Origin of the sequence: Rhodoferax sp., assembly GCF_030653815.1 — a bacterium.
In the GTDB taxonomy this organism is placed as follows: Bacteria; Pseudomonadota; Gammaproteobacteria; order Burkholderiales; family Burkholderiaceae_C; genus Rhodoferax.
This window is the reverse complement of the sequence record NZ_JAURYQ010000028.1, coordinates 1-54,962: the sequence shown is the minus strand read 5'-3', so window position 1 is coordinate 54,962 and position 54,962 is coordinate 1. Positions and strand designations below refer to the sequence as shown.

Here is a 54,962-nt window from a genome sequence, read left to right as displayed (position 1 = left end):
TATGGATCAGCTGGTCCGTTTGGGTGCTGGCGCGGCCCATGATCTCGACATAGCCCTGCGCTGCGGAGGCAATGCGTGAGGTGGCCAGTTCGGCAATGGCGCGGGTGCGGCGCAAACTGCCCAGCCAGGCCACCCCCGCCAGCCAGGCCGCGCCCGCCAGGCACCAGCGCGCCTGCAAACCGGGGCCCGATTGCGCGGCCACGGCGATCAAAGCGAAGTACAGGCCGGTGGCCAGGCTACCCAGGTTGAGCCCGAAGTGCTGCAGACCGCGCAAGCCGCGCACCAGCATGGTTCAAGCCTTGAAGCGTTGGCCAATGTCGACGTCTTGCAACTCGGTCGCTGCAAACTTCAGCAACTCGAACGCCTTGAAGTTGAACAGTCGCGCCAGCACGAGATCGGGAAACTGCGCGATGGCCACGTTGTTGATGTTGACGCTTTCGTTGTAGAACTCGCGCCGGTCGGCAATGGCGTTTTCCAGCCCGCTGATGCGCGATTGCAGGTGCAGGAACTGCTCGTTGCTTTTGAGATCTGGGTAAGACTCCGCCAGCGCAAACAATTGCCCCAGACCACTGCGCAAAGCGCCTTCGGCCAGACCCAGGGCGCCCATGTCGTGGGATTGACGGGCCTCTGACACCCTGGAGCGCGCCTGGATCACTTTTTCCAGGGTGCTTTGCTCGTATTGCATGTACTGCTTGCAGGTGTCGACCAGCTTGGGCAGCTCTTCATGGCGCTGTTTGAGCAGCACATCGATGTTGGCCCAGGCCTTGGACACCGCATTCTTGACCTTGACCAGGCTGTTGTAAAGCGTGATGGCATACAGCAGCACCACGGCCAGCACAATCCAGAAAATCGCATCCATGAATGGCTCCTTGTCGTTGACGTGAATGAACAGCGCCTTGGCGCGACCCGCCGTGGCATCTGTCACAGGAATGAGGGCTGTTCCAGCACCTTGGGCATCCTATACTTCAAGTCTAATCGGACATCATGATGAAAATTCTTATTTGCAACGACGATGGTTTTCGGGCACCCGGCATTGTGGCGCTGTACGAGGCGTTGAAAGACGTCGCCACCGTCGAAGTGGTGGCGCCGGAGCACAACAACAGCGCCAAGTCCAATGCGCTGACCCTGCACACACCGCTGTATGTGCAGCGTGCGGCCAATGGTTTCCGCTATGTCAACGGCACGCCGGCTGATTGTGTCCACATCGCCCTGACTGGGCTGCTGGATTACCGCCCGGACCTGGTGCTGGCAGGCATCAACAACGGCGCCAACATGGGTGACGACACCATTTATTCCGGCACCGTGGGTGCCGCCATGGAGGGTTATCTGTTTGGTATTCCGGCCATCGCGTTTTCCCAGGTGGAGCGGGACTGGCACCATCTGGACGCCGCAGCCATCAAGGCGCGTGACCTGGTGCTGCAGATGGGACAGCAGAACCTGATCGGTCACACGCCCTGGTTGCTCAATGTCAACATCCCCAATTTGCCCCTGGCGGAAATGGGGCATCTGAAGCTGTGCCGCCTGGGACGGCGCCATTCCGCAGAAAAAGTCATCACGCAGATGAGCCCGCGTGGCGAGACCATGTACTGGATTGGAGCAGCCGGCCAGGCCAAGGATGACGCCGAGGGCACCGACTTCTCTGCCACAGCGCAAGGCCACATCGCCATGACGCCGCTCAAGGTCGATCTGACCGATCATGACCATCTGGGTTACTGGGCGCAAACAGCCGCCAAGCTGGCCGATTCAGTCGACTGATGACACAACCCGACCCGAGCCGTGCCAAGCTTCGGCCTGGTTTCCCAGCCAGGTTGGCGGTGCCCAAGGCGCCAGTTGCCCCCTTGCGACCTGCGACGTCAGCACGACCCTTGCCTGCGTCCAAGCCGATGACCCATCTGGCGCACGGTGTCGGGCTGGACTCCAGTGCGGTACGGCAAAGCATGGTGAACAAACTGGCGCAGCAGGGCATGACCGACGCGCCCGTACTGCAGGCCATGGGCCGCATCGAGCGCCACCGCTTTGTCGATACCGCCTTGGTGAATCAGGCTTATGAAGACACCAGCCTGCCGATTGGCCTGGGGCAAACCATTTCCAAACCCGGTGTGGTTTGCAGAATGCTTGGCTTGTTGCGCCAGGGCAGCCCGGGACCCTTGGGGCGGGTGCTGGAAATTGGTACTGGCTGCGGCTATCAGACGGCGCTGCTGAGCCTGCTGTGCCATGAGGTCTATTCAATGGAGCGCTTGCGCGGTCTGCATGACAAGGCGCGTGACAACCTGCGTCATCTGAGGTTGGCCAATGTTCACCTGCTGTTTGGTGACGGTATGCCGGGCTATGCCAGGGGTGCGCCTTATGCTGGCATCATTGCCGCGGCGGGCGGCGAGGCCGTGCCGCAAGCCTGGATTGACCAGTTGGCCGTCGGTGGCAGGTTGGTGGCGCCCGTCTCTGTGGGCGCCACGGGCGCAGGCAAACAGGTGCTGATGGTGGTTGACAAGACGCCGCAAGGGGTCCAGCAGACGGTCATGGAGGGCGTTTTCTTTGTCCCTTTAAAATCAGGCATTGCATGATGAGGGTTGATCTATGACGGTTTTGAAGCGACGTTTGGGCTTGTCCCTGGCAGTGACGTGCGTGTTGTTGACTTTGGTGGCCTGCGGCTCCAGAAGCATCAACCGCGCACCGGTGGAGGAGCGGGTGACCCGGGCAGGTGATGTGATTGGCGTCGTGCCGAGCGTCAAGCCACCCCAAGGGTTCGAGCATGCGGGCAAGCCGGGGTATTACACCGTCAAGCCGGGCGATACTCTGACGCGCATCGCCCTTGAAAACGGCCAAAGCCCGCGTGACATCGCGCTCTGGAGCCAGGTGGAAAACCCGAACCGCATTGAAGTGGGTCAGGTCCTGCGGGTGGTACCGCCTGTCAGCCAGGAGGTGCAGGTGCAAGCGGTGTCCCGGGCCTCCGTGAGCACGGGCACGCTGGCACAGCCGGCAGCACCTGCACCGGCGCTTGCATCCACACCGGCTGCCAGCGAAACCCGTCCTGCCCCGGCCGCTGCGTCAGAGTCAGACATCAACTGGATCTGGCCCACCAATGGGCCGGTGTTGGCCGGCTTTGACGATGTCAAGAACAAGGGCATCGACATTGGCGGCACTGCGGGCGAACCGGTGCTGGCGGCTGCCGATGGCCGTGTGGTTTACGTCGGTGCCGGTTTGCGCGGCTATGGCAACCTGATCATTCTGAAGCACAACAATGTCTATCTGACGGCCTATGCCCACAACCAGACCCTGCTGGTCAAGGAAGACCAGTCGGTGCTCAAAGGGCAAAAAATTGCCGAGATGGGCAACAGTGATGCCGACCGTGTGAAGTTGCACTTTGAGGTGCGCCGCCAGGGCAAGCCGGTGGACCCCGCCAAGTACCTGCCTGCCAGGTAACGCCATCCTTCCAAGCCCGCCAAGCTGGTCGGGCCACATCAAGACTGAATTGAATGATTGAACCGACTGATCCCACGGCAGCCCAAGCTGCCGTGCCTGCCGACTGGCTCTATGTGGAGTCGCTCGACCTGGAAGCCCAGGGCGTGGCCCACAAGGCCGACGGCAAAGTGGTGTTCATTGAAGGTGCGCTGCCGTTTGAGTATGTCAGTGCCAATATCAACCGCACCAAGCACAGTTGGGAGCGCGGCACGCTCACCGTTGTGCACCGCGAGTCTTCCCAAAGGGTGGAACCCCATTGCCCGCATTTCGGCCTGCATCAGGGTTCCTGTGGTGGCTGCAAGATGCAGCATGTGCACATGAGCACGCAGGTCGCCGTCAAACAGCGCGCGCTGGAAGACAATTTATGGCACCTGGGCAAACTCAAGCCCGAGACCATTTTTCGCCCGATCGAAGGTCCGGCCTGGGGTTACCGCTACCGCGCCCGCTTGTCGGTGCGTTATGTGCGTAAAAAAGGCGCGGTGCTGGTGGGTTTTCACGAGCGCAAGAGCCGTTATGTGGCCGACATGCAGGTGTGTCCGGTGCTGCCGCCACACGTTGACGCCATGCTGATGCCTTTGCGTGCGCTGATTGCCTCGCTTGATGCCGTCGAGACCATTCCCCAAATTGAATTGGCCTGCGGCGACAGCGTCACGGCCCTGGTGTTGCGTCACCTCGAGCCCCTGAGCGCCGCTGATTTGACCCGGCTGCGCGAATTTGCCCGTCAGCATGCGGGTGTGCAGTGGTGGTTGCAGTCCAAGGGGCCAGAAACCGTGTGTTTGCTCGATGAAGGTGGTGAACTGCTGAGTTACGCCTTGCCCGAGTTTGGCATCATCATGCCGTTCAAACCGACCGATTTCACCCAGGTCAATCCGCAGATCAACCGGGTGCTGGTGTCGCGCGCGCTGCGCCTGCTCGACGCGCAGGCCGACGAGCGCGTGATTGACTGGTTTTGTGGTTTGGGCAATTTCACCTTGCCCTTGGCAACCCAGGCGCGCGAGGTGCTCGGCATTGAGGGCAGTGAAACGCTGGTCGCCCGGTCACGCGACAACTACCTGAGAAACAAGGCTTCAACCCGGCCCGGCAACACCCTGGCTGCAACTGAATTTGCCGCCCGGAATCTGTTCGAGATGACGCCCGAGCTCCTCATTGCAGATGGTGTTGCCGACAAATGGCTGGTCGACCCACCACGTGAAGGCGCCTTTGCCCTGGCACGTTCATTGGCCAGCCTGCATCAGCAAAAATTGGGCTTGTCAGAGGAACCGGCCACGCCGGGAGCAAATGCCTGGCAGCCGCCCAAACGCATTGTTTATGTCAGCTGCAACCCGTCAACCTTGGCCCGTGATGCTGACTTGCTGGTGCACCAGGCGGGCTACCGCTGCAGCGGTGCCGGCATGGTCAACATGTTTCCGCACACCGCCCATGTTGAGAGTATTGCGGTGTTTGACCTGATGGACTGAAGCGTTGACAAGCTTGATGCATCATTAAAAAAGGCTCCGAGGAGCCTTTTTTCTGGTTAGTTGGGGTCAGAGCACATCGGTGCGCGAGTGGTCTGACCCGCAAAGTCTCAGTCGCGTTCGCCGCCGAAGATGCCGAGCAGTGCCAGCAAACTCTGGAACACATTGACGATGTCCAGGTAGAGGGCGAGCGTGGCGCTGATGTAGTTGGTTTCGCCGCCATCCACAATGCGCTTCAGGTCGTACAGCATGTAGGCACTGAAGACGCCAATGGCGGCGACAGAGATGGCCATCATGCCGGCGGTGGAGCCCACGAACACGTTGATGACGCCGCCCACCACGATCGCCAGTGCGCCGACGAACAGCCATTTGCCCATGCCCGAGAGGTCGCGCTTGATGACGCTGGACAGGCTGGCCATGACAAAAAAGACACCGGCGGTGCCACCAAAGGCCGTCATGATGAGGTCAGGCCCGTTTTTGAAGCCCAGCACCATGGCAATCATGCGCGACAGCATGAGGCCCATGAAGAAGGTGAAGCCCAGCAGCACCGGAACACCGGCGGCAGAGTTCTTGGTTTTTTCGATGGCATAGATGAAGCCAAAAGCGCCAGCCAAAAACACCACCAGGCCCATGCCGCCACTCAGCGATTGGGTGATGCCCGTGGCCACACCCAGCCAGGCGCCCAGCACGGTCGGAATCAGGCTAAGGGCCAGCAACCAATAAGTGTTGCGCAGAACTTTGTTGCGCTCTTGCGCCATGGCGCCAAAGCCATGGCTACGTTCGATGGAATGGACGTTATCAGTCATGTTCAAGCTCCTTGCTTGGGTTGGTGAAAAAAGTAAACTGGATTTTAGTGGGCACCGATTTCGCGGGAGACAAGCCGCTGTCGGCTTCCTACTTTTCTTGAGGATACTTTAACCTGCAATGTGGGCAAATGAACTGTGAAGGCGCGGTATGCTTGGCCAACTTTTTTACAGGTAATTCCCATGAAAACCAAACCCACTCTGGAACTGTCCGACATCAAACGCATTGCTGCTGCAGCCGAGGCTGAAGCACTGCAAAACAACTGGGTGGTCACGATCGCTGTGGTGGACGACGGCGGCCATTTGCTCTGGCTGCAGCGCCTGGACGGTGCGGCAGCCCTTTCCGCGCACATTGCACCCGCCAAGGCGCACACGGCTGCGCTGGGGCGCCGCGAAACCAAAAACTACGAAGACATGATCGACGGTGGTCGTCATTCCTTCCTGAGTGTGCCGACCATTGGCGGCATGCTGGAGGGTGGGGTGCCGATCATGAAGGACGGTGTCTGCCTGGGTGCGGTCGGGGTCAGTGGCGTGAAATCCACCGAAGACGCGCAAATTGCCCGTGCGGGTATTGCTGCGCTCTGATGGCGTTTTACCAGGCGCAGAGGGTGTCCGGGGAGGGCTCATTCCAGCGCGAAGTGAATGGGAACGTTGAACCACATGTCTTGCGCCTTGCCATCGCGACGACCGGGCACGTAACGCCAGTCCATCGCGGCGCGCAATGCCGCCTGGTCAAGACGCGCATAACCACTTGACTGACCAATGTCGCCTTGTTGCGGCTTGCCGTCCTTGTCAATGAGCACCCGAATTACCACCCTGCCGTGTTCGCCCAACCGGCGGCTGAGGGCAGGGTAGGCGGGTGCCGGGTTGTTCAGATAATCGGCGTTGCTGGACGGCAAGACCGTGACGGGCGCGGCCGGCGTCGCTTGGGCATGTGTTGCCATTCCGGTATTCGCGCTGCGTGCGACATCCGCCTGACCGACTTTGTCAATCACCCCGAGGCCCGTCGGCAGCTTGGTGGCGGGGGGTGAAACCGGCGCATCGCTTGCCGTGGGGGTGGCTGCTTCGGTTTGTTTTTGCGCTGCCACCCGACTTGATGTTTTTACTTTGCCGGAGACCGGCCGCACGGGGCTGGCCGATGGCACGGGCGCGGCTGGCCGAGGGGATGGGGCGGTGGGTGCCAGTTGGAAGCGCAGGGTCGGCGCGACCGCCGCGTCATGATCGGGTCCAAGCTGGAGCCAGCCAAGCAGTGCCAGGTGCCCTGCCAGCACGCCCGAAATCAGACAGACTTTGTGCCACAAAACACGGTTCCTTTTGCTTAATAAGTCATGTGCTCGATGCGCAACTCCTGCAGAATCGTGGTGGCAATTTCCTCGATCGATTTGGTGGTCGTGGACAACCACTTGATGCCCGAGCGTCGCATCATGGCTTCGGCTTCCTTGACTTCATGACGGCAGTTGGCCAGCGACGCGTACTTGGAGTGTGGGCGGCGCTCGTTGCGAATTTCGCTCAGGCGTTCCGGCAGGATGGTCAGTCCAAACAGTTTTTTGTGGTGCAGCTTGAGCGCGGGCGGCAAATCCTGGCGTTCAAAGTCTTCCGGAATCAGCGGGTAATTCGATGCCTTGAGCCCATATTGCATGGCCAGATAGAGCGAGGTGGGTGTTTTGCCACTGCGACTGACCCCAACCAGAATCACGTCAGAGCTGGCCAGGTCGCGATGTGACTGGCCGTCGTCGTGATCCAGCGAGAAGTTGATGGCGTCGATGCGGGACTGGTATTGTTTGCTTTTGCTGGCATCGCTGAAGCGACCGATGCGGTGGTTGGATTTAACGCCCAGTTCCTCCTCTAGCGGGTGCACAAAGGTGCCAAACATGTCCATCAGCATGCCCTGACATCCCTGGCTGATGACGGCCATGACTTCCTCGTTGGCCAGGGTGGTGAAGACCAGTGGCTTCTTGCCTTCAAGCGCGCCGGCCTGGTTGATTTGCCGTACCGCCTGGTGTGCCTTGTCGACTGTGTCGGTAAAAGGCAGCCGGACCCGTCGAAAGTCAATTTCAAACTGGTTCAGGATGGCGTGGCCAAAGGTTTCGGCGGTAATGCCGGTGCCATCCGAGACGAAAAATACGGTGCGATTGGGCATGGTGAAAGTGGGGGTAAATTTTTGTGCGGGTCAAAGCCTACAATAATTATCTAGCCAAATTCAGAGCGCCAGACAATCCAATAAATCAAGCAACAAATGGATGCGTTGGCCTCGACAGGGGGTGCAGCCTGGAATGCACCCTACTCAAGCGCGGTTTTTTAACTTCTGGAGTTTTTTATGACAACACGATTTGCAGCGACCGCCCTGGTTGTTCCATTTGAGGACTTGAGGATGACCGACGTCGATTCGGTCGGCGGCAAGAATGCCAGTCTGGGGGAAATGATTTCCAATTTACCCACCGGGGTCAAGGTGCCCACGGGTTTTGCCACCACGGCCCACGCATTTCGTGAGTTTCTGGCTTTTGACGGCCTGACCGAAAAGATCAACGTCCGTTTGAGCACACTTGACACCGAAGACGTCAATGCGCTGGCCTTGGTGGGTGCTGAAATTCGCGCCATGATCGAATCGCAACCGTTTCCGGCTGATCTGGAGCAGGAAATTCGCAAGGCCTTCATCACCTTGAATGGTGACAACGACAGGGCTTCTTTCGCCGTGCGCTCGTCGGCCACCGCCGAAGACCTGCCCGATGCATCCTTTGCCGGCCAGCAAGAAACCTTTTTGAATGTCATGGGCATTGAAGAAATCCTGCACAAGATCAGGGAAGTCTTTGCCTCGCTCTACAACGACCGCGCCATCAGCTACCGGGTGCACAAGGGTTTTGCCCACGAGCATGTGGCCTTGAGCGCGGGCATTCAGCGCATGGTGCGTTCTGATTTGGGTGCTGCCGGCGTCATGTTCACCATTGACACCGAGTCCGGCTTTGACCAGGTGGTGTTCATCACCTCGAGCTACGGTCTGGGTGAAACAGTGGTGCAGGGTGCGGTCAATCCGGATGAGTTTTATGTCCACAAGCCGATGCTCAAGGCCGGCAAACTGGCGCTGATCCGACGCAATCTGGGCTCCAAACTGATCCAGATGCAGTTCTCCACTGCCGAAGAAAAAGCAGCCACTGGGCACCTCGTCAAGACCACCGATGTGCCCACCGAGTTGCGCAACCGCTATTCCCTGAGTGATGCCGACGTGCAAAAACTGGCGGCTTACGCCGTGGTGATTGAAGAGCATTACGGCCGACCGATGGATATCGAATGGGGTAGGGACGGCCTGGATGGCGAGTTGTATATCCTGCAGGCGCGTCCCGAAACGGTCAAGAGCCAGGCCGCTGGCAAGGTCGAGCATCGCTACAAGCTCAAGGGCAAGGGCGCCGTGTTGGTCGAAGGCCGTGCCATTGGTCAAAAAATCGGCACGGGCCCGGTGCGCGTGGTGCACAACCTCAGCGAAATGGACCGGGTGCAGCCCGGCGATATTCTGGTGACCGACATGACCGACCCCAACTGGGAGCCGGTCATGAAGCGCGCTTCGGCCATTGTCACCAACCGTGGTGGGCGGACCTGCCACGCGGCCATCATTGCACGTGAATTGGGCATCCCGGCGGTGGTGGGCTGTGGCCATGCCGACCAGGTTCTCAAGGACGGCATGTTGGTGACGGTGAGCTGCGCTGAGGGCGATACCGGTTTTATTTATGACGGCTTGCTGGAAACCGAAGTGACCGAGGTGCAGCGCGGCCAGATGCCCGAGATCGACGTCAAGATCATGATGAACGTGGGCAACCCCCAACTGGCCTTTGATTTCTGCCAATTGCCCAACGCCGGCGTCGGTCTGGCGCGCCTGGAGTTCATCATCAACAACAACATTGGTGTGCACCCCAAGGCGATCCTGGACTACCCCAACATCGATTCGGACCTGAAAAAGGCCGTCGAGTCGGTGGCCCGGGGCCATGCTTCGCCACGCGCCTTTTATGTTGACCGGGTGGCCGAAGGGGTGGCCACCATTGCTGCTGCGTTCTGGCCTAAACCGGTCATTGTTCGCCTGTCGGACTTCAAGAGCAATGAGTACCGCAAGCTGATTGGTGGCAGCCGCTACGAGCCGGAAGAAGAAAACCCGATGCTGGGTTTTCGCGGTGCCGCACGCTACATCAGTGCCGAGTTTGGCGAGGCTTTTGCCATGGAGTGCGAAGCCCTCAAGCGCGTGCGCAACGACATGGGTCTGAGCAATGTGCAAGTCATGGTGCCCTTTGTTCGCACCCTGGGTCAGGCCAAAAAAGTGACTGAGTTGCTGGCCCAGAAAGGACTCAAGAGTGGGGTGGATGGCCTCAAGTTGATCATGATGTGTGAAATTCCGAGCAATGCGATTCTGGCCAAAGAGTTCCTGCAGTATTTCGACGGTTTCTCGATTGGCTCCAACGACTTGACGCAACTGACCTTGGGGCTGGACCGTGACTCGGGTCTGGAAATACTGGCCAAGGACTTCGACGAGCGCGACCCGGCGGTCACCCGGCTGATTTCTCAGGCCATTGAAGCCTGTCTGGCTGAAGGAAAGTACGTGGGTATTTGTGGTCAGGGTCCCAGTGACCATCCGGACTTCGCCGCTTGGTTGATGGCGCAGGGCATCTCGTCAATCTCCCTGAATCCTGACACGGTGGTGGCCACTTGGCAGAACCTTGCCAAGGGCACGTAAGCAGGGCGGAGCGCAAGTGCCTGAGGATGCCAGCATCGTCTGATGGTTGACGCCAACCTGTCCACACGCAACAGTCCGCCTGCGGCAAACCTGATGGGTTTGCACGGCTGGCTGTTGCTGGTCTGGTTTGCTGCGTCTTTCGGGCTGGTTTTTTTTGCTCACGATCTGCAACAGGTTGTGGCGGGTTGGCCGGTTTCCTACTGGTTTGCGGCACAGGGCAGTGTCATCATGTTCATTGGCATCGTGGCTGTTTTCGCCTGGGTGGCCAATCGGCAAGAGGGACAAGCGGCTGAAGTCCCCGCTGCGGTCAAGGTGTATAACCGCCGCCTCCATCAGCGTTTTGCCACTTTTGTGGTTTTGCTGGTCATGTTCATCCTGGCCCTGACCCTGGCAGAGCAGGGGGGGCTGCGAAAAATCTGGGTGGGGGCCATATTTCTTTTTGCCACCGTTTTCCTGTACGCCTTGATCGGCATTTACGGTCGTACTTCCAACGCCTCGGAGTATTACGTGGCGGGTCGGCGCATTCCGGCCATGTACAACGGCATGGCGGTGGCCGCAGACTGGATGAGCGCGGCCTCCTTCATCAGCATGGCGGGTGGGCTTTATTTGCAGGGTTTCTCGGGCTCAGGCATGCAACCCGGGGGCCTGGTTTATGTGCTCGGTTGGACGGGTGGCTTTTGCCTGGTGGCGCTGTTCGTGGCGCCTTATCTCAGGCAATTGAATCTCTACACCTTGCCGGAGTATTTTGCCCATCGGTTTGGTGGACGTTGGCCTCGCATCATTGCGGCGTGGTCGGCGGTTTTATGTTCCTTTATTTATGTGGTCGCACAAATTTATGGCGTCGGTCTCATCACCTCTCGCTTGACCGGCGTCCAGTTCGAAATTGGCATCCTGTTGGGCTTGGGCGGCGTGCTGGTCTGTTCGTTTTTGGGTGGCATGCGTGCCGTGACCTGGACGCAGGTGACGCAGTATGTGGTTGTCATCCTTGCGTTTTTGATCCCGGTCTCCTGGCTTGCTTACAAGCAGTTGGGCAATCCGGTGGCTGCCGTGGCCTACGGTCAACAGCTGCCAAAAATCGCTGAGCTTGAGCAGCATTTGATGACGGCGCCCGACGAGCAGCAGGTCATCAAGGAATATCTGCGGCGTGCGCATGACTTTGAGCGCAAACTGGCCGAATTGCCCGCTTCCCTGGAGCAGGAAAAAAGGGCGCAAAAGGAGATGATTCAAAGCTTGATGGGGGCGCACGCTGAAGAGTCGGTGATTGTGGCGGCGCGGCGCCAATTGGCCGCGATGCCGCGTGATGAAGATGCGGCGCGCGCGCGCTGGACGCAGGCCCGGCAGGAAAATTTGATGCGCGCCCAGCCTTTGGCTGGCATGCCCGCCCATACCCAGCCCTTCGCCGGTGACCCCGAGGGGACAGCGCAGGAGCAGGAAAAGTTTGAAGTATCGCGGCGTAATTTCCTGGCCCTGATGTTTTGTCTCATGATTGGCACGGCGGGCTTGCCCCATTTGCTGACCCGCTTTTACACCACCCGAACTGTCGCTGAAGCCAGGAATTCTGTTACCTGGTCGCTGTTTTTCATTGCACTTTTGTACCTCTCGGCGCCGGCCCTGGCTGTTTTGGTGAAGTACGAGGTCATGAGCCAGTTGGTGGGCATGCGCTTTGATGCCCTGCCGGTCTGGATTGCCCAGTGGGCCAAGCTTGATCCCGCCCTGATATCCGTAAGTGACATCAACGGTGATCATATTCTCCAGTTTGCCGAGCTCCAGCTGGGTCCCGATATCGTCATGCTGGCCACCCCTGAGCTTGGCGGTCTGCCCTATGTGGTGTCGGGCCTGGTGGCGGCGGGCGGTCTGGCGGCCGCTTTGTCGACAGCGGATGGCTTGCTGTTGACCATCGGCAATGCCCTGGCCCATGATCTGTTTTACTGGCAGGACACCGACCGTGCCGGCGCAGTGCGCCGTGTCATGCTGTCCAAATTTGCACTTTTGTTGGTGGCCTTGGTCGCGGCCTATGTGGCAGCGCAGCGTCCCGCCGACATCCTGTTTCTGGTTTCAGCTTCCTTTTCCCTGGCTGGTTCAGCCTTTGTGCCGGTCATGATTCTGGGGATTTTCTGGCGCGGCGTGACGCGTGTGGCGGCCGTCGCGGGCATGCTGACCGGCTTGTTGACAACGCTTTATTACATGGTAATCAACCTGAGCGCCGTCAGGACGCTGCTGTCCTTGAAAGGCTCCGGCCTCTGGTTTGACATCGAACCGGTCTCCGCTGGCGTCTTTGGTGTGGGAACAGGGCTGCTGGTCACGGTGGTCCTGAGCTGGCTGACGCGGGGTTCTGCTGCTTCTGCAAGGTGATCGAGGCTGGTTGATTCAGGGCTATAATCGCCAGTTACCTTACCGCACCTCAATTAGACGCTGAGGGCGGTTTTTTGCCTCACAAGAGGTTTATCCAGAAGGAGTTTCAATGCGTCATTATGAAATTATCCTCATGATCCATCCGGATCAGAGCGAACAGGTTCCAGCCATGCTGGAGCGTTACAAAGGCATGATCGTTGCCGGCGGTGGCAAAGTCCATCGTGTCGAGGACTGGGGTCGCCGCCAGTTGGTCTATCTGATCAACAAGCTGGCCAAAGCCCATTACCTGTGCGTCAACATTGAAGCTGACCAAGCGGTCATGGCCGAACTTGAGCATGCATTCAAGTTCAACGATGCCGTGTTGCGCCATTTGACGGTTCTGAAGAAGAAAGCTGAAACCGGCCCATCTTCCATGATGAAGACCGTTGAGCGTGAAGATGCTCGCAAAACGCAGCAAGCCGAATACCAGGCTTAAATTTCTTGAGTGACAACACCTAGTGCGACCGTTGCCGTTAACCAATTGGTTTTGACGGCGCAAATTGTCGAATCGAGCACCATGCGTTATACGCCCTCTGGTGTGCCGGCTTTGAATTGTTTGTTGGAGCATGCCTCCGAAGCACTTGAAGCCAGTCAGGTAAGACAAGTCAAGGCACTTCTGAAGTCGGTGTCATTTGGTTCCGTGGCTGAGCGATTGGCCCAACAGGAAATAGGAAGCAGTTGGCTCTTCAAGGGCTTTTTGGCTTCCCCACGTGGCACCAAACAATTGGTGTTTCATGTTCAAGAATTTGCTCAAAATTAAAGTTTTTTAAAAATTTAAGGAGTCCATCATGGCCGGACCTAAACGTTTCAATAATAAAGACAAGCGCCCCAAGCGCCCCGCACAAAATCTGCTTTTCAAGCGCAAGCGCTTTTGCCGTTTCACGGTAACTGGTGTTGAAGAAATCGACTACAAGGACATCGATACCTTGCGCGATTTCATTGCCGAAAACGGCAAGATCATTCCCGCTCGCCTGACGGGTACACGCGCTATTTTCCAGCGTCAACTGAACACGGCTATCAAGCGCGCACGCTTTTTGGCCATGCTGCCTTACAGCGACCAGCACAAGATCTAAGGACCACAACCATGCAAATCATTCTGCTCGACAAGGTGGTGAACCTTGGTACCCTGGGTGAAATCGTTCGTGTCAAAGACGGATACGCCCGCAATTTCCTGATCCCTTCCGGCCGCGCCCGTCGCGCCACCGCATCTGCCAAGCAAGAGTTCGAAGCACGCCGTGCCGAACTCGAAAAGGCGGCAGCCGCCAAACTCGCCGAATGCCAGGCGATCGGTGAGAAACTCGCCGGCCATACCTGCAAGCTGACGCAAAAAGCCGGTGTGGATGGTCGCTTGTTTGGTTCCGTGACCAATGCCGACATCGCTGAAGAGCTGACCAAGGCCGGTTTTGCTGTGGCCAAGTCGCAAGTACGCATGCCCAACGGTCCGATCAAGACCGTCAGTGACAGCACGGTCAGTGTCGCTTTGCACACCGACGTGGTGGTTGACATCACGGTTTCCGTTTACGGCGAAACGGCCTGATAGCGGCTCATTCAAAAAAACCGCCCGTGGCAACATGGGCGGTTTTTTTTGGCGCGTTCGTCTATGAAGTCGTCAGGCCTTTGAATAGCATGTACGCCGCCAGCAGGTACAAAATACTGGCAAAGATGCGTTTGAGGCGTTTGACGGGTAGTTTGTGTGCTGCCTTGGCACCCAGGGGGGCAGTCAAAACGCTGCAGCTCGCAATGACCAGCAGGCCTGGCAACCAGATATAACCCAAAGAGTAGGCCGGCAGTTGCGCCAGCTTGAGGCCACTCAGCACATAACCTGTTGCATTAGCCAGCGCAATGGGAAAACCGAGCGCGGCCGAGGTGGCAACGGCATGGTGGATGGACACATTCACCCAAGTCATGAAGGGCACGCTGATAAAGCCGCCACCGGCACCGACCAGTCCCGACAGGAAACCAATCACCGAGCCGGCACCGAGCAAGCCGGCTGTTCCGGGAACCTCCCGGCTGGGCGGCGGCTTCTTGTCCAAAAACATCTGGGTCGCTGAAAAGCCGACAAACACGGCAAAGAAAATGGCCAGCGAGGACCCTTTGAGCAGGGCAAAGACACCCATGCTGCCCAGCAGGCTGCCCAGCACGATACCAGGCGCCAGTTTTTTCACCAGGTCCCAGCGTACGGCGCCCCGTTTGTGGTGCGCCCGCACACTGGAGACGGAGGTGAAGACGATGGTCGCCATCGAGGTGGCGATGGCCATCTTGATCGTCAGCTCCGGCACCACGCCAATCTTGGTCAGAATGATGGTCAGAAAGGGCACCATGATCATGCCACCACCGATGCCCAGGAGTCCGGCCAAAAAACCGGTGAAAAGCCCGAGTGTCACCAGTTCAGCAATCAAGAGGGGGTCAGGCAGCATGAAACAAGAAGAGAATAGGGTGCCTGCGCGTGTCACCGGATCCGCATCCTGAACCGGGGTTCAGGTGGGCGAGGTCAGTCAATGTCTTGGGTTCATCTAACGCGAGACGATCACGCTGACATGACAATGTTCCAAGCCCGGGCTCTATGAGCATTGGTTCAAGGAAATATAAAACCCGGCATACACGGCAGGCAAATTGATTGTAGTGTCGCCAAGGCGGGCCGTGACCAGAAAAGCGTAAAAATGACGACTTTTTCAGGGTCGTGCAATCAACACATAGATTTCATTGACCTTGATCATGCCCAGTTCCATGCGCGCCTTTTCCTCAACCATTTCGAGCCCTTCTTTCAAGTCCCGCACTTCAGCAGCCAGTTGCTGGTTGGCCTGAACCGCTTGTTGATTGAGTTGGGCTTGCGTCTTGAGTTGCGCCTGCAACTGTGCCACGTTCGGGATGCTGCCGCGCCCCGACCACAACTGCGCGTGCAAGATCACGAGCAGTGCAATCAGTGCGAGCATCACCGAACGTGAGCCCATGGTTCTCTTCAGCGAAGGTTATAAAAGGCCGCGCGCCCAGGGTAACTGGCGATCTCACCCAGGTCTTCTTCGATGCGCAGCAACTGGTTGTATTTGGCCATGCGGTCAGAGCGGCTGAGTGACCCGGTCTTGATTTGCAGTGCGTTGGTGCCCACTGCGATGTCGGCAATGGTGGAGTCCTCGGTTTCACCCGAACGGTGGCTGATGACGGCCGTGTAACCGGCCTTTTTGGCCATCTCGATGCAGGCAAAAGTTTCGGTCAAGGTGCCAATCTGATTGATCTTGATCAGGATCGAATTGGCAATACCCTTGTCGATGCCTTCCTTGAAAATTTTGGTATTCGTGACGAACAGGTCGTCACCCACGATTTGCACCTGTTTGCCCAGGCGATCCGTCAAGACTTTCCAGCCGTCCCAGTCGCCCTCGGCCATGCCGTCTTCAATGCTGATGATCGGGTATTTGTCAACCCAGGTGGCCAGCATGTCGGTCCAGGCTTCGGCGCTGAGCACCAGGCCCTCGCCTTTGAGGTGGTACTGACCGTCCTTGTAAAACTCGCTGGCAGCGCAATCCAGGCCAATGGCAATCTGTTCGCCGGCGGTGTAGCCAGCCTTGTCGATCGCCTGCAAGATCAACTGGATGGCAGCTTCATGGTTTTCCACGCTGGGAGTAAAGCCACCTTCGTCACCGACAGCGGTGCTCATGCCTTTCTCGTCGATGATTTTCTTCAGGGCATGAAACACTTCAGCGCCGTAGCGCAGGGCTTCCCGGAACGTGGGGGCGCCCAGCGGGATGATCATGAATTCCTGCAGATCGAGGCTGTTGTTGGCGTGTGCTCCGCCGTTGATGACGTTCATCATCGGCACCGGCAATTGCATGCCGCCCATGCCACCGAAGTAACGGTACAGCGGCAGGCCGGATTCCTCGGCGGCAGCGCGGGCCACGGCCATGGACACGGCCAGCATGGCGTTGGCGCCCAGGCGGCTCTTGTTCTCGGTGCCGTCCAGGTCAATCAGCGTTTTGTCCAGAAAAGCTTGCTCGGATGCGTCCAAGCCGAGTACCGCTTCAGAAATTTCGGTGTTGATGTACTCGACCGCTTTCAGCACGCCCTTGCCCAGGTAGCGGGACTTGTCGCCATCACGCAACTCAATGGCTTCACGGCTGCCCGTGGAGGCGCCAGACGGTACGGCAGCGCGGCCCATGGTGCCGGACTCCAGCAACACATCACACTCGACCGTGGGGTTGCCACGGGAGTCCAGAATTTCACGACCGACGATATCGACAATTGCACTCATGGGTTTTATTCTCCAAAAAATTTAACGGAAATAAGGCGCGATCAATGGGATCAAGCGGAAAAATCGTTTTCAAGGAAGCCATGCCGCTTGGTCACCTGGTCCAGTGCCAACAGGGTTTCAAGCAGGGCTTTCATGTGTTTCAGTGGCACGGCGTTGGGGCCGTCGCTCAGGGCCTGGGCTGGATTGGGGTGGGTTTCCATGAACAGGCCGGCCACACCGACCGCCACAGCCGCACGCGCCAGCACAGGCACCATCTCACGCTGGCCGCCGCTGCTGGTGCCCTGACCGCCGGGCAATTGCACCGAGTGGGTGGCATCGAAGACCACGGGCGCACCCGTGTCGCGCATGATGGCCAGCGCGCGCATGTCGCTCACCAGGTTGTTATAGCCAAAGCTGACGCCGCGCTCGCACGCCATGAAGTTGTCTTCTGGCAGACCTTTTTCACGGGCAGCGGCGCGGGCCTTGTCGATCACGTTTTTCATGTCGCCAGGCGCCAGAAATTGCCCCTTTTTGATGTTGACGGGTTTGCCGGATTGCGCCACCGCGCGAATGAAGTCCGTTTGGCGGCATAAAAAAGCCGGCGTTTGCAGCACGTCGACCACGGCCGTCACTTGGGCGATCTGGTCTTCGGAGTGAATGTCGGTCAGCACCGGCAAGCCCAACTCACGTTTGACCTTGGCCAGAATTTCAAGTCCCTTGTCGATGCCAGGTCCCCGAAAGGTGCTGCCGCTGGAGCGGTTGGCCTTGTCAAAGCTGCTTTTGAAAATGAAGGGAATGCCCAGGCTGGCGGTGATTTCCTTCAGCGTGCCGGCCGTGTCCATCTGCAATTGCTCGGACTCGATGACACAGGGACCGGCAATCAGGAAAAACGGCTGTTGCAAGCCGACGTCAAAACCACACAGTTTCATCAGGCCACCGCTTTCTCGTTGCTGGAACTGGCTTGATGTTCCAGGGCTGCCCGCACGAAGGCATTGAAAAGAGGATGTCCATCCCATGGCGTGGACTTGAACTCGGGGTGAAACTGGACACCCACATACCAGGGGTGCACGTTTTGCGGCAGTTCCACAATCTCGGTCAGGTGTTCGCGCTGCGTGAGGGCAGAAATCACCAAGCCGGCCTGGCGCAAGGTGTCGAGATAATTCACATTGGCTTCGTAGCGATGGCGATGGCGCTCGGTCACCACGTCGCCATAAATTTTGTGGGCCAGCGTGCCTTTGGCCACGTCCGAGCTTTGCGCGCCCAGGCGCATGGTGCCACCCAGGTCGGAGTCCTGGGTGCGCGTCTTGATGCTGCCGTCCGCGTCTTTCCATTCGGTGATCAGGGCAATCACGGGCTGGGACGTACCCGGGTTGAATTCGGTGCTGTTGGCCTCGGTGAGACCGGCCACATGGCGCGCAAATTCGATGGTGGCCACCTGCATGCCCAAACAGATGCCGAGGTAAGGCACCATGTTTTCGCGGGCGAAGCGGGCCGCGCAGATCTTGCCTTCCACGCCGCGCACGCCAAAGCCGCCCGGCACCAGAATGGCGTCGAACTTGGCCAAGCGTGCGACGTTGTCAGGGGTGATGGTTTCGGAGTCGATGTAGTCGATCTTGATGCGCACGTGGTTTTTCATGCCGGCATGCCGCAAGGCTTCATTGAGCGATTTGTAGCTGTCGCTCAATTCGACATACTTGCCCACCATGACGATATTGACATCACCTTGCGGATGGGCGGTTTCATACACCAGCTCGTCCCAGCGTTTCAGGCTGGCGGGTGGCGTATTCAGGCGCAGCTTGTCGCAGATCAGGCCGTCCAGGCCTTGTTCATGCAACATGCGCGGCACCTTGTAAATGGTGTCCACGTCCCACATGGAAATCACGCCCCACAGCGGGACGTTGGAGAACAGTGAAATCTTTTGCCGCTCTTCTTCGGGAATAGGGCGGTCGGCGCGGCACAGCAGGGCATCGGCCTGAATGCCGATTTCGCGCAATTGCTTGGCGGTGTGCTGGGTCGGTTTGGTCTTGAGCTCGCCCGCTGCGGCAATCCAGGGCACGTAGCTCAAATGCACAAACGCGCTGTTGTTGGGGCCGAGTTGCAGGCTGAGCTGGCGTACCGCCTCAAGGAACGGAAGTGACTCGATGTCACCCACGGTACCACCGATTTCGACAATGGCTACATCAACCGCCTCGGGTGTGCCAAAACCGGCACCGCGCTTGATGAAGTCCTGGATTTCGTTGGTCACATGGGGGATGACCTGCACGGTTTTTCCCAGGTAGTCGCCACGGCGCTCCTTTTCCAACACGCTTTTGTAGATTTGACCCGTGGTGAAATTGTTGGCCTTTTTCATGCGCGTTTCAATGAAGCGCTCATAGTGGCCCAGGTCGAGGTCGGTCTCGGCGCCATCGTCGGTCACAAACACCTCGCCATGCTGGAACGGCGACATGGTGCCGGGGTCCACATTCAGATAGGGATCGAGTTTAATTAAGGTGACTTTGAGGCCGCGCGATTCGAGGATCGCAGCGAGGGAAGCGGAGGCGATTCCCTTGCCCAGGGAAGACACTACACCGCCGGTGACGAAGACAAATTTGGTCATGTCAGAGTGAGTTGTGAACTCAGGAAGCTGGTAAAGCGAGATTATAGGGGCCGCTTTCATGCCTGCCCCATGGTCTGTTACATTGCGGCGCATGAAAGATTTAGCTGGAAAACACATTGTTCTGGGTCTCTCGGGCGGTATTGCCTGCTACAAGGCGGCCGAGTTGTGCCGTTTGTTGATCAAGGCCGGCGCCTCGGTGCAAGTCGTCATGACGCAGGCCGCAGAGCAATTCATGACCCCGGTCACCATGCAAGCCCTGAGTCAGCGCCCGGTGTTTGGGTCCCAATGGGACAGCCGGGCTGCCAACAACATGGCGCACATCAACCTGACGCGGGAAGCCGATGCGTGTTTGATGGCACCCGCCAGCGCCGACCTGATCGCCAAATTGGCCCAAGGCCAGGCTGATGATTTGCTCAGCTTGATGTGCCTGGCGCGTCCCGCAGAGCGGGTGCCCTTGTTGATTGCGCCGGCCATGAACCGCGAAATGTGGCAACATCCCGCCACCCAGCGCAATGTGGCGCAAGTGCAGTCTGACGGCGCCCGGGTGCTGGGCGTGGGCCATGGCGACCAGGCCTGTGGCGAAACAGGCGATGGCCGCATGCTGGAGCCGCATGAGTTGCTGGATGAACTGATCGCCTTTTTTCAACCCAAGGTACTGACAGGTCAGCACGTGCTGGTCACGGCCGGCCCGACTTATGAAGCCATTGACCCGGTGCGGGGCATCACCAACCTGTCGAGCGGCAAGATGGGTTTTGCCATTGCCAGCGCCGCGCGCGAAGCCGGTGCCACGGTGACCTTGGTGGCCGGGCCGGTGAGCCTTTCCACGCCGCGCGGTGTCCAGCGGATCAACGTGAAGTCTGCCCTGGAGATGCTGGCCGCCGTGACCGAACGGGCGGATCAAGCCAGCGTTTTTGTCGCAACTTCGGCTGTGGCTGACTGGCGCCCCGCCCGTGCCTCGACTTCAAAAATCAAGAAGGACGGCAGCGGTCAGCCGCCCGAGCTGCATTTTGTCGAAAACCCCGACATTCTGGCCACGCTGGCACAGTCCGAGCGGGGCCAAAGCCGCGCCTTGTACTGCGTGGGGTTCGCGGCCGAAAGCCACGACTTGCTGGCCAATGCGCAGGCCAAGCGGGCCAGCAAGGGCGTGCCCTTGCTGGTGGGCAATATTGGCCCGGACACCTTTGGACAGGATGACAACGCCTTGTTGCTGGTTGACGAGGCCGGCAGCCGTGCCTTGCCGCGCGATTCCAAACTTGCGCTGGCGCGCCAACTCATTGCCGAAATTGCCCAACGCCTGGGTCCCGGAGCTGCTGCATGATGAAGATTGATGTCAAAGTGATCGACCCGCGCATGGCGGACCAGTTGCCGGCCTATGCCACGCCCGGCAGTGCCGGTCTGGACTTGCGTGCTTGCCTGGAGGCGCCCTTGACACTGGCGCCCAATGCCTGGCAACTGGTGCCCACCGGCATTGCCATTTACCTGCACAACCCAGGCTTTGCCGCCATGATCCTGCCGCGCTCCGGTCTGGGTCACAAGCACGGCATCGTGCTGGGCAATCTGGTCGGCCTGATCGACAGCGATTACCAGGGCCAGTTGATGGTGAGCGCCTGGAACCGCAGTGATGTGGCCTTCACCATCGAGCCCATGGAACGCATTGCGCAACTGGTGATCGTGCCGGTGGTGCAAGCCCAGTTCAACGTGGTGACCGAGTTCCCGGCCAGCGTGCGCGGCGAGGGCGGCTACGGCTCGACTGGCAAAGCCTGATTTTTCCAGAGCGCCAGGAGCCTGGGCGGCAGAGCGTTCTGCTGCGTGTCCCCCGCCCTGCGGGCTCCTCCTTTTACCTGCGCAGAACGCTCTGCCGCCCAGGCCCCTAGTGCAGCAGGTCGCTGCCCGGTGGCAGGCTGTGCATGGGCGTGACCTTGAAAAAACCCGTTCCCGCACTGCCGCAACCAATTTCCGCTTCGGTGGCTTCGCGCACGCCGCGCACCTGCAGTGTCAGGTGCAGCGCAATGCCGGCCAGCGGATGGTTGCCGTCCAGCACCACATGTTCCGGGTAGATGTCGGTCACGGTGTAAAGCACATCCTGTGGCATGTCCGGGGTACACCCGGCGGGCAGGGCAGCGCCTTCGAAGGTCAGGCCTTCTTCGAGCTCGGGTGGGAAGAGTTCGCGCCTTTCCAGAAAAATGAGCTGTTCGTTGAACTCGCCAAAGCCCTGCTCGGGCTCGATGTGCAGGTTCAGGGTGGCACCTGCCTCATGGCCTTGCAGTGCAGTTTCGATGACTTCAAACAAGTCACCGCCCCCCACCAAAAACTCGACGGGTTCATCGAGCACGTCCAATTCCTCACCCAAAGAATCTTTGAGTGTCCAAGTTAAAGCGACGACGCATTGTTGTGTGATTTCCATACGAGAATTGTCGCAGACAAAAAACCGAACGGAGTACCCCATGGATGTCACCCAAGCGCTGCCTTTGTTAGGCGGTATCAGCCCAGAAGTGTTCATGAAACGCTATTGGCAAAAAAAGCCATTGTTGGTTAGGCAGGCCGTGCCCGGCTTCAAACCCTTGTTGGACCGCGCGGAGTTGTTTGAACTTGCCGCCAATGAAGACGCCCAGACCCGCATGGTGATTCAGGAGCCGGGGTCCAGGCCGGGTTGGCGCTTCAAGCACGGGCCGTTTCAGCGCCGTGCCCTGCCACCCCTGAAGCAACCGGGGTGGACAATTCTGGTGCAGGGCGTGGATTTGCACCACGAGCGGGTGCACGAACTGATGAACCAGTTCAGGTTTGTACCTGACGCGCGGCTGGACGACCTGATGATCAGCTACGCCACCAATGGCGGTGGCGTGGGGCCGCACTACGACAGTTATGACGTGTTTTTATTGCAGGCGCATGGCAACAGGCGCTGGCGCATTGGCCGCCAAAAAGATTTGAGCCTGCAGCCCGATGTGCCTTTGAAAATCCTGGCCAACTTCGAGCCCGAGGCGGAGTATGTGCTGGAGCCGGGTGATCTGCTGTATTTGCCGCCGCGTTATGCCCATGACGGCATTGCCGAGGGCGAATGCATGACCTATTCCATTGGCTTTCGTATTCCGAACCGGGCCGAGCTGGCCCGGGAACTGCTGCAGCGCCTCGCAGAAGACGCCGAGGAGGCGGTGGGTGTGGCTTTGTACCAGGATCCCAATCAGCCCGCGGTCGACCAGCCCGCAGAAATCTCTGCCCGGATGCTGGAGTTTGCCCAGGATGCACTGCAAGACGCCCTGCAGGACAGTCGGGCGCTGGCACGGGGCCTGGGTGAGTACATGACCGAGCCCAAGCCCAATGTCTGGTTTGAAGTGCAGTCCGAGTCTGCACAGGATGCGCTGACCTTGAAGGCCCAGGGCATTCGTCTGGACCGGCGCACGCGCATGATGTTCGATGCCCACCATGTTTTCATCAATGGCGAGAGCTTCAGTGCTTCGGGGCGGGATGCCACTTTGATGCGCAGCCTGGCCAACACCCGCCGCCTTTCAGCCCGGGACGTAGGCAAGCTCAGTGTGCAGGCGCTGATGCTGGTCACGGCTTGGTGGGTCGCTGGTTGGCTTCAGGCCCTTGAATGATCACCGCAGCAGCATTGAAATAGATTGTTGCAAACATAGTGTGAGTTTTTAGTCAAGCGTAAAAACCAGTAGTTTCTCACTATAATTCAGCTCCGAGTTAACGCAATACTCGCTGCGTCTGCTTGGTTTTGTGGGCCTCCACAAGGCAAATTCCGGAATTTTTTTATCAGGTATTACAAATGAATAAATCTCTCGTTCTGATCGCCGTGATCGCTGCTGCTGCCCTCGTTGCCTGTGGCAAAAAAGAAGAAGCGCCCGCTCCTGCACCGGCTCCCGTGGAAGCACCTGCTGCCGCTGCCGCTGTGGTTGATGCTGCTGCTGCTGCTGCCTCTGCTGCCAACACGGCTGCTTCGGCTGTTGCCGCTTCGGCTGACGCTGCTGCCGATGTCGCCAAAAAGGCGACTGACGTTGCCGCTGATGCTGCCAAAGCCGCTGCTTCCAAGTAATCAGCTTTTCGCTGCGTGAAAAAGCCACCCTCGGGTGGCTTTTTTGTTGAAGTTGACTTGTCCTGCTTTTACCAGTGAGACACTCAGACGTAATAGAGGACGAGGAATCCCAATAACAGCACCAGCACCCACAGGGCCATGCTTCGGGTGGACCAGGTGCGCGCAAACCGGCCGTCCTGGCGATGCTGGTAAAGCACCAGTGCCAAGGACTCCGTGATCAGTACATAGGCCGCCCGCACCATCAGGTTCCATGCCTTGGCCAGCGGCAGGCCCACATAACGCAACAGCGCGGGTAGCAAAGTGCGCCAGACCCAGTCCACATCCAGTGTGATGGTCAAACTGCGCTTCAGGTAGGGCAACAACACGAAGAAGGCCAGACCCGAGAACAGCAGCAACTGCAACTGCGTCACCACATGGGCTGCGGTGTAGGGCACATAGTTGACTGCGAAAGGCAGCAACGCATACAGCGGTTCAGGCCAGACGCCCAGCGCAATACACAGGAACGAAAAGAAAACCATGGCCCAGCGCATGCTGCGCGGCGGCTCAGCCGGGCGCAAGCCGGAATCTTTCTGGAAAAAAACAAACCAGACGAACTTGAACCCGGCGTGCAGCAACACACCAGCCGATGCGGTCGTCAGCAACAGCCAGATCCACAGATGATGCCCGTCAAGTGCGGCCTGTGACACCATGGATTTGGAGATGAAGCCGGAGGTGAGCGGGAATGCCGAAATCGCCATGGCGCCGACGATGCCGCAGCTTGCAGTCAAGGGCATGGTTCGAAACAAGCCACCGAGCTCCGAACATTTGCGCTTGCCCGTCATCAACATCACCGACCCTGCCGACATGAGCAACAGCGCAACATAGATCACACCGACAAAGGCTTGTGCTGCTGCACCGTTGAGGGCCATCTCTGTGCCAATACCCACACCCACCATCATCAGGCCGCCCTGGTTGACGATGGTGTAAGCCAGGATGCGCCGAATGTCGTTTTCCAGCAGGCCATAGACGATGCCATAAAACGCCATGAACAAGCCAAGCCAGATCAGCAACTCGTTGCCGGGAAAGCCGCGCAGCAAAACATACACCGCCGTCTTGGTGGTGAAGGCCGACAGGAACACTGTGCCGCTCCAGGAGGCTTCAGGGTAGGCATCGGCCAGCCAGGCAGATAAAGGCGGGGCAGCCGCGTTGACCAGGAAACCGATCAGGATCAGCCAGTGCGCGGACGATTCCAGCGCCATGCGGGTAAACGCCACATCACCTGTGTCAACAATGTGGCCGGTCACACCGGCAAACAGCAGAACACCGCCCAGCAGGTGAATCATCAGGTAGCGTCTGGCCGCGCGATACGCCGCTTCGGTGCCCTGGCTCCAGAGCACCAGGGTCGAGCCGACCGCCATCAGCTCCCAGAACACAAACACCGTGACCAGGTCGCCTGCCAAAGCCACGCCTATGGCTGAGCCGGCATAAACAAAGGCAGCTGGTACTTCGACGCGGCTTTTTTGCGTCATGGCAAACAGTCCACCGCCAGCGGCCATCAGCGCAAAGATGGTGGCAAACAGCCGTGAGAGCTTGTCACCTTGCAAGGGTGTCAGGGTGTAATCAAGAAAGCGCAACTGCCAGGCCGAACCATCGGGCACCTGCCATACCAAGGCCAACACCAACAACGGCAAGGCCACGATTGCCACAGAGCGTAGCGCACCACGCAGCAGGGGCAGTAGCAGGGCGCCCACAATGAGCACCAGCCCGGGATGAAGCACAGCCTCAGTCATGGTCTTTGCCGTAATGCTTGTCAGGGCGCTGCAGCACCAGCGCCAGGCCTTTGGTCACCAGGATCAGCAAGGCGCAGGCAAGTGAACCATACCAAGCGTAAAAACCAAACACCGACTCAATTTCAAAATGCGGGTGCATGGGCACAAAAAACTCCGCCAGTGCCAGCAGCAGCAGTACCGCCAGAAAACTGCGCCAAAGCAGCTTCACGTTGCGGGGATGATCCAGCCAGTGGGTTTTTTCGTCCATTGGTTTCATTCTTACGGGTTGAGCATCTGGCGGGCGAGCGCCAGGGGCACGTCGGGAAAGAAAAATAACAGTACCGTCACGGTGGCGGTCGCTGTCAGGGCGATCACCATCGGCAAGGGCGCCTCGCCGTGCGGATGGCCGTGCGGGTCCGCCGGGGGTGCCACAAAGAAAGCGCGGTACACAATGGGCAGGAAATAGCCTGCGTTGAGCAAGGTGCTCAGCACAATGACCGTGACCGCCAACCAGTGCTGACTGGCCATGGCGCCCGACACCATGTACCACTTGGAAATAAAACCAACGGCCGGGGGCAGACCAATCATGGACAGTGCGGCAATGGCGAAGGCGCCCATGGTCCAGGGCATGCGCCGACCAATGCCATCGAGCTGGCTGATCTCGGTTTTGTGGGCAGCGGTGTAAATGGCGCCCGCAGCAAAAAAGAGGGTGATCTTGCCGACCGCATGGGCGGCGATGTGCATCACGGCGCCCACCAGCGACAAGGGGGCCAGCAAGGCCGCAGCCATGGTGACATAGGAAAGTTGGCTGACTGTGGAATAGGCCAGCCGGCGTTTCAGGTTGTCCGCACTCAGTGCCACCACCGAGGCCGCGATGATGGTGAACCCGGCCACAACCACCAGCCAATTCGTGGCACCCGCTGTGGCAAGGGTGTCCACACCAAACACATAGACCATCACCTTGACCACACTGAAGACGCCGGCCTTGACCACGGCCACAGCGTGCAACAGTGCCGACACCGGCGTGGGTGCCACCATGGCGGCAGGCAACCAGCGGTGGAAAGGCATCAGCGCGGCCTTGCCGATGCCGAACACGCACAAGCCCAACAACAAGGCAAGCTCACCGGGTTTGAGCTTGTCGGCCAGGATGCCCCCTACCGTGAAGTCGGTGGTACCGGCAATGTGCCAGATAAACACCAGCGCAGGCAGCAGCAACACGGTGGATGTGCTCAACAGCAGACCGAGGTAGATACGCCCGCCGTCGCGCGCCTTGTCGGTGCCGTGGTGCGTAACCAGCGGGTAGGTGCTGAGCGTCAGCACTTCATAAAAGATGAACAGGGTGAGCAAGTTGCCCGAGAAGGCAATGCCCATGGTGGCTGCGATGGAAACTGCAAAGCAGACAAAAAAGCGTGTTTGATTCGCCTCTTGGTTGCCGCGCATGTAGCCAATGGAGTACAGCGAATTGACGATCCACAGGCCAGACGCTATCAGCGCAAACAGCATACCCAGCGGCTCGACCTGGAACGCGATGCTCAGACCCGGCAGCAAGCTGAACAGCACCACGCCAGGGCGCGCACCGACCAGCACCAGCGGCAGCAGCGTCAACACCAGCACCAACAACACCGCTGCAGTGACCAGCGTGATGGTTTCACGCAGATTGGGTAGACGCCCGGCCAGTGAGATCAACAAGGCGCCGGCCAAAGGCACGGCCATGGACGCCAGAATGGCCTGTTCGGGTGTCAGCATCAGCGCTGCCCTCCGAGCAATGCAGCCGCAGCGTCAGAAGCGGTGCCAATCGTGAACGAGGTGTCAAAACCGAAATACACCGTGCTGATGACCAAAATAGCGGTCGGCACGCTCATCAGCCAGGGCGTCGCCGCGACATTGGCGGTATCGTCGCGCGGTGCCCGGAAATAGGCCACTTCAACGAAGCGCCAGACATAAACCGCCGCCAGCAGAGACGACAAGACAATCATGAACACCAGCCACCACTGGCCTTGCTCAAGCGCTGCCAGCAACAAATACCACTTGCTGATGAAGCCGGCAGTGCCCGGAACGCCCATCAGCGAGAGCCCGCCCACCACAATGCCAAAACTGACCAGTGGCATGCGCTTGCCCAGCCCCTGCACCCGCGCCAGCGTGGTGCCACCCATGCCCAGCGCCACGCAGCCCAGCAACATGAAGATGGCCCCTTTGGTGATGCCATGGTTGAACAGGTGGACGATGCTGGCGGTCAGGCCGTTGACCGAATTGAACGACAGGCCAAGAATGATGTAGCCGATTTGTGCCACGCTCGAGTAGGCAAACAGCCGCTTCAGGTCAGTCTGGAAGATGGCAATGGTCGACGCTGCAAACATGCCGGCCAGCGCCAGCAGCAGCATCATTTGCTGCATGGGCAACTTGGCAAACACGGCTGACTCGCCGAACACCGTGAAATAAAAGCGCAGCAGCACATAGACCGCCACCTTGGTCGCTGTGGCCGCCAGAAAGGCCGACACTGCCGACGGTGCGAAGGTATAGGCGTTGGGCAACCACTGGTGCAACGGAAACAGCGCCAGCTTGAGCGAGACACCCACGGTAATGAAGGCCAGCGCGGCCAGCACCGGTCGGGTGCCCTGCACCGAGGCCAAACGCTGCCCCATGTCGGCCAGGTTCAGGGTACCGGTCATCAGGTAAAGCAGGCCGATGCCGATGACCAGAAAGCTCGCCCCGATGGAGCCCATCAGCAAGTATTGGAAAGCAGCAAACAGTGCCCGGCGATCGCGGCCCAGCGCAATCAACACGTAGGCGGACAGCGAGGAGACTTCCAGGAACACAAAAATGTTGAAGGCATCCCCGGTGATGGCGATGCCCAGCAGTCCGGCCAAGCACAACACAAACATGGTGTAAAAAAGGTAGTGCTGTTGCGTCGGCACTTCGGACTCGATGCTGGACCGGCTGAAAGGCAGCACCAAGGCGGCGATACCGGACACCAGCACCAGCAGGAAAGAGTTCAAACGGTCGACCCGGTACTCGATGCCCCAGGGAGCGGGCCAGCTGCCAATGGCGTAGCTGATGGTGCCGCTGTTGGCCACCTGCATCCACAGCAGTAGCGAGATCGCCAAGGAGAGCCAACTTGCCACCAATGCCACGCCAAATGCGACGCTGCGCCGGCGCAACAGCACGGTGAGCGGCGCTGCAATCAAGGGCACAACCACTTGCAGGGCGGGCAGGTGCGGGGCCAGATTCATGTTGCCTTCCCGTCGTCGTCTGCTTGGGTGTCACGCTCCAGGATCTCGTCCTCTTCGATCGTGTCGTAAGCCTCATGGATGCGCACCGCCAGGGCCAGGCCCAGTGCCAGCGTTGCCACACCCACCACGATGGCCGTCAAAATCAGCACATGGGGCAGGGGGTTGGAGTACACCGTGAAGGCGTCACTGAGAATAGGCGCTGTGCCCCCGATCAACTTGGCGGGCGCAATGTACAGCAAATAAACCGAGGTTTGAAAAATCCCGAGGCCAACCATTTTCTTGATCAGATTGGTACGTGAGATCAGGGTGAACAAGCCCGCGATCATCAGGAAAATCGTGATGAAGTAGGTGAAGTGACTGCCCAGCGTCATGGAAGTGGTGGCACCGGTCATTCCTCATCCACCTTGGCACGGTCCGCAAACATGTAGAACATCTTCAGCATGACACCCGACACGGTGGTCGCCACACCTGCCTCGACCCAGAAAATACCGCGATGCTGCCCTTGCACCGGGTTGGGGTCGAGCACAAAGTAGTCAAGGTAGTTGCCACCCAGCACAATGCCAGCCACGCCGACGCCGGCGTACAGCAGCACGCCAATGGCCATCATGGACTCCACCAGCGGCTCAGGAACCACCTTGCGCGCGTCAGCCAGGCCGTAGATCAACGCATAAAAGATAACGGCGGCGGCCAGAATCACGCCCGCCTGGAAGCCGCCACCCGGCCCAAAGTCACCGTGAAATTGCACGTAGAGGGCAAACAGCAAAATGAACGGAATCAGCAACTTGGCGATGACGCGCAGGATCAGGTCGTTTCTCATGACTTGCTCCCTTTGCGGCGCCGGCGCAGCAGCGCAACCACGCCGGCTCCCGCCGTGAAGACCACCGTGGTTTCACCCAGAGTATCGAAGCCCCGGTAGCTGGCCAACACGGCGGTCACCACGTTGGGCACATCAACCTCCTGCTTCATCTCGTTGAGATAGCGTGGTGCCACATGCACATGGATGGGTGCCTTGGGGTCCGAGAATTCGGGCAGACCGAGCGTTCCGTAGATCAGCATGCCACCCACCGAAAGCGAGATCAGCAATGGAACAAAGGGTTTACTGGGTGCATTCGCCTCTTCACTTTTGCACAGGTACAGTGCACCCAGCAAAAGCACGGTCGAGATACCCGCACCCACCGCCGCCTCGGTCATGGCCACATCTACCGCATCCATGGCCACCAGCACGGTGGCCATCAAAAAACTGTAAATGCCGCTGAGCAAAATCACGGCAAACAAGTTGCGGCTGCGGATGATGACCACCACACTCACGGCCATCATCAGCATCAGGACATTGATGATCAAGGCTTCGATGGTGTTTTCTCCTCAGGGGCCAACAGCGGCTTGAGCCCGCGCACCATGGCGGCACGCGCCAGGGCGTGGGTGGCCGTGGGGCTGACAAACAAAATCAACAGGCCCAGCATGAGCAACTTGACGGTCACCAGTGTGAGGCCGGCTTGCAGCATCAGACCCAGCAAAATCAGGCCGGCGCCAAGCGTTTCAATCACGCTGGCGGCGTGCATCCGGGTGTAGAAATCAGGCATGCGCAGCATGCCGATAGCCCCCACAACGCAAAAGACACCACCCAGGATCAGGCTGACCCAACTCACCGAAGTGATGAGGAAACTCATGGGGCAACTTCCTTCCCGGCTGGCGAGTCTTCTTGTTCATCACCCGGGTCACCCAGGTCCCCGTGTCGGAAGTACTTGAGGACGGCAATGGTGCCAATCACATTGAGCAAGCCATAGACGATGGCCAGGTCGAGGAACTCGGGGCGTCCACCGAGGAATCCCATGACCGCCAGCAGCAGCATGGCCACCGTGCCGATGGTGTTGGCTGCCTGAGCGCGGTCAAAAACCGTGGGCCCCAAGCTGGCCCGCACCAGGGTCAAGGCCAGCGTGACCAAGAGCGCGAGGGCAGCGGCTGCGAACATCAGGCTTTACCCTCGCACGCCGTGCAACGCAGGTTCATTTCGCTGTTGACCACCGCGTGCGCCGAGGCAAGGGTCAGGCCGTGCACCAGAAATTCGTGGGTATGCGCCTCAATCGTGATGGTGCCAGGCGTGAGTGTGATCGAGTTGGCATGCAACACCAGGCCCACATGCGTTCTCTGCGAAGGTTTGAACCGGATCAGGGTGGGGCTGATGGGCAACTTGGGATGCAAGATGATCTTGCTGACATCCCAGGCGGACTTGACGATTTCCTTGAAGAGCCAGGCCCAGTAGACCAGTGCGTGCGTTCCCAGCTGGACGGGATGACCTTCATCGTCCACCACGTGCATGCGCCGCGCAAACCAGGTCACAACCAGCGCGCATCCCACCCCTGAAGCCAATAAAAATGGCGTAAACAAACCCGACAGCAGGAGCCAGAACAGGTATAAAAAGACGAACAGGCTGAGGGAGCGAATCACGTTGATCGAATTTGCAATTTTAAATTTGCGCGATTGTAGACAAGTCTGACACTTTTAAAAGGCCATCAAAACGGCGCACAAAATTGACAAAAATAGTGGCAACAAATGAACCTTGATGGCACGGAAAAAGCGGGTAGTTCGCGGACAATGTTACTTTAAAAAACATCCCTCAACTAGTTATCTGTGCCAGGAGACTGAATAAATGAAACCCCGCATTTTGGTTGCGCGTGCCGTGTTCCCGCAAGTACTGACGCTGTTAGCGCAGCACTTTGATGTCACTGCCAATCAGGATGACGCCCTCTGGTCATCCGCAGAATTGATCCAACAGCTTCAAGGCAAGCAGGGTGTTTTCACCACCGGCAGCGAACGCATCAGCCAGGAGTTGCTGGCGGCCTGTCCGGATCTGAAAATCTGCGCCAACATGGCGGTTGGTTTCAACAACTTTGACCTTGATGCCATGACCGCCGCTGGCGTGCTGGGCACCAACACGCCCGACGTTTTGACCGAAACCACGGCCGATTTTGGCTTTGCGCTGATGATGGCCACTGCCCGGCGGATGGCTGAAAGCGAGCACTTCTTGCGAGCGGGGCTGTGGAATCGATGGCGTTACGACATGTTTGCCGGGGCGGAGGTGCACGGAAGCACACTGGGAATTCTGGGTATGGGACGCATTGGCCAGGGTATTGCCAGGCGAGGTGCATTCGGTTTTGGCATGAACGTGATCTATCACAACCGCTCGCGCCTCGATGCTGCCACCGAGGCGGCCTGCGGCGCCAGTTATGTCAGCAAGCAGGACCTGTTGCAGCGATCTGACCACCTGGTTCTGGTACTGCCTTACTCGCCCGAGGCGCACCACGTCATCGGGGCGACCGAGTTGGCGCAGATGAAGCCCACCGCCAGCCTGGTCAACATTGCGCGTGGCGGCATCGTGGATGATGCGGCCTTGGCCATTGCCTTGAAGCAGGGCACCATTGCTGCGGCGGGGCTCGATGTGTTCGAGGGCGAGCCCAAGGTGCACCCGGATCTGTTGAGCGTGCCCAATGTGGTGCTGACGCCGCACATCGCCAGCGCCACCATACCAACCCGCCTGGCCATGGCGCAGCTCGCCGCTGACAACCTGATCGGCTTTCTGGTGCACGGCAAGGCTGTGACGCCTTTGAATCCGCAGGTCGTGTCGGCTTGAAGCGCGGCTTGTGCATGCGCGTGCCATGCGAAAGGGTTAGAGCATGAACACAGTTTTTTCCTGGGCCCTGCTGGCCTTGGGCCTGCTCAATCTGGCCGTCCTGCTCGTCGTGTTCATGCGGCGCTCAGGCGCCGACGCGTCCCAGGCCGATCAACTAATGCAACAGGTCAGGGACAGCACGGAGCGGCTGGAACGTGAACTCCGTCGCGACATCGTCGAGGCCTCGCGCGATAGCCGCCAGGAACTCGCAATGACTTTGTCCACCTTTCAGCAAACCCTGGTGCAACAGGGCGCCGAGGCCACCCGCACGCAGAACACGCAGATTGATGCCTTTGGCCAGCAGCTTGCCGTGTTGCAAAAAACCTTGCACGACACACTGACCAACCAGCTCTCGGGCTTGAGTGAGTCCAACGCGCGGCGCATGAACGAGATCCGCGAAACCCTGGAAAAGCAATTGGCGCAACTGCAGACCAGCAATGCGTCCAAGCTCGACGAAATGCGCGCCACGGTCGATGAAAAACTGCAAAGCACTTTGCAGGCCCGTCTGGGTGAAAGCTTCAAGCAGGTCGCTGACCGTCTTGAGCAAGTGCACAAGGGCCTGGGTGAAATGCAGACGCTGGCGCAGGGCGTGGGTGACCTCAAGCATCTGCTCACCAACGTCAAGACGCGGGGTATTTTTGGCGAGGCACAACTGGCCTCGTTGCTGGAACAGGTGTTTGTGCCGGACCAGTACGCAGCGCAGGTGGCGACGCGTCCGGGCAGCAAAAATGTGGTGGACTTTGCCATCAAATTGCCAGGCCGGTCCGATGCTGGCGTGCCCTTGTGGTTGCCGATCGATGCCAAGTTTCCCAATGAGGACTACGAGCGCTTGCTTGATGCCCAGGGCCGTGCCGATGCGTCAGGCGCTGAGCTGGCTGGCCGCGCTCTGGAACAGCGCATTCGCGTGGAAGCCAAGTCGATTGCCGAGAAATACCTGGAACCGCCGTTCACCACCGACTTTGCCATTCTGTTCCTGCCCACCGAAGGGCTGTACGCCGAGGTGTTGCGCCGCCCGGGCCTGATGGAATCCCTGCAGCGCGATTGCCGCGTCACGCTGGCCGGGCCCACCACCTTGCTGGCCATGCTGAGCTCGCTGCAAATGGGTTTCAGAACCCTGGCGCTCGAAAAGCGCTCCAGCGAAGTCTGGCAGGTGCTTGGCGCGGTCAAAACCGAGTTTGGCAAGTTTGGCGACGTGCTGGCCAGGGTGAAGGCGCAAACCGAGACCGTGCTCAAAACCATTGACGGTGCGCAAACCCGCAGCCGTGCCATGGGCCGTGCGCTCAAGAATGTCGAGGCCTTGTCTGACTCGCAGAGTGCTGTGCTGATCGTGCACGACGCAGATTTCGACAGCGCCGACGCATCTCAGCCACCATGAATACCGCCGGGCCGCTGCTGGGCTCGGTGGCGCTGACCCGCCTGATCGCTGGCCACATCAGCTTGCACGCCTGCATGGCCGGCATGCGCATGGCCGCACCGCTGATGGCGCTGCGCGAAGGATACAGCGCCTTGGCTGTGGGCTTGTTGCTTTCCCTGTTCGCCCTGACTCAGGTGTTTTTGGCATTGCCGGCGGGGCGTTACGCGGATCGCAACGGGTTCAAACGGCCAGTGGGTTTGAGTGTGCTGTTTGCCAGCGCGGGTGCCGGGCTGGCGGTGGCATTTCCGGTTTTTCCGGCGCTGTGCCTGAGTGCCTTGATGACCGGCGGGGCCACGGGGGTGGCTTCCATCAGCCTGCAGCGCCATGTGGGGCGTTCGGCGCAAAACACCACCGAGCTCAAGCGCATGTTCAGCTGGCTCTCGATCGGCCCGGCGCTGGCCAACTTTATCGGACCACTGATGGCGGGGTTGCTGATTGACCTGGCGGGTTTCAGGGTGGCATTTTTTGCCTTGGCCTGCATGCCCTTGATGACCTGGCTGTGGGTGCGTCACACCGTCGAGTTACCTCCGGTGCCGGTCAGGACGGGTGCCGACAAGGGCGGCGCCTGGGATTTGCTGCGAGATCCGATGATCCGCAGGTTGATGCTGGTGAACTGGTTGCTGTCCTCTTGTTGGGACGTGCACACCTTTGTGGTGCCCGTGCTGGGGCACGAGCGTGGCTTGAGCGCCTCGGCCATTGGGGCGATTCTGGGCAGCTTTGCGCTGGCCGCCACAGCGGTGCGGGTGGCCTTGCCGCTGCTGGCGGCCCACTTGCGTGAATGGGTGGTGGTCACCAGCGCCATGCTGGCCACCGCCGTGTTGTTTGCGCTCTACCCGTTCATGCCCGATGCGCTCACCATGGGCCTGTGCTCTGTTTTATTGGGCATTTCTCTGGGCTCGGTGCAACCCATGATCATGAGCACCTTGCACCAGATCACCCCCGAGGCACGCCACGGCGAGGCGCTGGGCTTTCGTTTGATGGCCATCAACGCGTCCAGCGTCCTGATGCCCATGCTGTTTGGCAGCGCGGGCGCCGTGCTGGGGGTGTCACTGGTGTTCTGGACAGTCGGTGCCGCTGTGGCGGCTGGCGCACGCGCGGCCTGGCACTTGCGACCGCCGGCTCACAAGCCGTAAAAATCCTTGATCACCGCCCAGGCGGCTTCGGGCTCATCCACATACTGGAACAACTTGAGGTCATCTGCAGAGATGGCGCCTTCCTCGACCAGCACGTCCATGTTGATCAGGCGTTTCCAGTACTCGGTGCCATACAACACAATGGGCACGGGTTTCGCCTTGCGCGTCTGCACCAGGGTGATGACCTCGAACAACTCGTCGAGCGTGCCAAAGCCGCCCGGAAATGCCACCAGCGCCTTGGCCCGCATCATGAAGTGCATTTTGCGCAGCGCAAAGTAATGGAACTTGAAGCTGAGGTTGGGCGTGACGTAGGGATTGTGTTTTTGTTCGTGGGGCAGGGCGATGTTGAGGCCCACACTCGGCGCCCCCATTTCATGCGCGCCACGGTTGGCCGCCTCCATGATGCCGGGGCCACCACCGGTAACAATGAACAGCCGCTCTTCGGGGCGGCGATGCATGCTGTACTCCGCCACCAAGCGGGCAAACAGGCGCGCCTGATCGTAATAGTGGGCGTTGCGCACCAGTCGATGCGCTATCGCCAAAGCATTGGCGTCGCCGCTGGCTTGGGCCTCGTAGAGGCTGTTCTTGGCGTCCTCCGGTGCTGGAAATCGGGCACTGCCAAACACCACCACCGTGCTCTCGATGCCTTGCTCGGCTTGGTCCAGGTCGGGTTTGAGCATCTCCAGCTGAAAGCGGATGCCGCGGGTTTCCCGGCGCAACAGGAACTCGGGGTCCGAGAAAGCCAGTCGATACGCGTCGGCTTCCAAGGGGTTGCCTTGATCCGCGTGACTTTGCAGCTCTGCCCAGGCATCCGCCAGTCGGCGCTCGGTCAGGTTCTCGGTGGGTTTTTCAATGGGGTTCATGACAGCCAGGGTGGGGAAAAGAGGAGGAAAATCGGGTCTTCAAAATGATTATTCGCAAGCGCGGCGATGCCGGTGTGGCCTAGGATGGCCGCTCGTGGAAGGAGTGCATGATGCCAGTTTTTGATCCGTTCCGGTTCAGTTCATTGTCAGTGGACGTGCTGGCCAGCGGACGGAGCTCGGTGCAGGCACTCATGGACCGTCAGCAGTCACGGCTCAGCATGCTGGTCGCCGCAGCGCAGCAGGAGTCGCTATTTTACCGGGAGCATCTGTCGGGCTGTGTGCCCGGCATGACCCCTTTGTACGAACTGCCCAGCGTGTCCCGGCAGGCCCTGATGGCGCGCTTTGACGATTGGGTGACCGACCCACAGCTCAAATTGAGCGAACTGCGCGCTTTCACCGCAGATCCTGCGCGCATCGGGCAAGCCTACCTGGGTGAGTATCTGGTTTGGGAAAGTTCTGGCACCCACCATGAACCCGGCATTTTTGTGCAAAACGCGCAGACCCTGGCGGTCTATGACGCGCTGGAAGTGGTGCGGCGCAGCGTGCCGCGACCCCTGCAGCGCTGGCTGGATCCGTTGGCGCTGACCGAACGCATTGCTTTTGTGGGGGTCATCAGTGGTCACTTCGCCAGCGCCGTGAGCATGCAACGTGTGCGCGCGCTCAACCCTTGGCAGGCACCGTTGCTGCGGAGTTTTTCCATTCTTCAATCCAACCGACTTCTGGTTGATGCTCTCAACGCATTTGCCCCGACCGTGATCGCCACCTATCCGACGGTGGCCGCCATGCTGGCCGATGAGGCAGAACGTGGCGCGCTGCAATTTGCGCCTAAAGAAGTCTGGACCGGCGGGGAAACCCTCAGTACCACCGTACGGCAAAGGTTGGAGCGGGTGCTTGGCTGCGCGGTGCGCAACAGCTATGGTGCCTCAGAGTTCATGTCCATCGCCTGGGAGTGCGACCACGGACAACTCCACGCCAATGTGGACTGGGTCATTCTGGAGCCCGTCGATGAGCGCGGTCGGCCAATGCCGGCTGGCGAGCCCTCCTGCTCCACCTTGCTGACCAACCTGGTGAACCATGTGCAACCACTGATCCGTTATGACCTGGGCGACCAGTTGACGATGCACCTTGATCGCTGTGCTTGTGGCTGTGTCTTGCCGGTGATTGAGGTGTTGGGGCGACGCGACGATGCGCTGGTCATGACCGGTAGAACTGGCCGGCCCGTCACGCTGCTACCGTTGGCACTGAGCACGGTGCTGGAAGACGAGGCCGGTGTGTTTGATTTTCATTTGCGCCAGCTTGATGACCATACCCTGGAGCTGCGGCTTCCGTTGCAGGGCGCGGACGGTGAACAAGCACTGGCGCGGTGCCGCCTGGAACTGAATAAATTTGCCCTTGCGCAGGAGTTGCAACCGATTCGGGTGATCGGCGAACTGGGTCAGGTGATGCCGCGCGGGCGCAGTGGCAAGGCCCAACGCATTGAGGCCAAATAATGGGGGTCAGATTTCAATTATTTTTGATCGTCACTGACGGTCTGAAGCTGCGCCAGGGCGGCAGCCAGCGCGCTGGCCATGCTGACGACGTTGCTCGGGTGTTCGATGCAGTCGGTGCTCCAGACTTCGCCAATGCCTGCGGCCTGCATCAGCTGCAGCGCGTCACCCGAGAACAAGGCGTGGGTCACTGCCACGTCCACTGACGCAGCACCTGCCGCCAGCAGCAGTTGCGCCGCGCCGGCCACACTGTGGCCGGTGCTGACCACGTCGTCAAGCAGCACCACTTGGCGACCGGCCATGATCACATCGGGCAACGCCACCGCGACGTCACGGTCACCGTGGCGCACTTTGCGGCAGACCGCGTGATCAAAGCCATGGCGTGCCGCCGCCAGCGCCACCCACTGTGCCGACTCTTCATCAGGGCCGATCAGCAGGGGGCGCTGCCGCTGCGCGGCTATCCAGTCCGACAACAAAGGCGCCCCGCTCAGCACCCGTGCCTGCGCCAGTGGCACGGCTTCCTGTAGTGTGGTCACCCGGTGCAGGTGCGGGTCGACGGTGATCACCGCGTCAAACAAGTCGGCCAGGTACTTGCCGACAATGCGCTGGCTGATGGCCTCGCCCGGACGAAAAGCCATGTCCTGGCGCATGTAGGCCAGGTACGGTGCCACCAGCGTCAGGTGAGTGGCACCCAGCGTGCGCGCGGTCTGTGCCACCAGCAGCAGTTCAACCAGTTTGGTATTCGGGTCGTTCAGCGTGCGCAACATCACCACCTTTGCGGGCAGGACTTCGGGCAGGCGCAGCTTGATCTCACCATCGGGAAAACGGTGCCGCTCGATCAGGCGGGCGGGCAACTGGGCTGCCTGCGCAAGACGCGAGGCGCCGTTCAACTCATCGTCAAAATACAGCAGCATGGGGTCAGAACTCCACAAAGACGTGCGGCACTTCACTGGCCTTGCCAAGGGTGTAACCGTTGCATTTCGCGCTGGCCTGGCGCGCAAAGCCCAGGTCGCTTTGAAAACTGGCATGGACCCGGTACAAGACGTCGCCCGCCACCACCGCATCGCCAAGTTTGCGAAAAAGATCGATGCCCGCGCCGGCCACTTTGGGCGCACCGGCCAAGCGGGCAATTCGCGCCACCTGCAAATTGTCAATGTTGGTGACCACGCCGTCGGTGGATGCGCAGACCTCGAAGCTCAACAGCCCCAACGGTGGTTTGTTGTAATCAAAATCCTTGGCGCCCTGGGCAGCAATGATGGCGTTCATCTTGGCGAGCGCGCGGCCCGAATCCAGAATGTCGCGGGCAATGGCAAAACCGTCGCCGCCGCGCACATCGGGGTGACATTCGATCAGCCGCCCGGCCAGGCGCAAAGCCTTTTGCCGCAGGTCGTTGGGCGCCAGCGGGTCGTTCTCCAGCACGCGCATCACGTCGCGTGCTTCCAGCATCGGCCCAATGCCGCGCCCGATCGGTTGCCGCCCATCGGTGATGACCACGTCAAGCGACAGGTGCAGGCGACCAGCGACATATTCGAACAGCCGGCGCAGCCGCTGCGCCTCGGGCATGGAGCGCACTTTCGCGCTTGGACCAATCGGAATATCCAGCACCAGGTGGGTCGAGCCGGCGGCGATTTTTTTCGACAGGATGGAAGCCACCATCTGGCCAGGCGAGTCGATCGCCAGCGGGCGCTCCACCGCAATCAGCACGTCGTCAGCCGGCGACAGCTTGGCGGTGCCGCCCCAGGCCAGGCAGGCGCGGTGGTCGCGCACGATGTCGGCCAACTGCTCAAATGGCAGCTCCACGTTGGCCAGCACTTCCATGGTGTCGGCGGTGCCCGCGGGCGAGGTGATGGCGCGCGACGATGTTTTGGGGCACAGCAGGCCGTGTGCCGCCACGATCGGCACCACCAGCATCGAGGTCCGGTTGCCAGGGATGCCGCCGATGCAGTGCTTGTCGACCACCAGGCTGTCATGCCAGTCGAGTTTTCTGCCGACGCCGACCATGGCCTCGGTCAAAAAATAGACTTCCTCGCGGTCCAGTTCATCCCGGTTGGTCGCCACCACAAAGGCCGTCAGTTCGATTTTTGAGTAGTGCAGCGCGGCGATGTCATTGACGATGGCCGTGAAATCTTCACGCCCCAAGCGTTCACCGGCAATTTTTCGGTAGAGTGCACCAATGGAGGCAGGCGGCTCGGCTTGCGCCACCGACACCACATGGCCGGGTGCGACGGCAAGCTGTAAAAAAGCATCTTCCGACAGCCCAAGTTCAGTGCAGCCAACGATGGCGACATCGTCCACCACGTTCAAAGTGGCCACAATGTGCTGACCGTTGGCGCGCACTTCAATCTTGGACAGCGCCTGAAACCCCTCGGCCCGGTACAGCGCGCAGTCGCGGTGCAGGTAGGCCACGTTTTCACGGTAGGTATCAATGGCGACCCGGCGCAGAGCGAGCCGGGAACCAGTCAGGTCCTGGGGTGCTTGTTCAACCGGAGAGACTTGTTGCGCTGGGTCGTGCTTCATGACCGTAGCCTACACCGAAAAATCCAATAAAAAAAGGCTTCCGAAGAAGCCTTTTGAGGGTGCGCCCAGCAGGGCCGTTTTTTAGACGCGCTTGCGGTATTCGCCGGTGCGGGTGTCGATTTCGACCTTGTCGCCTTGGGCCACAAAAATTGGCACGCCAATTTCGAAACCGGTGGCCAATTTGGCGGGCTTGAGCACTTTGCCCGAGGTGTCGCCTTTGACGGCTGGCTCGGTCCAGGTGATTTCACGCACCACGCTGGTCGGCAGTTCGACCGAAATGGCCTTGCCGTCGTAAAACACCACTTCGAGTGGCATGCCGTCTTCGAGGTAGCTGAGCGAGTCGCCCATGTTTTCGGCTTCGACTTCGTACTGGTTGTATTCCTGGTCCATGCAGATGTACATGGGGTCGGCAAAGTACGAATAGGTGCAGTCCTTCTTGTCGAGGATCACATTGTCAATTTTGTCATCGGCCCGGAACACCACTTCGGTACCGAAGTTGGCGATCAGACTCTTGAGCTTCATGCGCACGGTGGCGGCACCGCGGCCACCGCGGGCGTATTCGGTTTTCAGGACGACCATGGGGTCTTTGCCGTGCATGATGACATTGCCGGCGCGAATTTCTTGAGCGATTTTCATATGAGAGGAAACGTAACGATGAAAGTAGGCCGCGCGTCAGGCGGCGAGGGCGGTCTGGACTTTGGTCATTTCAAGTCTGTGCCGCAAAACGCACTATTTTAAGGGATTTTTGCAATAAAGTTGAGCAGTTGGGTGCTCAAGTCTGCCTGATCCAGCAGTTTTGCACGCGCCTGCGTCATGCAGTCCTGCCAGCGCTCGGGTTCGAACGCCGCGTCCGGCAAGCCGGGGCCTGGCGCATCCAGGCCATTCCAGCGCCGGTGAAACGCGCGCAGCGAGGCGGGCGCCTGCAGCCAGTCCAGAAAGGTGGCAAGCTTGTGGGCGTGGACGCCGTCGTGTTGCGGGTAGATGTGCCACACCAGCGGTTTGCCAGCCCATAGCGCGCGCACCAGCGAGTCTTCGCCGCGCACAAAATTGACGTCACTGGCCCACAGCAAGTGGTCAAAATCAAATTGACTGAGTTGGGGTAGGTAAAAAACCGACAACACCGAACGCTGGTTCCAGGAGGGGTCAAGCGTGTTCATTCTTGCAAGCTCGGCACGCACGGCGGCACTGGCCCGCCCGGGCGTCACCAGCAGACAGCTCGGCTGGGCGCCACTGGCCAGGCTGAGCAGCAGGGCGTCCAGGCCGGCGGGTTCATAACAAAACAGCGACACCAGGCGCTCGCCCTGCCAAGGCAGGCCCAGGTCGTCCAGCCAGGCTTGGCGGTCAAAACGGGCTTGTCGCGCCAGCAGATCCGGCTCGCGCAACAGGCCACCCGTGCCGGTGGTGAAGCCCGGGTAGAAAAAATGCTTTGTCAAACCGCGCCCGGACCCGCTCATGACTGGGGAGGGCAGGCCGTGGCAACGCGCTGAAAAGTCTTCGGCGCTCAGGTATTCCAGATTGATCCAGGCGCATTTTTGGCCTTTTTCCCTTATTTTTCGTGCGTATTCAGCGACAAATGCCTCATCGATCGTGCAACCAAAGGCTTCCAGCATGACCTCGCCAGGCTTGATGTCGGTCATGTCCAGGGGTGTGGTCCAGACCTTGACCTCAACCCCAGGCGCGCCCTGCGGCGCCATCCAGGCCAGCGCGGACACATCATCGGCCCACAGGCGCACCACCTGACCGCGCCCGGCCAAATCGCAGGCCAGACGCCAGCACACGCCGAGGTCGCCAAAGTTGTCGATGACCCGGCAAAAAATATCCCAGTGCGGGGTGGGGTGGGGCGTTTCACATGGCATGGCCGGATTGTCCACAATACGGGCCTATGTCTGAAAACGCTCCCAACATGTCAGCCGCTGTGGTCACTGACTCCGCCCCAACGCCAGCCCATCCCGAGCAGGTGCTCAGCGATGTCGCCAGTCTGCCGGCGCTACCTGGCGTCTACCGCTATTTCGATGCTCAAGGCAACGTGCTCTATGTGGGCAAGGCCATCAACCTGAAAAAGCGGGTGTCGAGTTATTTCCAGAAAAACCATGGCGGCACCCGCATTGGCTACATGGTCAGCAAGATCGCCCGGCTGGAGACCACCGTGGTGCGCTCCGAGGCCGAGGCGCTGCTGCTGGAAAACAACCTGATCAAGACGCTCAACCCCAAGTACAACATCCTGTTTCGGGACGACAAAAGTTACCCTTACTTGAAGATCACGGCGCTGGGCAAGAGCGGCAGCGAGCAATTTCCCCGCGTGGCGTACTACCGCGGTGCGGTCGAAAAAAAACACCATTATTTCGGCCCTTATCCGAGTGCCTGGGCGGTCAAGGAAGCCATTCTGTTGATGCAAAAGGTGTTCCGCTTGCGCACCTGCGAAGACCCGGTGTTCAGCAACCGCACCCGGCCCTGCCTGCTGTACCAGATCAAGCGTTGCTCGGGGCCGTGCGTGGGGCATATTTCACCTGAGGCTTACGCCCAGGACTTGGCCGATGCGGAGCGCTTCTTGAACGGCGACGCGCGCGAGGTCATGCGCGAGCTTGAGGCCCGCATGATGGCCTACGCTGACAAGCTCGAATTCGAGCAGGCTGCCGAGCTGCGCAACCAGGTGGCAGCGCTCTCCAACGTGCTGCACCAGCAGTCGGTGGACAACGTTTCCGACCGCGACGTCGACATTCTGGCAGTCAAGGTGCAGGGCGGTCGCGCCTGCGTCAACCTGGCCATGGTGCGCGGTGGTCGGCATCTGGGGGATCGGCCGTATTTTCCGGTCCATGTCGAAGACGCGGCCGAACTCGACGACCCAGACGCCGGCGACACCGTGGCTGCTGTGCGCAGCGTGGAAATGCAGGTGCTCGATGCTTTCATTGCCCAGCATTACCTCAATGTGCCCGCGCCGCCCTCACTGGTGGTGAGTGTGCCGGTGGACAAGGGCTTGTTGCAGGCACTGTCCGAACAAACCGGGGTCAAGATCAGCGCCGTGCACAACCCGCGCGAGCAACGCCGGGTCTGGCTGGAAATGGCACAAACCAATGCGGGCCTGCAATTGGCCCGGCTGCTGGCCGAAGAAGGCTCGCAGCAGGCCCGCACCCGCGCGCTGGTGGAGGCGCTGGACCTGGCGCTGGACAATCTTGACGAGCTGCGGGTGGAATGTTTTGACATCTCCCACACCGCGGGTGAGTCGACCCAGGCCTCGTGTGTGGTGTTTCACCACCACAAGATGCAAAGCGCCGAGTACCGGCGTTTCAAGATCAGCGACATCACGCCGGGCGACGACTATGCCGCCATGCGCCAGGTGCTGTTGCGCCGCTACGGCAAGCTGGCCGAAACCCTGGCTGAGGCCAAGCGTTCCGGCGTGGTGCCGGCCGGCACCGGGCGCCTGCCAGACCTGGTGCTGGTCGATGGTGGCAAGGGCCAGGTGTCGATGGCTCGCGAGGTCTTTGAGCAGCTCGGGCTGGACCTGTCGCTGATCGTGGGGGTGGAAAAGGGTGAGGGCCGGCGCATTGGCCTGGAAGAACTGGTGTTTGCCGATGGCCGCGACAAGGTGTACCTGGGCAAGGATTCTGCGGCGCTGATGCTGGTGGCGCAGATCCGCGACGAGGCGCACCGCTTTGCCATCACCGGCATGCGTGCGGCACGCGCCAAGGTGCGCATGGACGGCGGCAAGCTGGAAGAAATTCCTGGCATCGGCCCGAAACGGCGCGCGCGTTTGCTGCAGCGCTTTGGCGGCGTGCGCGGCGTGGCGCTGGCCTCCGAGGCCGACATTGCCCAGGTCGAAGGTATTTCCACTGACTTGGCGGCAGAAATTTACCGCGCCCTGCACTGACACGTCAGCTTTTTTAGAAGTAACGCATGCCACAATTGAGGCATGTTCTGGACCATCCCCACCCTCATGACCTGGGCGCGCATTGTGGCGATCCCATTGATCGTGGGCGTGTTTTACCTGCCAATTGGCCCCGACACCAAAAATTTGGTCGCCACCGTCATGTTTGTGGTGTTTGCCGCCACCGACTGGCTTGACGGTTACCTGGCGCGCAAGCTCAACCAGGTGTCTGCCTTTGGCGCGTTTCTTGACCCGGTCGCCGACAAGTTTCTGGTTTGCGCCTGCGTGCTGGTGCTGGTGCATCTGGGGCGGGCCGATGTCTTTGTGGCGCTGATCATCATTGGCCGCGAAATTGCCATCTCGGCCCTGCGTGAATGGATGGCGCAGATTGGCGCGGCCAAGAGCGTGGCGGTGCACATGATCGGCAAGCTCAAAACGACCGCGCAAATGGTGGCCATCCCCTTTTTGTTGTTCGACGGCATGCTGTTCGGGGTCATCAACACCCATCTTTGGGGCGTCTGGCTGATCTGGATTTCGGCGGTGATGACGGTCTGGTCGATGATCTATTACCTGCAAAAAGCCTTACCTGAAATCAGGTCGCGCGTGCAGTGACGGTCTCCCTTGAGCGGCCCCTGATCCGGGCCATGCCGGCGGTGTTTGTGCTGATCTGGAGCACGGGTTTCATCGTCGCACGCTACGGCATGCCCCATGCGCCGCCCTTCAAATTCCTGGCGATTCGATACGCCCTGTCCATCGCCTGTTTCCTCATCTGGATTGTGTTGGCGAAAGTCAAGTGGCCAAACCATCGCACCCAGTGGCTGCACCTGGCCGTTACGGGCGTGTTCATGCACGCCGGCTACCTGGGTGGCGTCTGGGCGGCTGTCAAGCTCGGCATGGGTTCCGGCCTGTCAGCGCTGATTGTGGGTTTGCAACCCGTGCTTACTGCGCTGTGGCTGGCGGCCATTGGCAGCAAGATATTGAGGCGTCAATGGTGGGGTCTGGTGCTGGGGTTTGTCGGGCTGGTGATGGTGGTGTCGCGCAAGTTTGGCACTGGCGGCGAGGCCAATTGGCTCAATATGTCGCTGGTCGTGGGCGCCTTGTTCAGCATCACCATTGGCACCCTGTACCAAAAGCGCTTTGTCACCTCGTGTGACGTGCGCACGGCCAACACCGTGCAGTTGGGAGCCGCCTTGTTGGTGACCTTGCCCCTGGCTGCGCTGGAGCTTGAAGCCATCCGCTGGCACGCCGAACTGTTGGGCGCCATCGCCTGGTCGGCGATCGTCCTGACGCTGGGAGGAAGTTCACTGCTGTATTTGCTGATCCAGAAAGGCGCAGCGGCCTCGGTCACCAGCCTGATGTACCTGGTGCCACCGGTCACGGCCTTCATTGCCTGGATTTTGTTTGCCGAACCCATCACGCTCACCACGGTGTTGGGAACCCTGCTGACGGCTTTGGGGGTGGCGCTGGTGGTGCGCCAGCCCAAGGGGGGCTGATGCTGATAGACACTGCCGAAACGGGAAGGGTCATTGCCTGCAACTGTGAGCCCTGAAAAATTTGCCATATCAATACTGGCTGATGGGTCAAACCCGTCTAGAATCCATTTTTCCAAGAAGAAATTACCTGAACATAACAACTCGACCCGGTGTTTTTCAGGCGGTAGGATTCCATTCCCCCAAAAAATTCAAGAGACATTCGACTACAACTCCCGTGAGAGGTTTTTTGTGAACAAGACTGAACTAATTGATTTCATCGCGACCGATGCTGATATTCCCAAAGCGGTTGCTGCGCGCGCTCTGGAGTCCACCATCGAAGCTGTCAAGTCGACCCTGCAAAAAGGTGACTCGGTCGCCTTGGTTGGCTTTGGCACTTTTGCGGTTGGCAAGCGTGCTGCCCGAACCGGCCGGAACCCGCGCACCGGCGCTTCGATTAAAATCAAGGCAGCCAAGGTTCCCAAGTTCCGTCCGGGCAAGGCATTGAAAGATGCCTTGAACTGAATCCGTTTTCGGTGGGGTGATTAGCTCAGTTGGTAGAGCGGCGCCTTTACACGGCGTAGGTCGGCGGTTCGAGCCCGTCATCACCCACCACCCGCACAAAGGCGAACACTGTGTTCGCCTTTTTTGTTGCCTCACAGGAGAGTTTGCGCATGTTCGATATTTTCCGGAAACACACCAGAATCATGATGATGGTGATGTTTTTGCTCATCATTCCCTCTTTTGTGCTGTTGGGGATTGATGGGTACAGCCGCATGAACGAGACGGATGTGCCTGTGGCCCGTGTGGGCCGCACGGACATCACCCAAGCGCAGTGGGACGCAGCGCACCGGGCAGAAGCAGACCGCCTGCGTGCGTCCATGCCCAACATTGATGCCAAGTTGCTTGACTCCCCTGAAGCCCGCTACGCCACCCTGGAGCGCTTGGTGCGCGAGCAGGTCGTGGCACAGGCGGCTGACCAGGCCAGACTCTCCACCAGCGATGGGCGCCTGGCCCGATTTCTACAGGAAGATCCCACCATTGCCTCCTTGCGCAAGGCGGACGGCAAGATCGACATGGACCGTTACCGGCAGTTGGCTGCCAGCCAGGGTTTGACGCCAGAGGGGTTTGAGAATAACGTGCGATTTGATTTGGCGCGCCAGCAGATTGAAGTGGCTGTCAGCGCCTCTGGCTTTGTTGTGCCGGCGGTGGCTGATGTGGCCTTGAACGCATTTTTTGAAAAACGCGAAGTTCAGCTTGTCAACTTTCTGACCAAAGACTACGTCGCCAAGCTCAATCCGACCGAGGCCGAGTTGGATGCCTTCTACCAAAAGAATCAAGCTCTTTTTCAAGCGCCTGAGCAAGCCCAAGTGGAATACGTGGTGCTTGATCTTGACGCGGTCAAGAAGGGCATCCAGATTCCCGAGGCCGAATTGAAGGCCTATTATGAGCAAAACGCGCAGCGCTTGAGTGGTGTTGAAGAGCGTCGTGCCAGCCACATCCTGATCACTGCACCCAAGGATGCTGCCGCTGCCGAGCGTGAAAAAGCAAAACTCAAGGCCGAAGAGTTGCTGAAGACGGTGCGTGCCAACCCGTCCGGGTTTGCCGACCTGGCCCGCAAGAACTCGCAGGATCCAGGCTCTGCCGCCAAAGGTGGTGACCTGGAATTTTTTGCCCGCGGGGCCATGGTGAAACCGTTTGAAGACGCTGCCTTTGCGATGAAAAAGGGGGCTATCAGTGACGTGGTGGAGTCTGACTTTGGTTTTCACATCATCCAACTCACCGACATCAAACTGCCGCAACAACGTTCCTTTGACGAGCTTCGGGCGGGCCTTGAAACTGACCTGAAGGGTCAGCAAGCGCAACGCAAGTTTGCAGAAATTGCCGAGATTTTCACCAACACGGTGTACGAGCAGTCTGACAGCCTGAAGCCGGTGGCTGACAAGCTCAAACTCGAGATCAAAACCGCCGACAAGGTGACGCGCCAGCCTTTACCGGGCGTCTCGGGTGTGCTGGCCAACGAGAAAGTCCTCAGTGCCTTGTTTTCAGCCGATACCCTGAGCAACAAGCGCAACACCGAGGCGATTGAAACGGCTGCCAATCAATTGGTTGCGGGGCGTGTGGTAACACATCAGCCAGCCCGGACATTGGCCTTGGCCGAAGTCAAAGCGCAGGTTCAGGCCCAGGTGCTTGCCACCCAAGCTGCCGAGTTGGCGAAAAAAGAAGGTGCAGAGAAACTGGCGCTGTGGCAAGCAGGGACTGCTCCTGCAAATCTGCCAGCTGCCCAAGTCGTGTCGCGTGACCAGGCGCTCAATTTGCCAGCGCCGGTTCTGCTGGCTGCGTTGCGGGTCGACACTGCCAAGTTGCCCGCCTGGGCTGGTGTTGATTTGGGTCCGCAAGGTTACGCCGCCGTTCGGGTCAACCGGGTGGTAGCGCGCGAAGCCGCGGCACAAGCCAGTCTGGTCCAGAGCCGTGGCCAGTATGCGCAGTGGTGGACGGGAGCTGAGTCGCAAGCCTATTACGCCTTGCTCAAGGAAAAACTCAAAGCTGAAATCCTGGTTCCCAATCCAGAGAAAAAACAATAGACTGTCCGGTGATTTTCAAGGTGAGCTATCGATGGTTTTGAGGTCAGCCTGAAGTTTCATCGGTTATAATTTTTCCCACGGTGGCTGTAGCTCAGTTGGTAGAGTCCAGGATTGTGATTCCTGTTGTCGTGGGTTCGAGCCCCATCAGCCACCCCAGTATTTGTAAGCCTCACATCATTGTGAGGCTTTTTTTGCTTCTAGCGATTTTGGAAATTTGTAGCTGATTTGTAGCTACGATTAGCCGTTATTCTATAGATATCTAACCCCATCAAAAAGTCTAAGCAGTAACAATCTACCCGCTGGTATAAAGTTCTGTGGAGCAAAGTTCAGACAATAAGGAATTATTAAAACCGTGTGACCCCACGGTGGGGGTATCACCCCTTTTTAATGCGCACCTGCCGCACTTATACTGTCGGTTTTGGATAATCAATCTTGAGTTTTGAAAACACTAATCTAAAAATTTTATTTTAAAAAAAATTTAAGGGTTGTCGCTTTGACTAAAATCTTTTGAAAGCAGCTCAGCTACAGTTACACCTAATTGGCAGGCAAGTTTAGTTAGTATCTCTAATGATGGATTGGCAATTTCACACTCAATTTTACTCGCTAGCGTTCTATCAACCCCAGCTTCTAATCCAAGTTTCTCTTGAGCAAATCCCTTTTGCCTTTACAAGATCGGCGACGTATATTAGTTGTTTAAAGCCATGGCTTTTCAGTTGGATAACCAGCTTTTTTTATTTCATTTGCTGGAAATCTTTGTGCAATAGTCAACTCCCACCAATATTCTGGAACATTACCAACTAAGTGTTGACCTTCTATGTATGCAGATTTGCAGTTGTAACTTGATCCTCACTTGGAATGCCAATGCAGCTATTGATTATCCTTAATTTTTGCTTACCGCTGAGGCGGTAGCCTGATCTTATAAAAAATTAGATAATCAAATCAAAGGTTCAATTTGACTACACTTAACTTGAGGCTTAACAAGATTGTCACGATATCAAATTGTCATCCAAATTTCACCTACTGTTCTTTCAACTTCAACGCCGGTTGCTGTGGTTCTGTAAGTTAGAAAGCATGTATGCGCAGGGTTTGATAACACTTTTGGTGTAAATACCGCATAGACATCACCATGCCTAACTCTAGCTGAGTTAGTGATTAGACCTGGATGTCCTTCACGATGCAGTTTTCTTCCGATCGATTGCGTGGCGCTGTAATCAGTTGGATGAAGTAATTCAGGGTGTGATTTAATTTCAGGACGCAAATCTATAAGAAGTGAATCACATTGCACCATGAAGATTCTACGCTCTATCTCGACACCAGGTTTATTGAAGCCTGCGTCATCCAATAGGATTTTTTGCCAGTGATAAGCTGTTTCATGCACTGTGGTTTCGATAGAGTCAGCACCATACCAAACGCCAAAAGAGCCATCAGAGAATCTGCTTTGTGAAGAGTTCTGGAATGGGTAGCCAATCGCAGTATTCCATTCAGCTTCTTCAAATGGCCGGTCAATAATTGGCTGATGAGAATTGAATAATTTGGGTTTGGTTTCCATCTCCAAAAGCTGGGCAGCTTGCCAAGCTTCTGGATCATCGGTCAGGTCGTCGAACAAATCTTCAGAGACTCTTAATGAGACAATATTTCTCGCGATATTCTGATGAATATCAGTGAGAGTCAGGTTAGAAAATAACGAATCCATTAGTTGCCACGAGCGCGATCTAAGTAGCTACGCACATACAACAAACCAGGGAAGCCCATTTCGGCAATCGTCTCAATCGGTGTGTTGCCATGCAACGCCCTGTTTTTAGTTTTCATCCAGGTGTAGGCCAACTCCGGATTCTTTGGGAAAAGTAAACGCAAGTCTTTGTGGATGGCTAACAAGTTGCCGGCACGATCCAACATATCTCTGCTTGCAGAAATAGCTTCACCTTTTTTATACCGTGTAAGTGCAGCTCGGTTGTCGGTAGACAAACCAAGAGCAGCAAGCTTCTCTTCGGTGGTTAAGTTCCAAAGCTCAAACATTTTGAGGAGCATAGGCGTGATTTTTGCACGGTCGATCTCCCTTCCTTTGCCTGCTGATGCTGTTTGTGTGGCGGTCATCATACCCTCCGTCCGTATAAATGCAACATAATATGTTGCACATACTACACTTTGTGTTTACAAAAGTAAACATGCATCAGCGTATATGGTCTGGTTATCTGACGGACTATATCGGGCGGTGGATTTAATAGGGGTAGCACTTACGGTTGCACTTATTTCTGGATTTGTACGCTACAATGAGCTTGTACGCATTGATTAACGCTGACTTGAGAAATCGGTGGGGTAGAACCCCATCAGCCACCCCAGTATGTATAAGCCTCACAGCGTTGTGGGGCTTTTTTACGCCTAGTGGTGTTGGAGTTTCGTAGCTATTTTGTAACCGAGTTTAATCAATACAACATCTCATAACAACCACGAACACTATCCACAGACGAGCAGCAACACTAGCCCGACCAACTAATACCACAAAGGCATTTAATGGCTGTTTTAGACATCAGATAAGTGCAGGCCAGCACGATGCGCTGATTGAAGTACCAGAGGCGCTAATTATGTGGGCAGCTCAAGGGTTTATAAGTTGGCCGTTTTATAGGTTTTACTCGTTAAGTATGTGTTGAAATTGGCTGTATACAACCAAAAATGTTACAAATATGTAAAAAATCAATCACCTATATATTATTTGGTAAAATATTATCAGTGATAAATTGGCATGGCCTAGCATGTAGTTTTTTGCTTTTATATTGACATTAATATTTGGAGATTAATATGTTTCGTTTAACAATGGGCGCTACCCTAATAGCAGCAGCATTTTTTGCAAACACAGCAGTGGCTGGGCATGACACAATCAAGCCTAAGTCTTATGACAGTTTGGGTAAATGCGTTAAAGCAGCACTTAGTAAACACGACGGCAAGATTGTCAAAGTTGAATTCAAATCTGAGAAAAAAACAGGAATTTATGAATTTGATATTGAATCAGCCGACGGTAAATCATGGGATATTGAGTGTGATGCTAAAACAGGCAAAGTGACTGAGATTGAAGAAGAAGTTAAAGCCGATGATGCTAGATTCATCGCTCTGGCTAAAGTGACTGAGGCTGAAGCTAAAGCAACCGCATTAGCGGCGCACCCGGGTACTGTGGTTGAAACAGAGTATGAACTTGAATCAGATGGTAAAGCCTCTTATGAATTCGATATACTTGAAGCTGATGGAGAAGAAATTAAAGTTGAAGTTGATGCGACTACAGGCAAGATTGTAGAGGCTAGTTATGAGGTTTATCAAATTGGTAAAGAGTAATTTTTGTAACATTTTTTGTTAAAAAAATTACGATAGCGGTAAAGTAGAAAAGGCGCCTTAGGGCGCCTTTTCTACTTTTTAATACATGCAAATTAACAAAACTTAAGTGAGGAATCTATCCAGTTTACTGTACGCACAACCCTTAAAATTATGTAACAGTAAAAAGTCCTAGTGATAGTATTCCCTGATATTACTTATGCTACAAACGTGCCAAGTTTATATAATCAATTATTATCGGCTTAACCATTTGAATATATTGTATTTTTTATGTTTCCTGCCAATTCTATTTAATGTGATTATTTGAAGATTTTGGTTATAAGCAACCAGCAGGGTTGTATACAACCACCAACTTTGAAAAATATTACTTTATTCACTTGTAACGTCATGCTCGTAACAATTTAGTTTGCTGGTTCAAAAAAACAGCTTTAAGGCGTTTAATGCCTATGCGAATTTCATCATTATTCAAATTAGCAAAGCCAAGTCGGATGGCGGGAATCTGGTAGTTAGAAGCTGAAAAATTTACGCCAGCTGATATGCTTATTTTTTCTGATTCCGCATCACTGATTAATATATTCATATCGATTGTTTGATTTATTTCAAGCCATATGGCTAAGCCGCTATCTGGCACTCGAAAGCTCACAAACTCACTTAACTCATTATGTATAAGGCTAGAGATGAAAGTGCTGCGCTCTTCGTAAATCTTTAGGGTACGTAAATTATGCCTTTTTATTTCACCCGTATGCAGCAATTCCGCAATTGCTAACTCTGTAATAATGTCACCTTGACGGTCTATCAAGGTGACTTGGTTTGCACACTGGTGAATGATTTCTTTAGGTGCCACGATATAGCCGATTCGAAAACCAGGCGCCAATACTTTAGAAAGCGAGCCAATATAAATGACGCGATTAGATTTTTGTATGCTGGCAAGAGGTAGGGTAACTTTTTGAGAAAAATTAAACTCATAATCACTATCGTCTTCGATAATTAAAAAATCATATTGCTCTGCAAGTGCCAGAAGCCTCTTTCTCCGTTCTTGCGACATACATACGGTAGTGGGAATCTGATGGTGTGGAGTGACATAAACCGCGCGTATTTTATGCTGACCGCATAGTAGTTCCAGGTTGTCTACATCTATTCCTTCATTATCATGTGCGACGCTCACAATACTAGCACCACAACTTTTAAATGCTTCGCGGGCAAGCGGGTTAGTGAGTTGCTCAACAACGACACAATCACCAGTTTCTATAAAAACTCTCGCTGTTAAAAAAACGCCCATTTGGCTACCACGGACGATGCATAAATTTTCAATATTTGCATGAAGCCCTCTCTCCATATTAAGCATTTGAAGAATAGCTTCTCGTAAAATCATAGAGCCCTTAGGGTCACCGTAGGCTGATTTATTATTTCTTGCAGAAAAAATCAATGCATGTCGCATTGCACGGGAAAGCATTTCAAAGGGCAATAATCGAACATCAGGTAGTCCTTCGCTGAAGTGGATAAAGTCATGTTCCTGGCGCTTGCTTAGGATAGGTGTTACCTCTTTACTGAGGGGAAGTGATGCCCGATGCTGAATTTTTAGCGGTGGTTTGTTCTGATGGTTGACAGTAAGGACCCGGGGAGAAACGAATGTTCCTCGCTTGCTCTCGCTAATCAGCCAGCCCTCAGAAATCAGTTCGTCATAAGCCTGAATAACTGTTTTTCGATTAACTTTGATTTTATTGGCAAGATCTCGTGTGCCCGGAAGTGCCACCCCGGGTGTGAAGCGCCCACTTTGAATATCGCCGATGATTTTTTGTGCAATTTGCACATGAATAGCGGTGCCTGATTCACGCGCAATATCGACGTTGAGTTCCCACGGTCTTAGCATAGCCATCTCCTATCCAGTCAGCATATTGGTGATACATAATTTTTTCTGAGTAAGTGATTTCGTTCAGAAAATTACGCTTAATGGATACTAGGAGAACCCAAGTTGAGAATATTACCAAAATTTTCAATGGACGCTTAATTTATTAAGTGGACCAGCATGAATTAAAAAACTGGATGGCCTAAAAGGCGGTTTTTTTATATACAGTTACATTCGTTTACAAATTGAAACAATTAAATTTAAAAAGCGTACATATTTGTATGCATTTATTACGTGGTTGAATCAATTGCCTGTCATCCTAGTGCCAGTTTTATGTGAGCAAATTGAGGTTAATTTACTTCACTCTTTTATATTATCTTTGGAGATAACTATGTTTACAAAAAAACGAGTATTAGGACTAGCGGTAAGCGCAGCCTTGGCAATGCCAATGCTTGCATCAGCAGCGGCAGACCAAGAAACCGCAATGAAAGATTCAAACAATTGGTTGCACCCACGTGGTCAGCACGACAACCAAGGCTACAGCAAGCTAGCGCAAGTAAATAAAGGCAACATCAAAAACCTTAAAGCAGCGTGGACATTCGCAACAGGTGTAAACCGTGGTCACGAAGGTTCACCAGTAGTTGTTGGTAACATGATGTATGTACATACAGCATTCCCAAACAACGTATACGCACTTGATTTAAACGACAATCAAAAAATCGTTTGGTCATATTTCCCAAAACAAGATCCATCAGTACAAGCTGTTTTATGTTGCGATAACGTAAGTCGCGGTATGGGTTTTGGCGATGGAAAAATTTTCTTGCAACAAAATGACGGTCACTTGGTGGCTTTAGACGCTAAAACAGGCGCTAAGGTTTGGTCTGTTTCAAATACAGACCCAAAAGTCGGCGCTACTAACACTAACGCACCACACGTCATTAAAGATAAAGTGCTGACAGGTTGTTCAGGAGCTGAGTTCGGTGTACGTTGCTTTATTGCAGCATACTTCATCAAAGATGGCTCATTGGCATGGAAAGCTTATTCAACAGGCCCGGATGCTGAAGTGCTAATCGGCGAAGGTTTTAATAAAGATACACCTGAGTACAGCGCATTATCAGTTTACCAAGACGTAAACGGCGGTAACAAAATTGGCGGTTCATTTAAACCGTTACCTCATGACCAATTGAAAATTGGCGAAAAAGAACTAGGTACACGTACCTGGTTAAAACCACAGGCGGTTAAAGATGGCTGGCAACATGGTGGTGGTTCTGTGTGGGGCTGGTTTCCGTATGATGCCCGTACAAACTTAGTGTTCTACGGAATTGGTAACCCTTCTGTTTGGAATCCGGATGTACGTCCAGGCGATAACAAATGGTCTATGTCTGTATTTGCACGTGATGTAGATACTGGCATGGCTCGCTGGGGCATGCAAATGACTCCACATGATGAGTGGGATTACGATGGTGTGAATGAAGTGATCTTGTTCGACAAAGGCGGCAAAACTTATGCATGGCACCATGACCGTAACGGTTTCGCTTACACTTGGGTAGCAGATACAGGTAAATTGGTTGCTGCTGAAAAAGTACACCCATTCGTGAACTGGGCCACTGGTGTTGATTTAAAAACCGGTGTGCCTAATAAAACACCAAATGCGTCAACGCACCAAGATTACAATGCTAAAGGCATCTGCCCGGCTGCATTGGGTACTAAAGATCAACAACCAGCTGCATACTCACCAAAAACGGGTTTAATGTATTCACCATTGAACCACGTATGTATGACCTACGAGCCGGTTGAGTCTAAATACGTTGCTGGTCAACCATGGGTTGGTGCGACATTGACCATGTTCCCGGGTCCTGACGGTGTGATGGGTGGCTTTGCTGCTTATGACCCAATGACCAACAAAAAAGTATGGTACAACAAAGAGAAGTTCTCTGCTTGGGGTGGTGTACTAACAACAGCCACTGGTTTAGTGTTCTACGGTACGTTAGATCGTTGGTTTAAAGCGGTGGATGATAAAACTGGTAAAGAACTTTGGAAATTCCAGGTAGGTTCTGGCGTGATTGGTAATGCATTCACCTACGGTAACAAAGGTAAACAATACGTTGGCGTGCTATCAGGTATCGGTGGCTGGGCTGGTGT

At 57.1% G+C, this 54,962-nt stretch carries 55 protein-coding genes, 2 tRNA genes and 1 pseudogene (1 of these 58 running past the window's edge); 28 read left to right on the top strand and 30 right to left on the bottom strand.

What is annotated here, in order from left to right; genetic code table 11:
* On the bottom strand, window positions 1–289 hold the beginning of the coding sequence (locus tag Q7U49_RS09810) for a hypothetical protein (protein ID WP_304764081.1). It extends 620 nt beyond the left edge of the window; the window shows 289 of its 909 coding nt (coding positions 1–289); it begins with the start codon at window positions 287–289; its stop codon lies beyond the left edge, outside the window.
* Between the two features lie 3 nt (window positions 290–292).
* Window positions 293–925 carry a LemA family protein gene (locus Q7U49_RS09805; protein ID WP_304764080.1) on the bottom strand — a complete coding sequence of 211 codons (633 nt, stop codon included), beginning with the start codon at window positions 923–925 and terminating at the stop codon, window positions 293–295.
* Between the two features lie 62 nt (window positions 926–987).
* On the opposite strand from Q7U49_RS09805, the gene surE reads away from it, so the two are divergent.
* The 4 genes from surE to rlmD are packed head-to-tail and all read left to right on the top strand — an operon-like array spanning window position 988 to window position 4,916.
* The gene (gene surE, locus Q7U49_RS09800) at window positions 988–1,755 is read left to right on the top strand and encodes a 5'/3'-nucleotidase SurE (protein ID WP_304764089.1); all 768 of its coding nucleotides are present in this window, start codon (window positions 988–990) and stop codon (window positions 1,753–1,755) included.
* Window positions 1,755–2,561, top strand: a complete 807-nt coding sequence (locus tag Q7U49_RS09795) for a protein-L-isoaspartate(D-aspartate) O-methyltransferase (RefSeq protein WP_370653990.1) — start codon at window positions 1,755–1,757, stop codon at window positions 2,559–2,561. Before surE ends, Q7U49_RS09795 begins: the two co-directional genes overlap by 1 nt.
* A 13-nt stretch (window positions 2,562–2,574) precedes the next feature.
* Entirely contained in the window at window positions 2,575–3,420 is an 846-nt protein-coding gene (locus Q7U49_RS09790; protein ID WP_304764079.1) for a peptidoglycan DD-metalloendopeptidase family protein, read from the top strand.
* A 53-nt stretch (window positions 3,421–3,473) separates the two neighbouring features.
* Window positions 3,474–4,916, top strand: a complete 1,443-nt coding sequence (rlmD, locus tag Q7U49_RS09785) for a 23S rRNA (uracil(1939)-C(5))-methyltransferase RlmD (protein ID WP_304764078.1) — start codon at window positions 3,474–3,476, stop codon at window positions 4,914–4,916.
* Window positions 4,917–5,023: 107 nt separating this feature from the next.
* Here the strand turns inward: rlmD and Q7U49_RS09780 are convergent, their stop codons facing one another.
* Window positions 5,024–5,719, bottom strand: a complete 696-nt coding sequence (locus Q7U49_RS09780) for a Bax inhibitor-1/YccA family protein (protein ID WP_304764077.1) — start codon at window positions 5,717–5,719, stop codon at window positions 5,024–5,026.
* 180 nt (window positions 5,720–5,899) lie between these two features.
* Here Q7U49_RS09780 and Q7U49_RS09775 point away from each other — a divergent pair, with 180 nt between their 5' ends.
* Complete coding sequence (locus Q7U49_RS09775) at window positions 5,900–6,301, top strand: heme-binding protein (protein ID WP_304764076.1); 402 nt, start codon at window positions 5,900–5,902, stop codon at window positions 6,299–6,301.
* 38 nt (window positions 6,302–6,339) lie between these two features.
* Here the strand turns inward: Q7U49_RS09775 and Q7U49_RS09770 are convergent, their stop codons facing one another.
* A complete protein-coding gene (locus tag Q7U49_RS09770) occupies window positions 6,340–7,017 on the bottom strand; it encodes an energy transducer TonB (RefSeq protein WP_304764075.1) in 678 nt (225 codons plus the stop codon).
* A gap of 17 nt (window positions 7,018–7,034) precedes the next feature.
* Window positions 7,035–7,856 (bottom strand): pyruvate, water dikinase regulatory protein, encoded by an 822-nt coding sequence (locus tag Q7U49_RS09765; RefSeq protein ID WP_304764074.1) that lies wholly within the window; start codon window positions 7,854–7,856, stop codon window positions 7,035–7,037.
* Between the two features lie 177 nt (window positions 7,857–8,033).
* On the opposite strand from Q7U49_RS09765, the gene ppsA reads away from it, so the two are divergent.
* The 6 genes from ppsA to rplI all read left to right on the top strand — a co-directional run bounded on the left by ppsA (window position 8,034) and on the right by rplI (window position 14,358).
* Window positions 8,034–10,430: a phosphoenolpyruvate synthase gene (gene ppsA / locus Q7U49_RS09760; protein ID WP_304764073.1), complete on the top strand. Its 2,397-nt coding sequence runs from the start codon at window positions 8,034–8,036 to the stop codon at window positions 10,428–10,430.
* Between the two features lie 42 nt (window positions 10,431–10,472).
* On the top strand, window positions 10,473–12,782 hold the full coding sequence (locus Q7U49_RS09755) for a VC_2705 family sodium/solute symporter (RefSeq protein WP_304764072.1): 2,310 nt from the start codon (window positions 10,473–10,475) through the stop codon (window positions 12,780–12,782).
* A gap of 109 nt (window positions 12,783–12,891) precedes the next feature.
* Complete coding sequence (gene rpsF / locus Q7U49_RS09750; RefSeq protein WP_296159122.1) at window positions 12,892–13,257, top strand: 30S ribosomal protein S6; 366 nt, start codon at window positions 12,892–12,894, stop codon at window positions 13,255–13,257.
* 9 nt (window positions 13,258–13,266) lie between these two features.
* The gene (priB, locus tag Q7U49_RS09745) at window positions 13,267–13,581 is read left to right on the top strand and encodes a primosomal replication protein N (protein WP_304764071.1); all 315 of its coding nucleotides are present in this window, start codon (window positions 13,267–13,269) and stop codon (window positions 13,579–13,581) included.
* A 28-nt stretch (window positions 13,582–13,609) separates the two neighbouring features.
* The gene (gene rpsR, locus Q7U49_RS09740; protein WP_011464487.1) at window positions 13,610–13,894 is read left to right on the top strand and encodes a 30S ribosomal protein S18; all 285 of its coding nucleotides are present in this window, start codon (window positions 13,610–13,612) and stop codon (window positions 13,892–13,894) included.
* An 11-nt stretch (window positions 13,895–13,905) separates the two neighbouring features.
* On the top strand, window positions 13,906–14,358 hold the full coding sequence (rplI, locus tag Q7U49_RS09735) for a 50S ribosomal protein L9 (RefSeq protein WP_304764070.1): 453 nt from the start codon (window positions 13,906–13,908) through the stop codon (window positions 14,356–14,358).
* Window positions 14,359–14,419: 61 nt separating this feature from the next.
* On the opposite strand, the gene Q7U49_RS09730 is transcribed toward rplI, so the two are convergent.
* The 5 genes from Q7U49_RS09730 to Q7U49_RS09710 form a co-directional block, all read right to left on the bottom strand.
* The gene (locus tag Q7U49_RS09730) at window positions 14,420–15,238 is read right to left on the bottom strand and encodes a sulfite exporter TauE/SafE family protein (RefSeq protein ID WP_304764069.1); all 819 of its coding nucleotides are present in this window, start codon (window positions 15,236–15,238) and stop codon (window positions 14,420–14,422) included.
* Window positions 15,239–15,493: 255 nt separating this feature from the next.
* On the bottom strand, window positions 15,494–15,772 hold the full coding sequence (locus tag Q7U49_RS09725; RefSeq protein WP_304764068.1) for a septum formation initiator family protein: 279 nt from the start codon (window positions 15,770–15,772) through the stop codon (window positions 15,494–15,496).
* A gap of 8 nt (window positions 15,773–15,780) precedes the next feature.
* On the bottom strand, window positions 15,781–17,064 hold the full coding sequence (gene eno / locus Q7U49_RS09720) for a phosphopyruvate hydratase (RefSeq protein ID WP_304764067.1): 1,284 nt from the start codon (window positions 17,062–17,064) through the stop codon (window positions 15,781–15,783).
* A gap of 50 nt (window positions 17,065–17,114) precedes the next feature.
* Complete coding sequence (kdsA, locus tag Q7U49_RS09715) at window positions 17,115–17,972, bottom strand: 3-deoxy-8-phosphooctulonate synthase (protein ID WP_304764066.1); 858 nt, start codon at window positions 17,970–17,972, stop codon at window positions 17,115–17,117.
* On the bottom strand, window positions 17,972–19,639 hold the full coding sequence (locus Q7U49_RS09710) for a CTP synthase (protein ID WP_304764065.1): 1,668 nt from the start codon (window positions 19,637–19,639) through the stop codon (window positions 17,972–17,974). Before Q7U49_RS09710 ends, kdsA begins: the two co-directional genes overlap by 1 nt.
* A gap of 91 nt (window positions 19,640–19,730) precedes the next feature.
* On the opposite strand from Q7U49_RS09710, the gene coaBC reads away from it, so the two are divergent.
* Both coaBC and dut read left to right on the top strand, forming a co-directional pair.
* On the top strand, window positions 19,731–20,957 hold the full coding sequence (gene coaBC / locus Q7U49_RS09705) for a bifunctional phosphopantothenoylcysteine decarboxylase/phosphopantothenate--cysteine ligase CoaBC (RefSeq protein ID WP_304764064.1): 1,227 nt from the start codon (window positions 19,731–19,733) through the stop codon (window positions 20,955–20,957).
* On the top strand, window positions 20,957–21,403 hold the full coding sequence (gene dut, locus Q7U49_RS09700; protein WP_304764087.1) for a dUTP diphosphatase: 447 nt from the start codon (window positions 20,957–20,959) through the stop codon (window positions 21,401–21,403). Before coaBC ends, dut begins: the two co-directional genes overlap by 1 nt.
* A 106-nt stretch (window positions 21,404–21,509) precedes the next feature.
* Here dut and Q7U49_RS09695 read toward each other — a convergent pair whose 3' ends face one another.
* Complete coding sequence (locus Q7U49_RS09695; RefSeq protein WP_304764063.1) at window positions 21,510–22,043, bottom strand: peptidylprolyl isomerase; 534 nt, start codon at window positions 22,041–22,043, stop codon at window positions 21,510–21,512.
* A 40-nt stretch (window positions 22,044–22,083) separates the two neighbouring features.
* Here Q7U49_RS09695 and Q7U49_RS09690 point away from each other — a divergent pair, with 40 nt between their 5' ends.
* A complete protein-coding gene (locus tag Q7U49_RS09690; RefSeq protein WP_304764062.1) occupies window positions 22,084–23,232 on the top strand; it encodes a cupin domain-containing protein in 1,149 nt (382 codons plus the stop codon).
* A gap of 179 nt (window positions 23,233–23,411) precedes the next feature.
* Window positions 23,412–23,678, top strand: coding sequence for a hypothetical protein (locus tag Q7U49_RS09685; RefSeq protein ID WP_304764061.1), 267 nt, complete (start codon window positions 23,412–23,414; stop codon window positions 23,676–23,678).
* An 83-nt stretch (window positions 23,679–23,761) separates the two neighbouring features.
* On the opposite strand, the gene Q7U49_RS09680 is transcribed toward Q7U49_RS09685, so the two are convergent.
* Genes Q7U49_RS09680 through Q7U49_RS09635 form a run of 10 tightly spaced genes read right to left on the bottom strand, consistent with a single transcriptional unit; the run spans window position 23,762 to window position 31,101 of the window.
* The gene (locus Q7U49_RS09680; RefSeq protein WP_304764060.1) at window positions 23,762–25,447 is read right to left on the bottom strand and encodes a Na(+)/H(+) antiporter subunit D; all 1,686 of its coding nucleotides are present in this window, start codon (window positions 25,445–25,447) and stop codon (window positions 23,762–23,764) included.
* On the bottom strand, window positions 25,440–25,694 hold the full coding sequence (locus Q7U49_RS09675; RefSeq protein ID WP_304764059.1) for a hypothetical protein: 255 nt from the start codon (window positions 25,692–25,694) through the stop codon (window positions 25,440–25,442). Before Q7U49_RS09675 ends, Q7U49_RS09680 begins: the two co-directional genes overlap by 8 nt.
* 11 nt (window positions 25,695–25,705) lie before the next feature.
* Window positions 25,706–27,172, bottom strand: a complete 1,467-nt coding sequence (locus Q7U49_RS09670; protein ID WP_304764058.1) for a monovalent cation/H+ antiporter subunit D family protein — start codon at window positions 27,170–27,172, stop codon at window positions 25,706–25,708.
* A complete protein-coding gene (locus Q7U49_RS09665) occupies window positions 27,172–28,656 on the bottom strand; it encodes a monovalent cation/H+ antiporter subunit D family protein (protein WP_304764057.1) in 1,485 nt (494 codons plus the stop codon). Before Q7U49_RS09665 ends, Q7U49_RS09670 begins: the two co-directional genes overlap by 1 nt.
* Complete coding sequence (locus Q7U49_RS09660; protein WP_304764056.1) at window positions 28,653–29,048, bottom strand: cation:proton antiporter subunit C; 396 nt, start codon at window positions 29,046–29,048, stop codon at window positions 28,653–28,655. The genes Q7U49_RS09665 and Q7U49_RS09660 overlap by 4 nt, the downstream gene beginning before the upstream one ends.
* Window positions 29,045–29,473, bottom strand: coding sequence for a Na(+)/H(+) antiporter subunit B (locus tag Q7U49_RS09655; protein WP_304764055.1), 429 nt, complete (start codon window positions 29,471–29,473; stop codon window positions 29,045–29,047). Before Q7U49_RS09655 ends, Q7U49_RS09660 begins: the two co-directional genes overlap by 4 nt.
* On the bottom strand, window positions 29,470–29,997 hold the full coding sequence (locus Q7U49_RS09650; protein WP_304764054.1) for a DUF4040 domain-containing protein: 528 nt from the start codon (window positions 29,995–29,997) through the stop codon (window positions 29,470–29,472). Before Q7U49_RS09650 ends, Q7U49_RS09655 begins: the two co-directional genes overlap by 4 nt.
* On the bottom strand, window positions 29,994–30,323 hold the full coding sequence (gene mnhG, locus Q7U49_RS09645; protein ID WP_304764053.1) for a monovalent cation/H(+) antiporter subunit G: 330 nt from the start codon (window positions 30,321–30,323) through the stop codon (window positions 29,994–29,996). Before mnhG ends, Q7U49_RS09650 begins: the two co-directional genes overlap by 4 nt.
* Window positions 30,320–30,625 carry a monovalent cation/H+ antiporter complex subunit F gene (locus tag Q7U49_RS09640; RefSeq protein ID WP_304764052.1) on the bottom strand — a complete coding sequence of 102 codons (306 nt, stop codon included), beginning with the start codon at window positions 30,623–30,625 and terminating at the stop codon, window positions 30,320–30,322. Before Q7U49_RS09640 ends, mnhG begins: the two co-directional genes overlap by 4 nt.
* Entirely contained in the window at window positions 30,625–31,101 is a 477-nt protein-coding gene (locus Q7U49_RS09635) for a Na+/H+ antiporter subunit E (RefSeq protein WP_304764051.1), read from the bottom strand. The genes Q7U49_RS09640 and Q7U49_RS09635 overlap by 1 nt, the downstream gene beginning before the upstream one ends.
* Before the next feature lie 202 nt (window positions 31,102–31,303).
* Between Q7U49_RS09635 and Q7U49_RS09630 the strand changes: the two genes are divergently transcribed.
* From Q7U49_RS09630 to Q7U49_RS09620, 3 genes are read left to right on the top strand one after another with little or no spacing between them, the layout of a single operon-like run.
* Window positions 31,304–32,284 carry a D-glycerate dehydrogenase gene (locus tag Q7U49_RS09630; RefSeq protein ID WP_304764050.1) on the top strand — a complete coding sequence of 327 codons (981 nt, stop codon included), beginning with the start codon at window positions 31,304–31,306 and terminating at the stop codon, window positions 32,282–32,284.
* A 43-nt stretch (window positions 32,285–32,327) separates the two neighbouring features.
* Window positions 32,328–33,698: a DNA recombination protein RmuC gene (gene rmuC / locus Q7U49_RS09625; protein ID WP_304764049.1), complete on the top strand. Its 1,371-nt coding sequence runs from the start codon at window positions 32,328–32,330 to the stop codon at window positions 33,696–33,698.
* Complete coding sequence (locus Q7U49_RS09620) at window positions 33,695–34,870, top strand: MFS transporter (RefSeq protein ID WP_304764048.1); 1,176 nt, start codon at window positions 33,695–33,697, stop codon at window positions 34,868–34,870. The genes rmuC and Q7U49_RS09620 overlap by 4 nt, the downstream gene beginning before the upstream one ends.
* Here Q7U49_RS09620 and Q7U49_RS09615 read toward each other — a convergent pair.
* The gene (locus Q7U49_RS09615) at window positions 34,858–35,733 is read right to left on the bottom strand and encodes a TIGR00730 family Rossman fold protein (RefSeq protein WP_370653989.1); all 876 of its coding nucleotides are present in this window, start codon (window positions 35,731–35,733) and stop codon (window positions 34,858–34,860) included. The two genes, Q7U49_RS09620 and Q7U49_RS09615, sit on opposite strands and share 13 nt — an antisense overlap.
* Window positions 35,734–35,843: 110 nt before the next feature.
* Between Q7U49_RS09615 and Q7U49_RS09610 the strand changes: the two genes are divergently transcribed.
* A complete protein-coding gene (locus tag Q7U49_RS09610) occupies window positions 35,844–37,223 on the top strand; it encodes a phenylacetate--CoA ligase family protein (protein ID WP_304764047.1) in 1,380 nt (459 codons plus the stop codon).
* Window positions 37,224–37,240: 17 nt separating this feature from the next.
* Here the strand turns inward: Q7U49_RS09610 and Q7U49_RS09605 are convergent, their stop codons facing one another.
* The 4 genes from Q7U49_RS09605 to earP form a co-directional block, all read right to left on the bottom strand.
* Window positions 37,241–38,134, bottom strand: coding sequence for a ribose-phosphate diphosphokinase (locus tag Q7U49_RS09605; RefSeq protein WP_304764046.1), 894 nt, complete (start codon window positions 38,132–38,134; stop codon window positions 37,241–37,243).
* 4 nt (window positions 38,135–38,138) lie between these two features.
* Window positions 38,139–39,737, bottom strand: a complete 1,599-nt coding sequence (locus Q7U49_RS09600) for a thymidine phosphorylase family protein (protein ID WP_304764045.1) — start codon at window positions 39,735–39,737, stop codon at window positions 38,139–38,141.
* Window positions 39,738–39,818: 81 nt separating this feature from the next.
* On the bottom strand, window positions 39,819–40,373 hold the full coding sequence (efp, locus tag Q7U49_RS09595) for an elongation factor P (RefSeq protein ID WP_304764044.1): 555 nt from the start codon (window positions 40,371–40,373) through the stop codon (window positions 39,819–39,821).
* Window positions 40,374–40,471: 98 nt separating this feature from the next.
* On the bottom strand, window positions 40,472–41,593 hold the full coding sequence (gene earP, locus Q7U49_RS09590; protein ID WP_304764043.1) for an elongation factor P maturation arginine rhamnosyltransferase EarP: 1,122 nt from the start codon (window positions 41,591–41,593) through the stop codon (window positions 40,472–40,474).
* 47 nt (window positions 41,594–41,640) lie between these two features.
* Here earP and uvrC point away from each other — a divergent pair, with 47 nt between their 5' ends.
* The 7 genes from uvrC (at window position 41,641) to Q7U49_RS09555 (ending at window position 47,809) form a co-directional block, all read left to right on the top strand.
* Window positions 41,641–43,602: an excinuclease ABC subunit UvrC gene (uvrC, locus tag Q7U49_RS09585; RefSeq protein WP_304764042.1), complete on the top strand. Its 1,962-nt coding sequence runs from the start codon at window positions 41,641–41,643 to the stop codon at window positions 43,600–43,602.
* 42 nt (window positions 43,603–43,644) lie between these two features.
* The gene (gene pgsA / locus Q7U49_RS09580) at window positions 43,645–44,211 is read left to right on the top strand and encodes a CDP-diacylglycerol--glycerol-3-phosphate 3-phosphatidyltransferase (RefSeq protein ID WP_304764041.1); all 567 of its coding nucleotides are present in this window, start codon (window positions 43,645–43,647) and stop codon (window positions 44,209–44,211) included.
* 32 nt (window positions 44,212–44,243) lie between these two features.
* Window positions 44,244–45,092, top strand: a complete 849-nt coding sequence (locus tag Q7U49_RS09575) for a DMT family transporter (protein WP_304764085.1) — start codon at window positions 44,244–44,246, stop codon at window positions 45,090–45,092.
* A 228-nt stretch (window positions 45,093–45,320) separates the two neighbouring features.
* A complete protein-coding gene (locus Q7U49_RS09570) occupies window positions 45,321–45,593 on the top strand; it encodes an HU family DNA-binding protein (RefSeq protein ID WP_304764040.1) in 273 nt (90 codons plus the stop codon).
* Between the two features lie 14 nt (window positions 45,594–45,607).
* Window positions 45,608–45,683: transfer RNA gene (locus Q7U49_RS09565), tRNA-Val, on the top strand.
* A gap of 59 nt (window positions 45,684–45,742) precedes the next feature.
* Window positions 45,743–47,653, top strand: coding sequence for a SurA N-terminal domain-containing protein (locus Q7U49_RS09560; protein WP_304764039.1), 1,911 nt, complete (start codon window positions 45,743–45,745; stop codon window positions 47,651–47,653).
* Window positions 47,654–47,733: 80 nt separating this feature from the next.
* A tRNA-His gene (locus Q7U49_RS09555) sits at window positions 47,734–47,809 on the top strand.
* 322 nt (window positions 47,810–48,131) lie between these two features.
* Here the strand turns inward: Q7U49_RS09555 and Q7U49_RS17450 are convergent.
* The 3 genes and pseudogenes from Q7U49_RS17450 to Q7U49_RS09545 all read right to left on the bottom strand — a co-directional run.
* A pseudogene (locus Q7U49_RS17450) lies at window positions 48,132–48,302 on the bottom strand (helix-turn-helix domain-containing protein); the annotation flags it as partial.
* A 345-nt stretch (window positions 48,303–48,647) separates the two neighbouring features.
* Window positions 48,648–49,346, bottom strand: coding sequence for an RES family NAD+ phosphorylase (locus tag Q7U49_RS09550; protein WP_304764038.1), 699 nt, complete (start codon window positions 49,344–49,346; stop codon window positions 48,648–48,650).
* Window positions 49,346–49,747: an MbcA/ParS/Xre antitoxin family protein gene (locus Q7U49_RS09545; protein WP_304764037.1), complete on the bottom strand. Its 402-nt coding sequence runs from the start codon at window positions 49,745–49,747 to the stop codon at window positions 49,346–49,348. Before Q7U49_RS09545 ends, Q7U49_RS09550 begins: the two co-directional genes overlap by 1 nt.
* A 702-nt stretch (window positions 49,748–50,449) precedes the next feature.
* Between Q7U49_RS09545 and Q7U49_RS09540 the strand changes: the two genes are divergently transcribed.
* A complete protein-coding gene (locus tag Q7U49_RS09540) occupies window positions 50,450–50,977 on the top strand; it encodes a PepSY domain-containing protein (RefSeq protein ID WP_304764036.1) in 528 nt (175 codons plus the stop codon).
* 382 nt (window positions 50,978–51,359) lie between these two features.
* Here Q7U49_RS09540 and Q7U49_RS09535 read toward each other — a convergent pair whose 3' ends face one another.
* A complete protein-coding gene (locus Q7U49_RS09535; RefSeq protein WP_304764035.1) occupies window positions 51,360–52,844 on the bottom strand; it encodes a PLP-dependent aminotransferase family protein in 1,485 nt (494 codons plus the stop codon).
* A 367-nt stretch (window positions 52,845–53,211) separates the two neighbouring features.
* Between Q7U49_RS09535 and Q7U49_RS09530 the strand changes: the two genes are divergently transcribed.
* Window positions 53,212–54,962 (top strand): PQQ-dependent dehydrogenase, methanol/ethanol family (locus Q7U49_RS09530; protein ID WP_304764034.1); only part of this gene is annotated, 1,751 nt, incomplete at its 3' end.

Excerpts from the sequence above, each read along its gene's own strand:
- surE (WP_304764089.1), top strand. The coding sequence starts at position 988 with ATGAAAATTCTTATTTGCAACGACGATGGTTTTCGGGCACCCGGCATT.
- Q7U49_RS09795 (WP_370653990.1), top strand. The coding sequence starts at position 1,755 with ATGACACAACCCGACCCGAGCCGTGCCAAGCTTCGGCCTGGTTTCCCA.
- Q7U49_RS09790 (WP_304764079.1), top strand. The coding sequence starts at position 2,575 with ATGACGGTTTTGAAGCGACGTTTGGGCTTGTCCCTGGCAGTGACGTGC.
- rlmD (WP_304764078.1), top strand. The coding sequence starts at position 3,474 with ATGATTGAACCGACTGATCCCACGGCAGCCCAAGCTGCCGTGCCTGCC.
- Q7U49_RS09780 (WP_304764077.1), bottom strand. The coding sequence starts at position 5,719 with ATGACTGATAACGTCCATTCCATCGAACGTAGCCATGGCTTTGGCGCC.
- Q7U49_RS09775 (WP_304764076.1), top strand. The coding sequence starts at position 5,900 with ATGAAAACCAAACCCACTCTGGAACTGTCCGACATCAAACGCATTGCT.
- Q7U49_RS09765 (WP_304764074.1), bottom strand. The coding sequence starts at position 7,856 with ATGCCCAATCGCACCGTATTTTTCGTCTCGGATGGCACCGGCATTACC.
- ppsA (WP_304764073.1), top strand. The coding sequence starts at position 8,034 with ATGACAACACGATTTGCAGCGACCGCCCTGGTTGTTCCATTTGAGGAC.
- Q7U49_RS09755 (WP_304764072.1), top strand. The coding sequence starts at position 10,473 with ATGGTTGACGCCAACCTGTCCACACGCAACAGTCCGCCTGCGGCAAAC.
- rpsF (WP_296159122.1), top strand. The coding sequence starts at position 12,892 with ATGCGTCATTATGAAATTATCCTCATGATCCATCCGGATCAGAGCGAA.
- rpsR (WP_011464487.1), top strand. The coding sequence starts at position 13,610 with ATGGCCGGACCTAAACGTTTCAATAATAAAGACAAGCGCCCCAAGCGC.
- rplI (WP_304764070.1), top strand. The coding sequence starts at position 13,906 with ATGCAAATCATTCTGCTCGACAAGGTGGTGAACCTTGGTACCCTGGGT.
- Q7U49_RS09730 (WP_304764069.1), bottom strand. The coding sequence starts at position 15,238 with ATGCTGCCTGACCCCCTCTTGATTGCTGAACTGGTGACACTCGGGCTT.
- Q7U49_RS09725 (WP_304764068.1), bottom strand. The coding sequence starts at position 15,772 with ATGGGCTCACGTTCGGTGATGCTCGCACTGATTGCACTGCTCGTGATC.
- eno (WP_304764067.1), bottom strand. The coding sequence starts at position 17,064 with ATGAGTGCAATTGTCGATATCGTCGGTCGTGAAATTCTGGACTCCCGT.
- kdsA (WP_304764066.1), bottom strand. The coding sequence starts at position 17,972 with ATGAAACTGTGTGGTTTTGACGTCGGCTTGCAACAGCCGTTTTTCCTG.
- Q7U49_RS09710 (WP_304764065.1), bottom strand. The coding sequence starts at position 19,639 with ATGACCAAATTTGTCTTCGTCACCGGCGGTGTAGTGTCTTCCCTGGGC.
- coaBC (WP_304764064.1), top strand. The coding sequence starts at position 19,731 with ATGAAAGATTTAGCTGGAAAACACATTGTTCTGGGTCTCTCGGGCGGT.
- dut (WP_304764087.1), top strand. The coding sequence starts at position 20,957 with ATGAAGATTGATGTCAAAGTGATCGACCCGCGCATGGCGGACCAGTTG.
- Q7U49_RS09695 (WP_304764063.1), bottom strand. The coding sequence starts at position 22,043 with ATGGAAATCACACAACAATGCGTCGTCGCTTTAACTTGGACACTCAAA.
- Q7U49_RS09690 (WP_304764062.1), top strand. The coding sequence starts at position 22,084 with ATGGATGTCACCCAAGCGCTGCCTTTGTTAGGCGGTATCAGCCCAGAA.
- Q7U49_RS09685 (WP_304764061.1), top strand. The coding sequence starts at position 23,412 with ATGAATAAATCTCTCGTTCTGATCGCCGTGATCGCTGCTGCTGCCCTC.
- Q7U49_RS09680 (WP_304764060.1), bottom strand. The coding sequence starts at position 25,447 with ATGACTGAGGCTGTGCTTCATCCCGGGCTGGTGCTCATTGTGGGCGCC.
- Q7U49_RS09675 (WP_304764059.1), bottom strand. The coding sequence starts at position 25,694 with ATGGACGAAAAAACCCACTGGCTGGATCATCCCCGCAACGTGAAGCTG.
- Q7U49_RS09670 (WP_304764058.1), bottom strand. The coding sequence starts at position 27,172 with ATGCTGACACCCGAACAGGCCATTCTGGCGTCCATGGCCGTGCCTTTG.
- Q7U49_RS09665 (WP_304764057.1), bottom strand. The coding sequence starts at position 28,656 with ATGAATCTGGCCCCGCACCTGCCCGCCCTGCAAGTGGTTGTGCCCTTG.
- Q7U49_RS09660 (WP_304764056.1), bottom strand. The coding sequence starts at position 29,048 with ATGACCGGTGCCACCACTTCCATGACGCTGGGCAGTCACTTCACCTAC.
- Q7U49_RS09655 (WP_304764055.1), bottom strand. The coding sequence starts at position 29,473 with ATGAGAAACGACCTGATCCTGCGCGTCATCGCCAAGTTGCTGATTCCG.
- mnhG (WP_304764053.1), bottom strand. The coding sequence starts at position 30,323 with ATGAGTTTCCTCATCACTTCGGTGAGTTGGGTCAGCCTGATCCTGGGT.
- Q7U49_RS09640 (WP_304764052.1), bottom strand. The coding sequence starts at position 30,625 with ATGTTCGCAGCCGCTGCCCTCGCGCTCTTGGTCACGCTGGCCTTGACC.
- Q7U49_RS09630 (WP_304764050.1), top strand. The coding sequence starts at position 31,304 with ATGAAACCCCGCATTTTGGTTGCGCGTGCCGTGTTCCCGCAAGTACTG.
- rmuC (WP_304764049.1), top strand. The coding sequence starts at position 32,328 with ATGAACACAGTTTTTTCCTGGGCCCTGCTGGCCTTGGGCCTGCTCAAT.
- Q7U49_RS09620 (WP_304764048.1), top strand. The coding sequence starts at position 33,695 with ATGAATACCGCCGGGCCGCTGCTGGGCTCGGTGGCGCTGACCCGCCTG.
- Q7U49_RS09615 (WP_370653989.1), bottom strand. The coding sequence starts at position 35,733 with ATGAACCCCATTGAAAAACCCACCGAGAACCTGACCGAGCGCCGACTG.
- Q7U49_RS09610 (WP_304764047.1), top strand. The coding sequence starts at position 35,844 with ATGCCAGTTTTTGATCCGTTCCGGTTCAGTTCATTGTCAGTGGACGTG.
- Q7U49_RS09605 (WP_304764046.1), bottom strand. The coding sequence starts at position 38,134 with ATGCTGCTGTATTTTGACGATGAGTTGAACGGCGCCTCGCGTCTTGCG.
- Q7U49_RS09600 (WP_304764045.1), bottom strand. The coding sequence starts at position 39,737 with ATGAAGCACGACCCAGCGCAACAAGTCTCTCCGGTTGAACAAGCACCC.
- efp (WP_304764044.1), bottom strand. The coding sequence starts at position 40,373 with ATGAAAATCGCTCAAGAAATTCGCGCCGGCAATGTCATCATGCACGGC.
- earP (WP_304764043.1), bottom strand. The coding sequence starts at position 41,593 with ATGCCATGTGAAACGCCCCACCCCACCCCGCACTGGGATATTTTTTGC.
- uvrC (WP_304764042.1), top strand. The coding sequence starts at position 41,641 with ATGTCAGCCGCTGTGGTCACTGACTCCGCCCCAACGCCAGCCCATCCC.
- pgsA (WP_304764041.1), top strand. The coding sequence starts at position 43,645 with ATGTTCTGGACCATCCCCACCCTCATGACCTGGGCGCGCATTGTGGCG.
- Q7U49_RS09575 (WP_304764085.1), top strand. The coding sequence starts at position 44,244 with ATGCCGGCGGTGTTTGTGCTGATCTGGAGCACGGGTTTCATCGTCGCA.
- Q7U49_RS09560 (WP_304764039.1), top strand. The coding sequence starts at position 45,743 with ATGTTCGATATTTTCCGGAAACACACCAGAATCATGATGATGGTGATG.
- Q7U49_RS09550 (WP_304764038.1), bottom strand. The coding sequence starts at position 49,346 with ATGGATTCGTTATTTTCTAACCTGACTCTCACTGATATTCATCAGAAT.
- Q7U49_RS09545 (WP_304764037.1), bottom strand. The coding sequence starts at position 49,747 with ATGACCGCCACACAAACAGCATCAGCAGGCAAAGGAAGGGAGATCGAC.
- Q7U49_RS09540 (WP_304764036.1), top strand. The coding sequence starts at position 50,450 with ATGTTTCGTTTAACAATGGGCGCTACCCTAATAGCAGCAGCATTTTTT.
- Q7U49_RS09535 (WP_304764035.1), bottom strand. The coding sequence starts at position 52,844 with ATGCTAAGACCGTGGGAACTCAACGTCGATATTGCGCGTGAATCAGGC.